48 protein-coding genes and 1 tRNA gene are annotated in these 47904 nt (G+C 60.4%); 19 read left to right on the top strand and 30 right to left on the bottom strand.

Going from position 1 to position 47904, the window contains the following annotated elements:
• The first annotated feature begins 142 nt into the window (after positions 1-142).
• The 8 genes from ACK4TM_RS03825 to ACK4TM_RS03790 all read left to right on the top strand — a co-directional run bounded on the left by ACK4TM_RS03825 (position 143) and on the right by ACK4TM_RS03790 (position 5641).
• Positions 143-700 carry a YceD family protein gene (locus ACK4TM_RS03825; protein WP_409696979.1) on the top strand — a complete coding sequence of 186 codons (558 nt, stop codon included), beginning with the start codon at positions 143-145 and terminating at the stop codon, positions 698-700.
• Positions 701-932: 232 nt separating this feature from the next.
• Complete coding sequence (gene rpmF, locus ACK4TM_RS03820; protein WP_409696976.1) at positions 933-1139, top strand: 50S ribosomal protein L32; 207 nt, start codon at positions 933-935, stop codon at positions 1137-1139.
• 23 nt (positions 1140-1162) lie between these two features.
• Entirely contained in the window at positions 1163-2275 is a 1113-nt protein-coding gene (gene plsX, locus ACK4TM_RS03815; protein WP_409696972.1) for a phosphate acyltransferase PlsX, read from the top strand.
• Between the two features lie 2 nt (positions 2276-2277).
• Positions 2278-3249, top strand: a complete 972-nt coding sequence (locus tag ACK4TM_RS03810; protein WP_409696969.1) for a beta-ketoacyl-ACP synthase III — start codon at positions 2278-2280, stop codon at positions 3247-3249.
• Between the two features lie 95 nt (positions 3250-3344).
• Positions 3345-3647: an integration host factor subunit alpha gene (gene ihfA / locus ACK4TM_RS03805; protein ID WP_409696966.1), complete on the top strand. Its 303-nt coding sequence runs from the start codon at positions 3345-3347 to the stop codon at positions 3645-3647.
• Between the two features lie 3 nt (positions 3648-3650).
• Complete coding sequence (locus tag ACK4TM_RS03800) at positions 3651-4304, top strand: MerR family transcriptional regulator (RefSeq protein WP_409696963.1); 654 nt, start codon at positions 3651-3653, stop codon at positions 4302-4304.
• Positions 4305-4397: 93 nt separating this feature from the next.
• Positions 4398-4474: transfer RNA gene (locus tag ACK4TM_RS03795), tRNA-Pro, on the top strand.
• 84 nt (positions 4475-4558) lie between these two features.
• The gene (locus ACK4TM_RS03790) at positions 4559-5641 is read left to right on the top strand and encodes a 2'-deoxycytidine 5'-triphosphate deaminase (protein WP_409696960.1); all 1083 of its coding nucleotides are present in this window, start codon (positions 4559-4561) and stop codon (positions 5639-5641) included.
• On the opposite strand, the gene ACK4TM_RS03785 is transcribed toward ACK4TM_RS03790, so the two are convergent.
• From ACK4TM_RS03785 to ACK4TM_RS03755, 7 genes are all read right to left on the bottom strand, one after another.
• Entirely contained in the window at positions 5631-5810 is a 180-nt protein-coding gene (locus ACK4TM_RS03785) for a hypothetical protein (protein ID WP_409696957.1), read from the bottom strand. The genes ACK4TM_RS03790 and ACK4TM_RS03785 overlap by 11 nt on opposite strands.
• Before the next feature lie 46 nt (positions 5811-5856).
• On the bottom strand, positions 5857-6498 hold the full coding sequence (gene scpB / locus ACK4TM_RS03780; RefSeq protein ID WP_409696954.1) for an SMC-Scp complex subunit ScpB: 642 nt from the start codon (positions 6496-6498) through the stop codon (positions 5857-5859).
• Positions 6491-7285: a segregation and condensation protein A gene (locus tag ACK4TM_RS03775; protein ID WP_409696951.1), complete on the bottom strand. Its 795-nt coding sequence runs from the start codon at positions 7283-7285 to the stop codon at positions 6491-6493. The genes scpB and ACK4TM_RS03775 overlap by 8 nt, the downstream gene beginning before the upstream one ends.
• Before the next feature lie 6 nt (positions 7286-7291).
• Positions 7292-8281, bottom strand: a complete 990-nt coding sequence (gene nagZ / locus ACK4TM_RS03770; RefSeq protein ID WP_409696948.1) for a beta-N-acetylhexosaminidase — start codon at positions 8279-8281, stop codon at positions 7292-7294.
• Positions 8282-9190 carry an SPOR domain-containing protein gene (locus ACK4TM_RS03765; protein ID WP_409696945.1) on the bottom strand — a complete coding sequence of 303 codons (909 nt, stop codon included), beginning with the start codon at positions 9188-9190 and terminating at the stop codon, positions 8282-8284. It abuts the gene before it with no gap.
• A 70-nt stretch (positions 9191-9260) separates the two neighbouring features.
• Positions 9261-11003, bottom strand: coding sequence for an arginine--tRNA ligase (argS, locus tag ACK4TM_RS03760; RefSeq protein ID WP_409696942.1), 1743 nt, complete (start codon positions 11001-11003; stop codon positions 9261-9263).
• Positions 11004-11054: 51 nt separating this feature from the next.
• On the bottom strand, positions 11055-12227 hold the full coding sequence (locus ACK4TM_RS03755; protein WP_409696939.1) for a deoxyguanosinetriphosphate triphosphohydrolase: 1173 nt from the start codon (positions 12225-12227) through the stop codon (positions 11055-11057).
• 70 nt (positions 12228-12297) lie between these two features.
• Between ACK4TM_RS03755 and ACK4TM_RS03750 the strand changes: the two genes are divergently transcribed.
• Positions 12298-12624 carry a HesB/IscA family protein gene (locus ACK4TM_RS03750; protein ID WP_409696985.1) on the top strand — a complete coding sequence of 109 codons (327 nt, stop codon included), beginning with the start codon at positions 12298-12300 and terminating at the stop codon, positions 12622-12624.
• The gene (gene xth / locus ACK4TM_RS03745) at positions 12624-13403 is read left to right on the top strand and encodes an exodeoxyribonuclease III (RefSeq protein WP_409696936.1); all 780 of its coding nucleotides are present in this window, start codon (positions 12624-12626) and stop codon (positions 13401-13403) included. The genes ACK4TM_RS03750 and xth overlap by 1 nt, the downstream gene beginning before the upstream one ends.
• A 30-nt stretch (positions 13404-13433) precedes the next feature.
• Here the strand turns inward: xth and ACK4TM_RS03740 are convergent, their stop codons facing one another.
• Positions 13434-14591 (bottom strand): FAD-dependent monooxygenase, encoded by a 1158-nt coding sequence (locus ACK4TM_RS03740; RefSeq protein WP_409696982.1) that lies wholly within the window; start codon positions 14589-14591, stop codon positions 13434-13436.
• A 1-nt stretch (position 14592) separates the two neighbouring features.
• Complete coding sequence (dksA, locus tag ACK4TM_RS03735; protein ID WP_409696933.1) at positions 14593-15015, bottom strand: RNA polymerase-binding protein DksA; 423 nt, start codon at positions 15013-15015, stop codon at positions 14593-14595.
• Between the two features lie 176 nt (positions 15016-15191).
• Here dksA and ACK4TM_RS03730 point away from each other — a divergent pair, with 176 nt between their 5' ends.
• The 5 genes from ACK4TM_RS03730 to ACK4TM_RS03710 all read left to right on the top strand — a co-directional run bounded on the left by ACK4TM_RS03730 (position 15192) and on the right by ACK4TM_RS03710 (position 19629).
• Positions 15192-16031 carry an AAA family ATPase gene (locus tag ACK4TM_RS03730; protein ID WP_409696930.1) on the top strand — a complete coding sequence of 280 codons (840 nt, stop codon included), beginning with the start codon at positions 15192-15194 and terminating at the stop codon, positions 16029-16031.
• Between the two features lie 80 nt (positions 16032-16111).
• Entirely contained in the window at positions 16112-17467 is a 1356-nt protein-coding gene (locus ACK4TM_RS03725; protein WP_409696927.1) for a DUF2927 domain-containing protein, read from the top strand.
• 12 nt (positions 17468-17479) lie between these two features.
• Positions 17480-17650 (top strand): hypothetical protein, encoded by a 171-nt coding sequence (locus tag ACK4TM_RS03720; RefSeq protein ID WP_409696925.1) that lies wholly within the window; start codon positions 17480-17482, stop codon positions 17648-17650.
• Positions 17650-18837 carry a vWA domain-containing protein gene (locus ACK4TM_RS03715; RefSeq protein WP_409696922.1) on the top strand — a complete coding sequence of 396 codons (1188 nt, stop codon included), beginning with the start codon at positions 17650-17652 and terminating at the stop codon, positions 18835-18837. Before ACK4TM_RS03720 ends, ACK4TM_RS03715 begins: the two co-directional genes overlap by 1 nt.
• A gap of 105 nt (positions 18838-18942) precedes the next feature.
• Entirely contained in the window at positions 18943-19629 is a 687-nt protein-coding gene (locus ACK4TM_RS03710; protein ID WP_409696919.1) for a M48 family metallopeptidase, read from the top strand.
• Positions 19630-19693: 64 nt separating this feature from the next.
• Here the strand turns inward: ACK4TM_RS03710 and ACK4TM_RS03705 are convergent, their stop codons facing one another.
• From ACK4TM_RS03705 to ACK4TM_RS03690, 4 genes are all read right to left on the bottom strand, one after another.
• Positions 19694-20479, bottom strand: coding sequence for an NUDIX hydrolase (locus ACK4TM_RS03705; protein ID WP_409696916.1), 786 nt, complete (start codon positions 20477-20479; stop codon positions 19694-19696).
• Positions 20472-21551 (bottom strand): ABC transporter ATP-binding protein, encoded by a 1080-nt coding sequence (locus ACK4TM_RS03700; protein ID WP_409696913.1) that lies wholly within the window; start codon positions 21549-21551, stop codon positions 20472-20474. The genes ACK4TM_RS03705 and ACK4TM_RS03700 overlap by 8 nt, the downstream gene beginning before the upstream one ends.
• Positions 21538-23307 (bottom strand): ABC transporter permease, encoded by a 1770-nt coding sequence (locus tag ACK4TM_RS03695; protein ID WP_409696910.1) that lies wholly within the window; start codon positions 23305-23307, stop codon positions 21538-21540. The genes ACK4TM_RS03700 and ACK4TM_RS03695 overlap by 14 nt, the downstream gene beginning before the upstream one ends.
• Before the next feature lie 76 nt (positions 23308-23383).
• The gene (locus ACK4TM_RS03690) at positions 23384-25453 is read right to left on the bottom strand and encodes an extracellular solute-binding protein (protein WP_409696907.1); all 2070 of its coding nucleotides are present in this window, start codon (positions 25451-25453) and stop codon (positions 23384-23386) included.
• Between the two features lie 262 nt (positions 25454-25715).
• Between ACK4TM_RS03690 and ACK4TM_RS03685 the strand changes: the two genes are divergently transcribed.
• Genes ACK4TM_RS03685 through ACK4TM_RS03675 form a run of 3 tightly spaced genes read left to right on the top strand, consistent with a single transcriptional unit; the run spans position 25716 to position 28542 of the window.
• Positions 25716-26933: an NAD-dependent epimerase/dehydratase family protein gene (locus tag ACK4TM_RS03685; protein ID WP_409696904.1), complete on the top strand. Its 1218-nt coding sequence runs from the start codon at positions 25716-25718 to the stop codon at positions 26931-26933.
• Positions 26930-27730: a glycosyltransferase gene (locus ACK4TM_RS03680; RefSeq protein WP_409696901.1), complete on the top strand. Its 801-nt coding sequence runs from the start codon at positions 26930-26932 to the stop codon at positions 27728-27730. Before ACK4TM_RS03685 ends, ACK4TM_RS03680 begins: the two co-directional genes overlap by 4 nt.
• On the top strand, positions 27727-28542 hold the full coding sequence (locus ACK4TM_RS03675; RefSeq protein WP_409696897.1) for an NAD-dependent epimerase/dehydratase family protein: 816 nt from the start codon (positions 27727-27729) through the stop codon (positions 28540-28542). Before ACK4TM_RS03680 ends, ACK4TM_RS03675 begins: the two co-directional genes overlap by 4 nt.
• A gap of 68 nt (positions 28543-28610) precedes the next feature.
• Here ACK4TM_RS03675 and rfbA read toward each other — a convergent pair whose 3' ends face one another.
• The 17 genes from rfbA to ACK4TM_RS03590 all read right to left on the bottom strand — a co-directional run bounded on the left by rfbA (position 28611) and on the right by ACK4TM_RS03590 (position 46172).
• Positions 28611-29483, bottom strand: coding sequence for a glucose-1-phosphate thymidylyltransferase RfbA (gene rfbA / locus ACK4TM_RS03670; protein ID WP_409696894.1), 873 nt, complete (start codon positions 29481-29483; stop codon positions 28611-28613).
• Entirely contained in the window at positions 29480-30337 is an 858-nt protein-coding gene (rfbD, locus tag ACK4TM_RS03665; protein WP_409696891.1) for a dTDP-4-dehydrorhamnose reductase, read from the bottom strand. The genes rfbA and rfbD overlap by 4 nt, the downstream gene beginning before the upstream one ends.
• Positions 30334-31377 (bottom strand): dTDP-glucose 4,6-dehydratase, encoded by a 1044-nt coding sequence (gene rfbB, locus ACK4TM_RS03660; protein WP_409696888.1) that lies wholly within the window; start codon positions 31375-31377, stop codon positions 30334-30336. The genes rfbD and rfbB overlap by 4 nt, the downstream gene beginning before the upstream one ends.
• A gap of 4 nt (positions 31378-31381) precedes the next feature.
• Positions 31382-31942: a dTDP-4-dehydrorhamnose 3,5-epimerase gene (gene rfbC / locus ACK4TM_RS03655; RefSeq protein ID WP_409696885.1), complete on the bottom strand. Its 561-nt coding sequence runs from the start codon at positions 31940-31942 to the stop codon at positions 31382-31384.
• Between the two features lie 65 nt (positions 31943-32007).
• The gene (locus ACK4TM_RS03650) at positions 32008-33147 is read right to left on the bottom strand and encodes a glycosyltransferase family 4 protein (protein WP_409696882.1); all 1140 of its coding nucleotides are present in this window, start codon (positions 33145-33147) and stop codon (positions 32008-32010) included.
• A 108-nt stretch (positions 33148-33255) separates the two neighbouring features.
• Positions 33256-34323, bottom strand: coding sequence for an EpsG family protein (locus ACK4TM_RS03645; RefSeq protein ID WP_409696879.1), 1068 nt, complete (start codon positions 34321-34323; stop codon positions 33256-33258).
• Positions 34323-35402, bottom strand: a complete 1080-nt coding sequence (locus ACK4TM_RS03640) for a glycosyltransferase family 4 protein (RefSeq protein ID WP_409696875.1) — start codon at positions 35400-35402, stop codon at positions 34323-34325. Before ACK4TM_RS03640 ends, ACK4TM_RS03645 begins: the two co-directional genes overlap by 1 nt.
• Positions 35399-37393, bottom strand: coding sequence for an asparagine synthase (glutamine-hydrolyzing) (gene asnB / locus ACK4TM_RS03635; RefSeq protein WP_409696872.1), 1995 nt, complete (start codon positions 37391-37393; stop codon positions 35399-35401). The genes ACK4TM_RS03640 and asnB overlap by 4 nt, the downstream gene beginning before the upstream one ends.
• On the bottom strand, positions 37393-38604 hold the full coding sequence (locus ACK4TM_RS03630) for a glycosyltransferase (RefSeq protein ID WP_409696869.1): 1212 nt from the start codon (positions 38602-38604) through the stop codon (positions 37393-37395). The genes asnB and ACK4TM_RS03630 overlap by 1 nt, the downstream gene beginning before the upstream one ends.
• Entirely contained in the window at positions 38595-39683 is a 1089-nt protein-coding gene (locus tag ACK4TM_RS03625; RefSeq protein ID WP_409696866.1) for a glycosyltransferase, read from the bottom strand. The genes ACK4TM_RS03630 and ACK4TM_RS03625 overlap by 10 nt, the downstream gene beginning before the upstream one ends.
• Before the next feature lie 24 nt (positions 39684-39707).
• The gene (locus ACK4TM_RS03620; RefSeq protein WP_409696863.1) at positions 39708-40715 is read right to left on the bottom strand and encodes a glycosyltransferase family 61 protein; all 1008 of its coding nucleotides are present in this window, start codon (positions 40713-40715) and stop codon (positions 39708-39710) included.
• A gap of 106 nt (positions 40716-40821) precedes the next feature.
• Entirely contained in the window at positions 40822-41679 is an 858-nt protein-coding gene (locus ACK4TM_RS03615; protein WP_409696860.1) for a polysaccharide pyruvyl transferase family protein, read from the bottom strand.
• Between the two features lie 52 nt (positions 41680-41731).
• Positions 41732-43192, bottom strand: a complete 1461-nt coding sequence (locus tag ACK4TM_RS03610; RefSeq protein WP_409696857.1) for an oligosaccharide flippase family protein — start codon at positions 43190-43192, stop codon at positions 41732-41734.
• Positions 43193-43233: 41 nt separating this feature from the next.
• On the bottom strand, positions 43234-43467 hold the full coding sequence (locus ACK4TM_RS03605; protein ID WP_409696854.1) for a GNAT family N-acetyltransferase: 234 nt from the start codon (positions 43465-43467) through the stop codon (positions 43234-43236).
• A complete protein-coding gene (gene tviB, locus ACK4TM_RS03600; protein WP_409696851.1) occupies positions 43467-44738 on the bottom strand; it encodes a Vi polysaccharide biosynthesis UDP-N-acetylglucosamine C-6 dehydrogenase TviB in 1272 nt (423 codons plus the stop codon). Before tviB ends, ACK4TM_RS03605 begins: the two co-directional genes overlap by 1 nt.
• Complete coding sequence (locus tag ACK4TM_RS03595) at positions 44738-45793, bottom strand: NAD-dependent epimerase/dehydratase family protein (RefSeq protein ID WP_409696848.1); 1056 nt, start codon at positions 45791-45793, stop codon at positions 44738-44740. The genes tviB and ACK4TM_RS03595 overlap by 1 nt, the downstream gene beginning before the upstream one ends.
• Position 45794: 1 nt before the next feature.
• The gene (locus tag ACK4TM_RS03590) at positions 45795-46172 is read right to left on the bottom strand and encodes a MarR family EPS-associated transcriptional regulator (RefSeq protein WP_409696845.1); all 378 of its coding nucleotides are present in this window, start codon (positions 46170-46172) and stop codon (positions 45795-45797) included.
• A gap of 285 nt (positions 46173-46457) precedes the next feature.
• On the opposite strand from ACK4TM_RS03590, the gene ACK4TM_RS03585 reads away from it, so the two are divergent.
• Positions 46458-47904, top strand: a 1447-nt coding sequence (locus ACK4TM_RS03585) for a YjbH domain-containing protein (RefSeq protein ID WP_409696841.1), incomplete at its 3' end; no start/stop codon positions are given.

The raw sequence follows: 47904 nt of genomic DNA, 5'->3' as shown, positions 1-47904 counted from the left end.
ACCGCCGCCAGCGCCAGAACCATGCCCGAGGCCCGCAAAGTCGCGCGCAGATTGCCGGTGATGATGATCATTAGGAAGGCCCCTTGCTTTGGCATCTGATGCCTTTTATCTCACCTACAACACCACCCCGCCCTGTTCAAGAATGGATACTGCCTTGCCCGAAATCCCGCGATCACCTTTGCGCCTGTCCGATCTGACAGCGTCAAGCGGCACGCAATTCGCGCTGGCCCCCGATGCGGGCGAACGCGGCGCGATTGCGGATGCCCTGGGAATCATCGGAATCAGGAAATTGCGCTTTGACGGCAAACTGACGCCGCAGGGCCGCAAGGATTGGGTGCTGACCGGCACCCTGGGCGCGACGGTGGTGCAGGAATGCGTTGTCACGCTGGCCCCCGTCACCACGCGGATCGACGAAACCGTGACCCGGTCCTATCTGGCCGACATGCCCGACATCACCGGCACAGAAGTTGAAATGCCGCAGGATGACACAGCCGAACCCCTGCCCGAGACAATCGACCTTTACGCTGTCCTGACCGAGGCGCTGGCGCTTGCCCTGCCGCTTTATCCGCGCGCCGACGGTGCCGAACTGGATCAGACGGTTTACACTGAAAAAGGCGTGACGCCGCTGACCGATGAGGCGGCGAAACCTTTTGCAGGTCTTGGCGCGCTGCGCGACAGCCTGAAAGACAAAGACGACTGACTGCATATCTGCGCATCACCCGCGCGAAAATGTGATCGACAGAGCCGGCGACGGCAAACCAACCGCCCCAAGTCCCAAAGAAAACAGGCGAGAAGGGGTTGCGCTGCGCTGAAATCGCAGTATTTAAGCCGCCTCTTTCATACAGCGTCTCGACAGGGCTGCCAGATTGGCGTAGGACCCCCGACAGATGCACCAATCAGGGCCGCGCGCCCATTTATCATAGGGTTCCGTTATGGCCGTCCAGCAGAATAAAGTTTCCAAATCCCGCCGCAACAACCGGCGGTCGCACGACTCGCTCGTTGCGGCAAATCCCAACGAATGCGACAACTGCGGCGAAATGAAGCGCCCGCACCATGTTTGCCCGTCCTGCGGCCATTACGCGACACGTGAAGTCGTTGCCTCCACGACCGAGGTCGATCTGGACGAAGACGCAGCATAAGCTGTAAAACAGGCATATCAGACATGACCCAGGGCCAGACGGGACCAGTCTCGACATCGGCGAATGTGCTGTCTGTAGATGCCATGGGTGGCGACAAAGGGCCTGCAACCGTGGTTGCGGGCCTTGCCATGTTTCTGGGGTCCACGCCTGCCGCACGCGCCATCCTGCATGGCCCGGCAGCACAGCTTGACCCTTTGATCGCCCATCACAAGATCGGCGACCGTGCCACCGTGCACGACGCCCCCGATGTCGTGAAAATGTCCGACAAGCCCAGCAATGTGCTGCGGCATGGCAAGAAAACCTCGATGTGGTCGGCGATTGATGCGGTGCGTGACGGCAAGGCGGCGGTCTGCGTGTCCTGCGGCAATACCGGCGGGCTGATGGCGCTGTCGATGCTGCGCCTGCGCAAGGCCGAAGGGGTGAACCGCCCCGCCATCGCCTGTCTGTGGCCGTCGCGCAATCCCGCAGGGTTTAACGTGATGCTGGATGCGGGTGCCGATATCCGCGCCGATCAGGATGATCTGCTGACCTATGCGCTGATGGGGGCCTCCTATGCGCGCAACGGGCTGGATATCGCCCGCCCCCGCGTCGGGCTGCTGAACGTCGGGACCGAAGAACACAAGGGCCGCGCCGAACTGAAGGTCGCGCATGAACTGATCGCGCGCGCCGCCGATAAGGGTGATTTCGACTATGTCGGCTTTGTCGAAGGTGGTGATCTGCCGTCCGACAAGGTGGATGTCATCGTCACCGACGGATTTACCGGCAATGTCGCGCTGAAAACCGGCGAAGGCACGGCCACACTGATCAGCGAATTGTTGCGTGGCGCGCTGATGAAAACGCCGCTGTCGATTTTCGCCGCGATCCTGGCGCGCGGGTCATTGGCCCGTCTGCGCAAACGGATTGATCCGCGCCGGGTGAACGGCGGTGTCTTTCTGGGGCTGAACCGCACCGTGATCAAAAGCCACGGGTCTGCCGACGCCACCGGCGTCGCCGCAGCACTTCATCTGGCTTACCGGCTGGCACAAAGCGGGTTTTCGGACAAACTGGCCGCACGGGTTGCATCCGCCGTGGCACTTGCCCAAGATCAGGGGCAAGACGGCGTGGCCGATCCGGCCAACAACAATACAGGCAAATAATCATGACACGGCGTGCAGTGGTCAAGGGAATCGGGCATTACCTTCCCGAACGTATTGTTCCCAACAGCGAATTTGAAAAGACGCTGGAAACATCCGACGAATGGATCCGGGCACGGTCCGGCATTGAACGACGGCATTTCGCCGCCGAAGGTCAGACCACATCGGACCTGGCGACGCGCGCGGCGCTGGCGGCACTTGCCTCGGCCGGGATGCAGGGCGATCAGATCGACGCCATCGTGCTGGCGACCTCGACCCCGGATATGACCTTTCCGTCGGCGGCGACGATGGTGCAGAACGCGATTGGCAACACCACCGGCTATGCCTTTGATGTGCAAGCGGTTTGCGCCGGTTTTGTCTATGCGATGTCAACCGCGAATGCGATGATCGTGTCGGGTCAGGCCAAAACCGTAATGGTGATCGGGGCCGAAACCTTCAGCAAGATCATGGACTGGACCGACCGGTCCACCTGCGTGCTGTTCGGCGATGGGGCCGGCGCGCTGATCCTGCAGGCCGAAGACGGAGACGGCACCAATGCCGACCGGGGGATCCTGTCCACAGACCTGAATTCCGATGGACGTTACAAGGATCTGCTGTACGTCGATGGCGGTGTCGCAACACAGAACACCGGTATGCTGCGCATGGAAGGCAAAGAGGTGTTCCGCCACGCTGTCGAAAAGCTCGCCGCGACCGCCGATACCGCCTTGCACAAGGTCGGGCTAAGCGCGGACGACGTGACATGGGTCGTGCCACATCAGGCGAATATCCGCATCATTCAGGCCACTGCGAAAAAGCTGGGCGTCGGGATGGACCGCGTCGTGGTCACGGTGCAGGACCATGGCAATACCTCTGCCGCGTCAATCCCGCTGGCCTTGTCGGTCGGGGTGGAACGCGGCCAGATCAAGCAAGGCGATCTGGTCGTGACCGAGGCAATCGGCGGCGGGCTTGCCTGGGGTGCGGTCATCCTGCGCTGGTAGGACGAAACGCGCCCAGAGTCTGCTTTGCAAGTCCTTGTTATTGACTTTGAAATTCGCTCGCGTCAATGTGACCGGAAATTGCGAGGGGACGAGGTATGGCGGACAAGACTTTGACACGCATGGACCTGGCCGATGCGGTCCATAATGAAGTGGGGCTGTCGCGCAACGACAGCGCCGATCTGGTGGAAAGCGTGCTAACGCATATTTCCGATTCGCTAGTTGCCGGTGACACGGTCAAGATTTCGTCCTTCGGCACCTTTTCGGTGCGCGACAAGGCCGCCCGCGTCGGGCGCAACCCCAAGACCGGCGAAGAAGTGCCGATCCATCCACGCCGCGTGCTGACCTTCCGACCATCGCATCTGATGAAAGATCGTGTCGCCGCCGGGAACAAGTCCTGACCCATGGCCAAAGCCAAAGACGCCTTTCGGACGATCAGCGAAGTTGCTGAATGGCTTGACACGCCCACCCATGTGCTGCGGTTCTGGGAAACCAAATTCAGCCAGATCCGCCCGGTCAAGGGGGCCGGTGGTCGCCGCTATTACCGCCCCAGCGACATGGACCTGCTGGGCGGGATCAAGCAATTGCTGCACAAGGATGGTTTGACCATCAAAGGCGCGCAGAAAATGCTGCGCGACAAGGGCGTGAAATATGTGGCCACGCTCGGGGCCAGCGTCACGGCGCCCGAGGATCAGGAAACGCCGGTGTCGCAAACGCCCGTTCGGGAAACCCCCCAGGGTCAGTCAGAGCAGACACCGCCACAGCACCGCCCGCAGGCAACCGCGCCAGAACCAGAGCAGGAACAGGCACCGCCCTCGCCCGTGCTGGCACCGACGCCGCCCCCGCCGCCTGCGCAGAACATCCTGCCTTTCGACGATCCCGCCCCAGCGCGCCCCGTGCATAAACCCTTTGCACCGTCGCAGGATCTGCCCGATTTGCCGGGCCGCTTGATCGGACGCGCGCCTTTGCATGCAAAGGCTTTGCGCCCGCATCTGTCCGCCATCACCCCGTTGATCGCACGGCTGCAAACGCTGCAGGACCGGCTGCATTCCGCATAAGGTCCTCGCTGCCCCCGGCAGGGAAAATCAGCCATGTCACCAATGCTTTTCGGGCTTGTTCCTGCGTCAGATTCCAGTATGAACGCCCTCAGTCGGGCTATAGCGCAGCCTGGTAGCGCGTCCGTCTGGGGGACGGAAGGTCGCAGGTTCGAGTCCTGCTAGCCCGACCAATACAGCGTTTCCCTGAAACGCTTTCAACCGCCCGCTTGCGTTTTGACGCGGCGGGCGTTTTGGTATCCGACGGGGGCAATGACATGCAAAACGGCGTCTTGGCAGACCATCAGATCCGCGACATGATCGCCAGTGGTGCGATCAGCGCCAGCGCACCTATCGCGGCAGGCCAGATCCAGCCCGCATCGCTTGACCTGCGCCTTGGCAGCACCGCCTATCGCGTGCGGGCGTCGTTTCTGGCGGGGCGGACGCGGACCGTCAGCGAAAGGCTGGCGGATTTCCAGATGCATGAAATCGACCTGACCGGCGGTGCCGTCCTTGAAAAAGGCTGCGTCTATGTCGTGCCGTTGATGGAAAGCCTCGCCCTGCCCGCGGGCATGACCGGGGCGGCATCGGCAAAATCATCCATCGGGCGACTGGACCTGCTGACCCGGATCATCACCGATCATGGCGTCGAATTTGACCGCGTGCCTGCGGGCTATACCGGCCCGCTGTTCGTTGAAATCTGCCCGCGCTCGTTTTCGGTGGTCGCCCAACCCGGCCAGATGCTGAACCAGATCATTTTCCGGCAGGGCAAGACGCTGATGTCGGATGACGCCCTGCGCGCGTTGCATGCGCAAACGCCCATCGTGTCCGGCGATCCGGTGATTTCCGATGGGCTGGGATTCTCTGTCGATCTGCGGCCTGCGGAGGGCAACCTCGTCGGCTATCGCGCCAAGCCGCATACCGGCGTGATCGATCTGGCAAAGCTGAACCATTACGACCCGGCGGAATTCTGGGAACCCGTCCATACCGATAGCGGCTGGATCATCCTTGATCCCGGTGCCTTCTATATCCTTGTCAGCCGCGAATCGATTGTGATCCCGCCAATGCAGGCCGCTGAAATGGCGCCCTATCTGGCGATGGTCGGCGAATTCCGGGTGCATTATGCCGGGTTCTTCGACCCCGGTTTCGGCTATGCCGCCGCAGGCGGGGCCGGATCGCGCGGCGTGCTGGAGGTGCGCTGCCACGAAGCGCCGTTCGTGCTGGAACATGGGCAGGTCGTGGGGCGGCTGGTCTATGAACATATGGCCGCCCTGCCCGAGGCATTATACGGGCAAGCGATCAAATCCAATTATCAGGGACAGGGGCTGAAACTGTCCAAGCATTTCAAGATCAGCGCATGATCCGGCGCGCGATCTTGGCACCCTGCTTTGCCTTGCGTGTCTGGCCTGCCATGTCGTGACCCGGCCCGCCGGTTTTCGCGCGGCCCTTGCTGGCCATCTGCATGCCTTTGCGCATGCCGATATTCATCAACTGGCGCACGACCATCGTTATCAAACGGTTCATATTCATAACATCATCCCTTTTACGACTTACCCGGTTTTTAGCACAATCAGCGCTATTCTTCAAACAGCTCTGACTGATCGCCGGCGCTGCTGTCCTGTTCGTGATCGCCAAGCGCGTTGGCCCCCGGCGGTGGCCGGTTTTCCAGCAATCCTGCGGCGCGCAATTCCTTCAGCCCCGGCAGATCGCGGGTGTTTTCCAGACCGAAATGATCCAGAAACCCTTGGGTGACGACAAAGGTCACCGGCCTGCCCGGTGTCATCTTGCGGCGTCCGAACCTGATCCATTCCATCTCGATCAATTGGTCAATCGTGCCACGGCTGACGCTGACACCACGGATTTCCTCGATCTCGGCACGCGTCACCGGCTGGTGATAGGCGACAATCGCCAGCGTTTCGATCGCAGCCCGGGACAGTTTGCGCGTCTCGACGATTTCCTTTTGCATCAGGAACCCAACATCCGGGGCGGTGCGGATCGCCCAGGCGTCGCCGATCTTGACCACATTGACCCCGCGCTCTTCGTACCGCTTGCGCAGATAGGCAAGCGCCTCTGCCGGGTCGCAGCCATGCGGCATCCGTCCCGCCAGTTGCTGCACCGTCACGGGGTCGGCGCTGGCAAACAGGATCGCCTCGACCATGCGTTCCTGTTCGCCCATCGGGGGGGCCTCGAACAGGCTGTCATTTTGCCGTTTACTCATGGCGCGGGTCTTTCTTGCGGATCTGAATGGGGGCGAAAATGTCGCTTTGCCGGATGTCGATCTTGCCTTCCTTGGCAAGTTCCAGCGTCGCGGCAAAGGTCGCCGCCGTGGTGGATCGCCTGCGTTGCGGGTCGGCATCCCAACCGTCAGGCAGATAGCTGGATATATCGGTCCAGTCCCCGGCAAAGCCGATCAGATGCCGCATCCTGTCCAGCGCCTGTTCCATCGTCATCACATGCTGGCGGTCCATCACGAAGGGGCGGAAATCATCGCGGGTCCTGATCCGCGCATAGCCCTGCATCAGGTCCAGCAGGCTGGCGGTATAGCTGACACGGCGCACCCGCTGCACATCTTCGGTGATGCCACGGGCGAAAAAGTCACGACCCAACTGATCGCGCGCCATCAGTTTCGCCGCCGCCTCGCGCATCGCGGCAAGGCGTTCGAGCTGGAATGCCAGATGCGCGGCGAGTTCCTCACCCGATGGCCCCTCTTCCCGCGGGTCGGGCGGCAGCAGCAGGCGGGATTTCAGAAACGCCAGCCAGGCGGCCATCACCAGATAATCCGCCGCCAGTTCCAGCCGCAGCGCCTTGGCCTGTTCGACAAAGGCCAGATATTGCTGCGCCAGCGCCAGAATGGAAATCTTGCGCAGATCCACCTTTTGCGTCCGCGACAGCGTCAGCAACAGATCAAGCGGCCCTTCAAAGGCACCCACATCGACAATCAGCGCCTCGGCGGCAACGCGGGCGCTGATACGGGTCGTATCATCCTCGAAATCATCCTGTTGCATCGGACCTCACGCCAGTAGCGCGTCAAATTCGGCCTCTAATGCTGCAATGTCAATCGGTCCGGGCGTTTTGCGCAGCGACAGCGCACGATGGGCACGGGTCACGGCGGCGGCGGACATCGGCCCTGTGGACTGTGCCACCTGCCCCATCTCATCCGCGTCGCCATTGCAATGCAGCACCAGATCACACCCGGCGGCGATGGCGGCGCGGGCGCGGTCGGCCATGCTGCCTGCCAACGCCTGCATCGACAGATCATCGGTCATCAACAGCCCGTCAAAGCCGATCTGGTCGCGAATGACCTGCATCATCACCGGCGATGTGGTGGCGGGGTTGTCTGCATCCAGCGCTTCAAAGACGATATGCGCGGTCATGCCCATCGGCAGATCATGCAGCGCGGTGAAAGGCGCGAAATCATGCGCAGCAAGATCATCGACCGAGGCCGTGACACGCGGCAGGGACAGATGGCTGTCTGCCCGCGCGCGGCCATGGCCGGGGATATGTTTCAGCACCGGCAGAACACCACCCGCCAGCAAGCCATCGGCACAGGCGCGCGCGGCGGCGACCACTGTCGGCACATCATAACCATATAACCGGTTTTGTAGGAATGGATGCGTCGCATCCTCGGCGATATCCGCCAAGGGCGCGCAATTCACGTCGATGCCCACAGCGCGCAATTCATGCGCGATCAGGACATAGCGCAGATATTGTGCACGCAACGGATCGCGGGCGCGCGCCATCTGGTCCAGCGCTGGCGGATAGTCGCGCCAATGCGGCGCGCGCATCCGCTGGACGCGCCCGCCTTCCTGATCGATCAGCACGGGGGCGTCACGGCCCACAGCCGCACGCAGATCGCCGGTCAGGCGGCGTAGCTGATCGGGGTTGTCGATATTGCGGGCGAAAAGGATGAACCCGAAAGGGTCGGCTTCACGGAAAAAATCACGCTCCCACGCGGTGACAGCCAGCCCCGCAGGCCCGAAAATCGCGGCAAGATGCGTCACTTAATCAACCACGACCGCGATACATTCGGCCCCTTCGGCCTGCAATGCGGCACAGAAACGGCGCGCATCATCGCGGTCGGTGAAACCACTGGCGCGCAGGCGGTACCACGTGCCGCTGGTCTGGGTGCTGACCTGAATGACGCGTTCACGCCCGTTCATCAGCGCGCCGAAACGACCCTTTAGCCGGTCCCATTCTTCGCCGGCCAAAGCCGCCGATGAAAACGCCCCCAATTGCACCAGATCGGTGCCGGGGGAAAAGCTTGCCGTGGTGATCGCCAGTTCGGCGGCCGGGGCAGTTGGGGCCGCTGTGGGTGCGGGGGCGGCGACGGCGGGCGCTCTGGCGCGGATACCGGCGGGGCGCGCGATGGGGCGCAGGGAGACCGCCACGCCGGGGGTCGATGCGGGCACGATATCCATCGCCGCGACCTGCGCCTGATCATCCGCAGCAGCGATTTCAGCAACCATCGCCAGCACATCATCCACGGTCGATCCCTGCGGTTCGGCGGGTTCCATCGTCAGCGCGCCCTCTGGCGACAATGACAATATGGTTTCGGGGTCAAGGCTCGCGACAGGGGCTGCCATATCCTCGGGCGAAAGGCCCTGGGTGCGGGGGGCAAGGACCAGACGATCCTCTGGCCCGGCAGCAGAGCCTTGCGCGACCAGTTCATTGACCGACAGGCCCGCGTGACGTGCGACATCGCCGCCCGGATTTTCCGGCAACACACGCATGTCACCTTCCATCGCGCGGACCACGGGGATGCCGCTGACATCCCGCACGATCAGTTTGTAGCCCCAGTACCCGACACCGATGATCAGCGACAAGGACACGATCGCGCCAAGGACATTCACAAATCCTTGCGCGCGCGCTTTACCGGAATGCGGGGCCTGCCCGTCTTCGTAAGTTGCCATATCTGCCTCACTGCCCATCGCCATTTGCGGCTTTTCGGGTCGTTTTACTGCACGATGCGGCGGGGTCGCGTTAACGCATTTCTTCCGCCGGTGTGACGCCAAGAATACCCAAACCGTGCGAAATAACAATCGCAACAGCCCGGATCAGCGCAATTTTCGCTTGTGTTGTATCAGAATCACCAATCTGCAGGAAACGCAGGTTGGGATCGTCATTGCCACGGTTCCAAAGCGCGTGGAAATCCGACGCCAGATCATAGAGATAGAAGGCGATCCTGTGCGGTTCATGCCCCTTGGCGGCAATTTCCACCAACCGTGGCCATTCCGCGATCTTGCGCGCCACGGCCAGTTCGGATTCATGCGTCAGGCCGGACAGATCGACGCCCGCCAGCGTGGCATCATCCACCGCCACACCGGCATCCGCCGCTTTGCGCAGCACCGAATTGACCCGCGCATGGGCATATTGGACGTAGAAAACCGGGTTATCCTTGGACTGATCCAGCACTTTGGCGAAATCAAAATCCAGTGGCGCGTCATTCTTGCGGGTCAGCATGTGGAATCGGGTCACATCCGGTCCGACCTCATCCACCACATCGCGCAGGGTGATGAATGTCCCTGCCCGTTTCGACATTTTGAACGGCTCGCCATTCTTGTACAGCTTCACCAATTGCGTCAGCTTGATATCCAGCGGCACTTTACCGTCCGACAGGGCCGACACCGCCGCTTTCATCCGTTTGACATAGCCGCCGTGATCGGCGCCAAACACGTCGATCAACGTGTCAAAACCGCGCTGCACCTTGTCGTAATGGTACGCGATATCCGGCGCGAAATAGGTCCAGGCCCCGTCGGATTTCTGCACCGGCCGGTCCACGTCATCGCCATGTGCTGTGGACCGGAACAAGGTTTGTTCGCGCGGCTCCCAATCTTCGGGCACCTTGCCTTTCGGTGGTTCCAGCACGCCTTGATAGATCAGCCCCTTGGCATCAAGTTCTGCAATCGCTTTCTCGATCAAGCCACTGCCGTACAATGATTTTTCGGAATAGAAATTATCCATTTTGATGTTCAGTTGCGCCAGATCTTCCCGGATCAGCGCCATCATCGCATCGGTCGCGAATTCACGGACCTCTTCCAGCCAGAATTGTTCGCCCTTATCAAGAAAGGCATCACCGACCTTGTCTTTCAACGCCTCGCCCACGGGGATCAGATAATCACCGGGATAGGACCCTTCGGGCCAGTCCACGCTCAGATCATGCGCCTCGACATAACGCAGATAGACCGACCGGGCGAGCACATCGACCTGCGCGCCGCCGTCATTGATGTAATATTCGCGGGTGACGTCGTAACCGGCGTAATCCAGCAGGCTTGCCAGCGCATCGCCGAACACGGCACCGCGCGTATGGCCGACATGCAAGGGCCCGGTGGGGTTGGCAGAGACATATTCCACCATCATCCGCTGCCCCTGCCCCAAGGTGGAGCGGCCAAATGTGGCATCACCCAAGGCAGCTTTCACGATCCCCTGCCACGCCGCAGGCACTAGACGCATGTTCAGAAACCCCGGCCCGGCGACATCGGCACTGGCGACCAGATCATCACCGGCGAGTTTCACCGCCAAGGCATCGGCAATCGCGCGCGGGTTCTTGCCCGCGGGTTTGGCCAGCACCATCGCGGCATTGGTCGCCATATCGCCATGGGCGGCATCGCGCGGTGGTTCCACCGCGACGGCATCCATGTTCAGATCGGGCGGCAGCGCGCCCTCGGCAACCATCTGGTCAAGACAGGCCAGCACGCGGCCCCGCATATCGGCGAAAAGGTTCATATTCTTTGGTCCAATTGTGATTTGACGGGTGTATCACCCCCGCCGCCCGCGTCAATTCCCGTCGATCACGCCGGGCGGGATCGTTTCCCCGCCAATCAGGCGGGTATGTTCCTGAATGGCGAAACGGTCGGTCATGCCTGCGATATAATCCGCTACGATCCGCGCCAGCGCTGTCTGATCCGCCGCATCGGCCACATCCTTGCGCCATTGTTTCGGCAATTCACTGGGATTTTGCAGGAAAAACGGGAACAATTCATTGACCATTTTCGTGACCACGACCCGCATCTCCACCACCGCAGGGGCGCGGTACATGCGTTCAAACAGGAATTGCCGGATCACTTTCAGGTCGGTCCAAAGATCAGGCGAAAACTGGATCACCATCCGCCCGGCATGGCGGATATCATGCACCGTGGCGGGGTTCAGATCAGCCAGATTGCGGCGGCTGACGGCGATCACATCCTCGACCAGCACGCCAAAGAACCGGCGCAACGCCTCGTGCCGGCGGCGGTAGTAATTCAGGCCGGGGTATTTCGCATCGACCCGGGCGAAACAATCGCGCAGGATCGGCAGTTCCGCCAGATCATCGGTGCTGAAAAGCTCTGCGCGAAGTCCGTCATGCAAGTCGTGGTTATTATAGGCAATATCGTCTGATAATGCGGCGACCTGCGCCTCGGCACTGGCATGGGTGTGCAGTTCCAGATCGTGGCGCGCGTTATAGGCGGCCAAAGCGTAGGGGATATCGCCCACAACCGGCCCGTTGTGTTTGGCGATGCCTTCCAGCGTTTCCCATGTCAGGTTCAACCCGTCCCATTCGGCATAATGCCGTTCCAGATCGGTGACGATCCGCAGCGCCTGCGCATTGTGATCAAACCCGCCATAGGGCTGCATCAGCGCATCCAGCGCCTCCTCCCCGGTATGGCCGAACGGGGTGTGGCCCAGATCATGCGCCAGTGCCACAGCCTCGGTCAGTTCGACGTTCAGGCCCAAAGTTGCTGCAATCGTGCGCGCCACTTGCGCCACCTCGATCGAGTGCGTCAGCCGCGTGCGGAAATAATCGCCTTCATGCTCGATAAACACCTGCGTCTTGTGCTTGAGCCGCCGAAAGGCCGAGGCATGAATAATCCGGTCGCGGTCACGCTGGAACGGTGAACGAAAAGTGCTTTCTTCTTCGGGGTATAGCCGCCCGCGCGGATTGGCGGGGTCGGTCGCATAGGGGGCTGTCATTTGTTTGCCTGTTGTCGCTGTTGCCTGCCGCCCTTATATGGGAAGGATGAACAAACCGATAGGTGCCGCAATGCTGACAATCCCCCCCAAAGTCACCCCCCGCGCCTTTGAACGCCTCGCCGAAATCGGCGCCAGCGCGCAAGGCAAGGCGCTGCGCATCGCAGTGGAAGGCGGCGGATGTTCCGGTTTTCAATATGAAATCGACCTGGACGAGGTGAAGGGCGATGACCTTGTCCTGTCGGAGGGTGGCGAAACCGTAGTGGTTGACCCGATTTCCCTGCCCTTCCTCGCTGATGCGACCATCGATTTTACCGAAGAACTGATCGGCGCACGTTTCGTGATCAACAACCCCAATGCTGCGTCTTCCTGCGGCTGCGGCACATCGTTTTCGATGTAATGAAGATCGCGACATTCAACATCAACGGCGTGAAAGCGCGGATTGAAACGCTGACCACGTGGCTGACAGATACGCAGCCCGATGTCGCGATCCTGCAGGAAATCAAATCCGTCGATGATGGTTTCCCCCGGCAGTTGATCGAGGATCTGGGCTATAACGTCGCCACCCATGGGCAAAAGGGGTTCAACGGCGTGGCAATCCTGTCGAAACTGCCCTTGGAGGATGTGACCCGCGGCCTGCCCGGCGACGATACCGATGAACAGTCCCGCTGGATCGAGGCGACTGTCGTGGGTGATGTGGCGGTGCGGGTCTGCGGGTTGTATCTGCCCAACGGCAACCCGGCGCCGGGGCCGAAATTCGACTATAAACTGGCATGGATGGACCGGCTGCTGGCGCGGGCCCGCGCGCTGCTGGCGGATGAACAACCGGCGATCATGGCGGGCGATTATAACATCATCCCGCAGGCGATGGATGCCGCAAAGCCGGAGGCATGGCGCGAGGACGCCCTGTTCCGGCCCGACAGCCGTGCCGCCTTTCGCCGTATCCTGCACCTGGGGTTTACCGAGGCGTTCCGTGCGCGCGAAACGGGGCCGGGCCATTATTCCTTCTGGGATTATCAGGCGGGGGCTTGGGAAAAGAACAATGGTATTCGCATCGACCACCATCTGCTGACCCCGCAGGCGGCGGATTTACTGGCCGATTGCTGGATCGAAAAAGACCTGCGTGGGCGCGATAAACCGTCCGATCACGTGCCGGTCTGGGTGGAACTGCGCCCCTGACGGGGCTTGTGGCCTCCGGCGGGGATATTTTTAAACAAATGAAGCTGTGACGTCGTGATCGTATAGCCAGCCAAGCCGGTTGATGAAGGCGTCAGGGGCGAGTTTGCCGAGCGTTTTGAGGCCGGTATGAGCGATCATGCGTTGCAGCCCCGATAAATGGTAATTGCGCGCATTGGCATTGGCGGCAGCGATGGCGCGCGCCACGCGAGGGCGGCGGGCGGATTGATAGGCTTGCAAGGCAGTGCCAAGGTCGTCGGCTTTGTCGCAGGTCATTGCCAGCACATAGGCATCCTCGATCGCCAGGTTGGCCCCCTGCGCCAGAAACGGCAGCGTCGGATGCGCGGCATCGCCAAGGATCGCGGTTTGCGCACCGTGCCAGTGGTCCGCCACCGGATGGCGGAACAGACCCCAGAGCTTTGTGGTCTCAACCTGCGCCAGCATATCGCGCAGCACCGGCGCGCAATCGGCAAAGGCCGCGCGGAGATTGGCAGGATCATCGGCGTGGTGCCAGCCTTCGGCGGCCCAAGTCTCGCGTTCCTGCACCGCGACGATGTTCAGCCTTTTGCCGGGCAACGGATAGGTCACGACATGCCGCCCCGGTGCCATCCATATTCGTGCCACCGGATCGGACGGATCGGCGGGGATCATCGCGCGCCACGCCACCTGCCCGGTGAAAAACGGCGCATCCGCCCCGTTCAGCACCGGGCGCAGCACCGAATGCAAACCATCGGCCCCCACCGTCAGGCTGGGTGAAACCCGGCCTGCCCCGGCATCAAAAGACCCATCCGCCGCCACCGCCGCGATCCGCGCATTCAGCACGATCTGCACGCCATGTTCGGCGCAAGCCCGTGCCAGCAGGCCAATCAGATCAGCGCGGTGGAGAAACCGGTAAACAGGATGTTGGCGGGTCAGGTCGAACCGTGCAATCATGCGCCCGGTCAGCGCATCGCTGGGGATCACCGCTACGGCAGGCAGGCCCGCTGCGTCCAATACGCTTTCCAGACCAAGCGCGTTCAAAGCCCGCGCGCCATTCGGGGTGATCTGCAGGCCTGCCCCGACCTCGGTGATCGCGGCGGCCTGTTCGTAAACGGTGACATCCGCGCCGGTCCGGGCAAAGGCCAAAGCCGCGCTCAGCCCGCCGATCCCGCCGCCGATAATGGCGACGCTGCGGGATGCGTTCGCGCCCACATCAATCGTCGCGGTGAACTTTTTCGCGGCGTTCGTGGCGTTCCTGTGCCTCAAGGCTCATCGTAGCAATGGGGCGGGCATCTAGACGTTTCAGCGAAATCGGCTCACCCGTGATCTCGCAATAGCCATATTCGCCTTCTTCGATGCGGCGCAGGGCGGCGTCGATCTTGCTGACCAGTTTGCGCTGTCGGTCGCGGGTGCGCAATTCCAAGCCACGGTCGGTTTCCTCAGAGGCGCGATCCGCCACGTCGGGGATATTGCGGGTCTGGTCTTTCATGCCGGCAACAGTGTCGCGGCTGTCTTCAAGAATTTCGGCCTTCCAGTCCAACAGCTTGCGACGGAAATATTCGGTCTGACGTTCGTTCATGAAAGGTTCGTCATCGGCGGGACGGTAATCGTTAGACAGAAAACTTTCGGCTTTCATCATAATTCCCTTGGCTGGCACCTTTGGGTGTGGTCGGAAAATTGCGGCGACCCACCTCATTTGATGCGCCGTTTACCCCTTTGCCCCGCCCGTGTCACCCCCCCAATTGCGCCTGAACGCGGTGTTGCTGATCGGCGCAGACATGATAGCCTGACACCAAAACAAAAGGTTAACAGATGCATTTTTCAGGCACCGACAGGTATATTGCGACAGACGATCTCAAGATGGCGGTCAATGCCGCCGTGACGCTGCAACGCCCGCTGCTGGTCAAGGGCGAACCGGGCACGGGAAAGACCGAACTGGCGCGTCAGGTCAGCGCCGCATTGGGCCTGCCGATGATCGAATGGCATATCAAATCCACCACCAAGGCGCAGCAGGGCCTGTATGAATATGACGCGGTCAGCCGGTTGCGCGACAGCCAATTGGGCGATCCGCGCGTCGATGACGTGGGCAATTACATCCGCAAGGGAAAGCTGTGGCAGGCCTTTGGTGCGGGTGGCAGGGTGGTTCTGTTGATCGACGAGGTGGACAAGGCCGATATCGAATTTCCCAATGATCTGTTGCAGGAACTCGACCGGATGGAATTCCACGTCTATGAAACCGGCGAAACGGTCAGGGCGATCCACCGGCCCATCGTGATCATCACCTCGAACAACGAAAAGGAACTGCCCGACGCGTTCCTGCGGCGGTGCTTTTTCCATTACATCCGCTTTCCCGATATTGACACATTGCGCCGGATCGTCGCGGTGCATCATCCGGGCATCAAGGATGCGCTGCTGACCACCGCGCTGACGCAATTCTACGACATCCGCGAAACCGCGGGGCTGAAGAAGAAACCCTCCACCTCCGAAGTGCTGGACTGGCTGAAACTGCTGCTTGCCGAAGATCTGACCGCCGAGGATCTGCGCCGCGACGGGGCCAGCGCCCTGCCCCGGCTGCATGGTGCCTTGCTGAAGAATGAACAGGATGTGCATCTGTTTGAACGGCTCGCCTTCATGGCGCGTGGCCAAAGGTGACGTCGCCGCACAGCGACGTGACTGGCCATGGCGCAACGCGGCGCTATGATCGCATTGGGGCAACAACGACCGGGAAAGCCATGAAATATATGATTGTCGCAGTCGGCCTGTTGCTGGCCGCCTGCGCGCCTTTGCCCCCCGCCGGCCCGATGGCCCCGGATGACGGCGCGATCCTGCTGGAATTCCCCCCCATGCGCAGCTTTGCCGCGGGCAACCCCGGTGGCAGCCTGCGCCCCAATTCCGAAATCGCGCGGGATTTCGCCGATCTGTCTTTCCGGATGGAAAGCGGGCGCATCCTGCCGACATTCACCCGCTTTGAGACGCCCATCACCGTGCGGTTCAACGGTCCCGCCCCGGCGCATCTGACCAGCGACCTGGAAGGTTTACTGGCCCGTCTGCGCGCCGAGGCCGGGATCGATATCCGCAGCACATCAGGCTCTGACGCCAATATCGCGATCGAGCTGGTCCCGGCGCGCCAGTTGCGGCAGGTCGCACCGGGGGCTGCCTGTTTTGTCGTGCCACGGCTGCGTACCTGGGGCGAATTGCGTCGCGGCGGCACATCGGGCGCGATTGACTGGACCACGCTGCAAACCCGCGAACGCGCCGCGGTTTTCATGCCCGAAGACGCGACACCGCAGGAAATGCGCGATTGCCTGCACGAAGAACTGGCACAGGCGCTTGGCCCGCTCAATGATCTGTACCGGCTGCCGGATTCGGTGTTCAACGACGACAACATGCATGCGGTGCTGACACCGTTCGACATGCTGATCCTGCGCGTGACCTATGCGCCCGAATTGCGCAGCGGCATGTCACAGGCCGAGGTGATGGCGCTGGTGCCCCGCATCCTGTCCCGGCTGAACCCCGCAGGCGAACGGCCCGGCGGGCAAACCCCGATCCAGACCCCGCGCGACTGGGTGACAGCGATGGAAACCGCGCTCAGCGGTGGCCCTGCGCCTGTCCGCCGGTCAGAGGCCGCGCGCGCCATCGCCATCGGGCAGGCACAAGGCTGGACCGGGGCACGCACCGGTTTTGCGCAATATGCTTTTGGCAGGCTGCATATCAGCGCCGATCCCAACCTTGCGCTGGGCGCGTTCAATGCCGCCGCGCGCGCCTATCGCAACGATGCGAACATGCGGATTCATGCCGCCCATGTCGATGTGCAACTGGCGGCCTTCGCGCTGATCGCGCAGGATGCGCAGACCGTGCTGGCCCTGACCGGACCCGCAATTGATGTCGCAAGGCGGCACGAAAACGCGGCCCTGCTGACCCTGCTGATGATGTTCCGTGCCGAAGCGCTTGACCTGCAGGGCCAGTCCGATGCCGCCATGGCGCTGCGGCTGGACAGTCTGGGATGGGGGCTATACGGCTTTGGCAGCCGGGAAGAAGTGGTCGCAAGGCTGAATGAAATCGCCAGCCTGACGCAGCCACGCAGCTAGAGAGAACAGCCAATGATCTATCCACTTGCAGGACTTTTGTTCGGGGCAGCCCTGGGCGCATGGCGCGCAAAATCACGCGGCGGCAATCTTTTTGATCTGCTGCAATGGGGTGCCGCCTTTGCCATCATCTTCGGCATTCTGGGCCTGTTCCTACTGATTGCCATCGAACGCAGCATGACCTGATGTTCCTACCCTTCTTCGACAATCTGCGCAGGGCCGGGGTGCCGGTATCCTTGCGCGAATTTCTGTCGTTTCTGGAAGGGATCAAGGCGGGTCTTGCGACCTATGACGTGGATGCGTTCTATTACCTGTCGCGCACGATCATGGTCAAGAACGAGGCGCATCTGGACCGTTTCGACCGCGCCTTTGCCGCCAGTTTCGCCGGGCTGCAGGATATCCCGCCCGAGGCCGTGCTGAACGCCGTCGATATCCCCGCAGGTTGGCTGGAAAAACTGGCCGAAAAGCACCTGTCAGAGGCGGAGAAGGCCGAAATCGCGGCCCTTGGTGGGTTCGACCAGTTGATGGAAACGCTCAAAGATAGGCTGGCCGAACAAAAAGGCCGTCATCAGGGCGGATCGAAATGGATCGGCACGGCGGGCACCTCGCCCTTTGGCGCCTATGGCTATAATCCCGAAGGCGTGCGGATCGGCCAGAACGAAAGCCGCCACCAGCGCGCGGTCAAAGTCTGGGACAAACGCGAATTCCGCAATCTGGACGATAATGTCGCGCTTGGCACCCGCAATATCAAAGTCGCGCTGAAACGGCTGCGCCGCTGGGCGCGTGACGGGGCGGCGGATGAACTCGACCTTGCCGGCACGATCCGGGCGACCGCGGAACATGGCTATCTTGACGTGCAGACGCGGCCCGAACGGCGCAACGCGGTCAAGGTTCTGCTGTTCCTCGATATCGGCGGTTCCATGGACCCCTATGTCAAGGTGGTGGAGGAATTGTTCAGCGCCGCAACATCGGAATTCAAACATTTCCAGCATTTCTATTTTCACAATTGCCTTTACGAAGGTGTATGGAAAGACAACCGCCGCCGCTGGGACGCGCAGACCGCGACATGGGACGTGATCCATCGCTATGGGCCTGATTACAAATGCATCTTCGTGGGCGACGCCAGCATGTCACCTTACGAGATTGCCTATCCCGGCGGTGCCAGTGAACATATGAACGCTGAATCCGGGGCAATCTGGCTGTCGCGCGCGCGCGATCACTGGCGCGATGTTCTCTGGATCAATCCGGTGCCGCAAGATCAGTGGCGCTATACGCAATCCATCGGCATGATCCGCGACATCATCGGCGCCGACCGCATGGTGCCGATGACACTGGCGGGGATCAATCGTGGCATGAAGGCGTTGGTGCGGTAGAAAAGTATCTGTGCGCTCCGCGCCGGGAGTATTTTTGGAGAAAAGAAGACGGGCGCGACAAAGCAGGCCATTGGCAATACAGGGCGCGCGCCCCATATCGATAACATGATGAGATTTCTTCCGATCATATTGGCGATCCTTTACGGCTATGCGATGTTCCGTTTCTCGGTCTGGCGCACGTCGCGCGAGCTGGACGAGAAATCGACAGAACTGGCCGATCCGATCCTGAAAGTGTTGATGGACCGGATGGCCACGGCGCTGGGCATCGACCGGATCCGCGTGCATATCTATGAAATTCCGCAGGTCAACGGCCTTGCCGCCCCCGACGGGCGGATATTTATCACACGCGGCTTTTTCAACAAATACCGCGCAGGCCAGGTCACGTCAGAGGAAATGGCCAGCGTGATCGCGCATGAGTTGGGTCATGTCGCACTGGGCCATTCGCGCCGCCGGATGATCGATTTTTCCGCGCAGAATGCGATGCGCACCGCACTCGCGATGATCTTCAACCGCTTCCTGCCCGGCATCGGCCCTTGGATCGCGACCGGATTGATCAGCCTGATCGCCGCGCGCCTGTCACGCGATGATGAATTCGAGGCGGATGCCTATGCCTCGGCCCTGCTGGTCAAGGCGGGGATCGGCACCGGCCCGCAGAAGTCCATGTTCACCAAGCTGGAAAAGCTGACCGGCGCGCATGGTGCCGCGACCCCCGCCTGGATGATGAGCCACCCCAAGACCCCGCAACGCATCGCCGCGATCGAAGCGAATGAGGCGAAATGGGGTTCGGTCTGACGGATTGGGCGTAATGCAAAAAGCGCCTTATTGCTGTGCCAATAACATTCAGGCAATCGCCTGATTAACCTCCTCCTTGCAACCGTGTCACGAGGTCGGTCAACACAAGGTAAGAGCTGAATTTGAAGCCTTGCGGGTCGCCTAGCCGTGCCACAAGCGTGTCAAACGGCAGAAGCCGGCTTTCCTCGATCTCGCCATCATGGCAGATCGCGCTGAATGATGCGGGCAGGAACAGGTCATAGATGACCAGAAGCTCTTGGTGAAAGCCACGATCAGAGACGTATTGCACCGCCATTTCGCCGATTGGCTGCAACTGCTTCATCTCGGCGGATGTGATCCCGGCTTCTTCCCATCCTTCTTTCTGCGCTGTCTGCGCAAGGGACTGCCCCGCGGCGCGCCCGCCTGCGATCAGCGTATCCCATCGTCCCGGATTTGATAGCGCCTGCCGCGACCGTCTGGAAACCCAGACCTGCGGTTTGCCGGTAACGTCAGTCACCAACCCGTTGATATGCACCTTCTGCGCCCAGAACCCGAGGATGCGCAGCGCGGAACGGTCCAGCCGCGCCAGTTCCGCGCCTTTCGGGCCGATGGTCACGGGCATCTGTTCATCGCGCGGCGGTTCGATCCAGCGCTGCTGAAACAAGTCCTGCCGGATATCTTCCAGCCGGGCGGTCGGATCGCCGGGCCGCAGACTCAGCCGTTGCGCATCCTGCAACAGCCCCCGGCGCAGCAGGTGATCCGCGACGGGCAGGCCCACGGCACCCAGCGCATCGGGATGATCGGCCAAATGAAGCGGGCGGAACGCGGATGCCGTCAGGGGCCGGGCGCCTTGCATGGATCGGTCAGTCATGCGCGAAAATCACTGCCGCATCGCGGGGGAACCAGATATCGACCTGCGCGCCCTCGGCCAGTCTTTGCGGTGACATCAGCGCCAGCGTCGCCTCGCCTGCCGTCCCAAGGTCAAGTGTGACGCGCCAGTCGCGCCCTTCGAACAGGCAACGGCGCACATGGCCGGTCAGGCGGTTTTCAGCCCGCGCGCCCTGGGCTTTGCCCAAGGTGATACTGCCCGGATGCAGCATCACATTGACCCTGTCGCCCGGTTGCGCAGCGCCCGCCAGTGCCGAACGCGGCAGTATCACCGGCTGGCCCGCGACCGCCACGATGATGTCCGCCGGATCGGACGAGGGTAACAGCCGCCCCGGCATCCGTGTGTCATAACCCGCCAGTGTCGCGATCCAAGCAGACCGGGGCCGCGCGAACAAATCCTGCGGCGGGCCGGATTGTTCGATCTCGCCCATGCGCATCACCACCAGAAGATCGGCGAAGGAACAGGCCTCCAGCGGGTCATGGGTGACGTAAAGCACGGTCTTGCCGACACGCGCGAACAGATCGGCGAATTCCATCCGCATATCTAGTCGCAATTGCACATCAAGGTTCGACAAGGGTTCGTCCAGCAGCAACAGATCAGGATCGGTCGCCAATGCGCGGGCAATCGCCACCCGTTGTTGTTGTCCACCCGAAATCTGCGACGGCAGCCGGTCCGCCAGCGCCGCAATCTGCATCTGATCAAGCAATGCCGCGACCCGCGCGTCGCGTTCGGCGCGGGTCAGATGCGTCAGACCGTAGCCCACGATCTGCGCCACCCGCATATGCGGCCAGAGCGCGTAATCCTGAAACACCATGTTCAGCCGCCGCTTGCGCGCCTCCAGCGCCCAGCCGGGGCCTGATAATTCCATACCGGCCAGCACGACCCGTCCCGCATCGGGCAGATCCAGCCCCGCGACCAACCGCAGGATCGTCGATTTGCCACAGCCCGAGGGGCCGACGATACAGGCGACCTGCCCCTGTGGGACGTTCAGTGAAACATCCTTCAGCACTTTCTGCCCGTTGAATGTGCGGGCCAGCCCGTCAAGTGTCAGCATCTGTCGTTCCTTTCGAGTCTTGGGTCTGGATCAGGCGACGCAGGGCGAAACGTGCCGCCGCACTGATGCACGCGATAATCGCCACGGTCAGCCCGCCTGCCAGCAGGGTCGCGGCGGTGGCAGCGCCGAAAGCACCCTGTTCGAACGCGCGGTTGACATAGACCGGCAGCACGTCAAGCCGGGGCGGGCGCAGGATGGCATTGATCGCCAGATCGAACATCGCCGCACCAAAGGCGGTCAGCGTCGCCGAAACCAATGCCGCCGCGATCAGCGGCACCACAATCGTGGCGATCCGGCGCCCCAGCCCCGCGCCTTGCAGGGCCGCTGCCTGCAGCATCGTCGCGGGCACCTGCGCCATGGCCCCCAGCAGAACGCGCACCGCAATCGGCACGGCCCCGGCGATCCCTGCCAGCACCAGAATGAACGGATGGCCATAAAGCGACAGCCCCGCCCGGTCCATCAGCGGTGCATTCCAGATGAAGATATAGCCGATCCCCAGCACCACCCCCGGCACAGCCAGGCTGAGCGTGCAGGTCAGATCGATCAGCCGGTTCAGCCGGAACCCCGAAAAGGTCATCACATAGGCCGCCGCTGCCGCGATGATCCCCGATCCGACAGCGGCCTGCGCGGCAATCGCCGTTGAACTGCGCAGCGCCGACAGAAACGCACCGCCGGTGTCCAGCACATAGACGTAATGGCGCAGAGTCAGATTGCCCCAGCCGATCCCTTGGGAAATCCGGTCGGTGAAGGACACGATCACGCTGGCCCCGATCGGAATGATCAGCGCCAGCATCAGGGCTGCCAGCGCGATCCCGTTGGGCAGGATCGCCGTATTGCGCGCGGCCATCGGGGCCAGTTTCGCCCTCGCCCCCAAAAAGTCATAGCGCCGCCTGCGCAAAACCCGGAAATAGGCCATCACCGCCAGCAGCATGATCGCTGTGACGTAGAATGCCATCACACCAGCCAGATCGAACCGGATCGGCGATTGGTTGATCGCGACATAGATCGCATAGGTCAGTGTGGGAAAACGGTAGGTCGTGGCCAGCGCCGCAGGCAGGCCGAAATCGCCCAGCACATCGATAAAGATCAGCAAGGCCCCCGACAGCACCGCAGGCAACAGCATCGGCAGGCGCACGGTCCATAATACACGCAACGGCCCTGCCCCGTTCAGCCGCGCGGCATGGGCGTAATCATCCATCCGCCATTGCAGCGCGGCAGACACCGTCAGATAGGCAAAGGGAAAGGATTTCAGGCTCATCACTATGGCAAGGCCCCAGGGGTTGAACACCAGATCGGGGACGAACCCCAGCCCGAACCATTGGTTCGCCAGACCGCCGCGGCTGGCAAACAGAATCCAGCCCTGTGCAAGGATGAAGGACGGCAGGATAATGATCGCCCAGGCGGCGATATCCAGCGCCGGACCAAGGGCAAGGCGTGAGTTATGCCGCAGGATCGCCAGTCCGCTGCCCATCAGCCCGCCGATCACGGCGGCGATACTGGCCAGAAACAGCGAATTCCACAGCGCGCGCCGCCACAGCGGACGCTCAAGGATCTCCAGCAGGCCGCCAAAGCCGATGCTGCGGCTCTGCCCGGAAAATGCACCGGGTATGAACGCCTGCAACAGGACGGCCGCCATCGGGGCGAGCACCAGAATGATCAGCACCAGAACGACAGCGATGCCCAGCCAATCCTCGGCCAACAGGCGGCGGCGCGGGCGACGGTTTGCGCCGGTCAGGGCGGCAGATGCTACGGTCATGTCAGGATCCTGCGAAAAGCGAATGGGTAGGATGGCCGGTCGCCCGCCCATCCCTGCAAAGCCTGTGATTGGGGCGTCAGTTCAGCGCCTGATCGGCGAACCAGGTCTTGATCTCGGCTTCATGTGCGACCGCAAAAGCATCCGAGGCGACAAGGTAACGCTGCCCCTCTGGCGGGCCATCGGGGCGGCGCACGGCCCCTGTGACGGTCGGTTCGAACTTGCCGTCTGACGGAATCGCAGCGGCCAGATGGCTTTGCGTTGCGGGTTCCAGCAGCCAGTCGATGAACGCCTTTGCCGCCTCTGGCCGGGTCGTACTGGCGCTGATGCCTGCACCGCGGACCACGCCCGGTGCGCCATCCTCTGGCCAGACGACGCTGACCGGCACTTCACCATCGGCCATCACCGTATAGGCCACCTGCGAGGTGATCAGCGCCAGCGAGATATCGCCCGAGGCGAGTGCCGCACCCGTCGGCCCATTGGTGCGGAACACCCGCATCCCGTTTTCAAAGAAGCTGGTGAACAGATCGCGCGCGCCTGCATCCCCCAGGTCTTCAAAAAACTGCGCAACGCAGGGATAGGCCGGGGCCGCGACCGCCGGATCGGCCATGCCGAATTGCCCGTTGAAACGCGGATCGGCCAGATCGGCAAAGCTGGTTGGCGGGGTCTCGACCAGATCGGTGCGGTAAAGCATGACGCAGGACGCGGCGAGGCCAATAGGGAACCATGACCGGTTTTCCGGCAGATAGGTCTGGCCGATGTCGTTGAGGTTATCGAGATTGGCAGGCTCCACCCCGCGCAACAGCGCCTCTTGCTGGTCGAGCATGTGAAAGGTGTAAGATCCGTTGAAGATCAGCACATCCCATTGCGGGTTGTTGGCTTCGGCGGCGATGCGGGCAAGGATTTCACCACCCGACATCTGCACGACATCCACCTCGCGGCCGGTGTCGGCCTCGAAACGGTCGGTGATCGCGCCTTCGAAATCATTGGTATAAAGCACGAGCGGCCCTGCGGCATCCTGGGCCGCAACGGGCAGACCAAGAACGGTGGCAGAGGTCACGGCAGCCGTGCCGAGAATTGTCTGGAAAGGGGTCATGGGCATGTCACTTTCGGTACTGTTACTGGATGGCACAGGGCCTTGTGACCCCGGGCGCACCCTTGGGCTAAGCCGCCCATGCGTCAGTTTTGTAACAGCGCCCGGCGGCAATTCCGGAACAGACGGTTCCTGTTTCGGAACCCTTTGGCCCCACGACAGAAAATCGGATTTCACCTGCGTCGCGATCTGATCGGCACAATAGCGCAGCGTCGCATTCATGGTCTGCCGCGACGGTGTCAACAGCGTCATGGCAACTGCGGGACCTGTCCAATCGGGCAGGATGCGGCGCAAGGCCCCGGTCGCCAGCGCGGCACGCGCGGCGAATTCCGGCATCAGCGCCAGACCTGTGCCGTCCAAAGCCGCCTGCGTCAGCACATCCGTATAGGCAGTGATCAGGCGCGGCGCGCGCGGCAACGGCGCGCCCTGCCCTGCTGCGTCTGACAGCAGACAGGTTTCAGGACGCGCATCCACCCCGTAGACAAGCAGGTCATGTGCCGCCAGATCCGCGAGGGTGGCGGGCGTGTCGCAATGATCCAGATATCCGGCTGCAGCGACAAGGATCAGCGGATTGCGGCAGATCCGCCGCTGGATCAGGGCGGTGTCGCGCAATGTCCAGCTATGCGCGCGCAGCAAAAGATCGCTGGCATCGCCGACCGGGTCGGGGTCGCGTTCGGACACGTCCAGCGTAAAGGAAAGCTCCGGATGCGGTGCCATCAACCGCGCCAGATAGGCCGGCAGTCGCGCGGCGATCAACGATGTCACCGACAGCACCACCTGCCCTGCGATTTCGCGCTTTGCCCGCAGCAGACGGTCTTCGGCATCACGCGCGGCCTGCACCATGCGTTGACCCAGATCATAGGCCTCCTGCCCCGCGGGCGTCAGGGTAAACGCCTCGCCACTGCGGATGATCAGCCGGGTCTTGAGCTGCGCTTCCAGCCCGGCAAGGCGGCGGCTGATTGTCGATTTCGGCAGGTTCAGCGCGCGCCCGGCTTTCAGGATGCCCTGATGTTCGACGATGGCCACAAACAGACGCAGATCGTTCAGGTCAATCATCATGCCCCCTTCGGTCAGGTTCTGGCAGCCGCACCGCCTGCGCGGCTAGCGCCGGAATGTAACGGGATTATGTCATCAAGCGTCCGCGAGCCGGCAGCATCATGCGAAACCACGGATTTGGGGCCAGGTCCGCCATCGGCGTTGAGCTGATGCCTGCGCATCGCGACTGACACAAAACTTTAGTATGACATAGACGCGGCACGGCGATACGCTATGACGCGAATGCACTGCGATTAGAGCGCCGGATAAAAGGAATGTTTTGATGAAGATAGCGGTTCTTGGGGGAGACGGTTTTTGCGGCTGGCCGACCACGCTGCACCTGTCGCAGGCCGGACATGAGGTCCATATTATCGACAACCTGTCACGCCGCTGGATCGATACCGAACTAGGCGTGCAATCGCTGACGCCGATGGACAGCATTCAGGAACGTTGCCGGATCTGGAAACAGGAAACCGGTCGGACCCTGCATTTTCACCTTCTCGATATCGCCGGTGAATACCAGCGCTTGCGCCAATGGCTGGAAACGGAACGCCCCGATGCGATCATCCATTTCGCCGAACAGCGCGCAGCACCCTATTCGATGAAATCCGACCGCCACAAGGTCTATACCGTCAACAACAACGTCAACGCGACGCATAACCTGTTGACGGCAATGGTGGAAACCGGCCTTGACGCGCATCTGGTGCATCTGGGCACGATGGGTGTCTATGGCTATTCCAGCGTCGGCGCGCCGATCCCCGAAGGGTATCTGGATGTCGAGATAGACACGCCTGCGGGCAAGAAGGCACAGGAAATCCTGTATCCGACACGGCCCGGGTCGGTCTATCACATGACCAAATCGCTGGATCAGATCATGTTCCAGTTTTACGCCCAGAATGACGGGTTGCGGATCACCGACCTGCATCAGGGGATCGTCTGGGGCACGCATACCGCGCAGACGCAGCGCCATCCGCAATTGATCAACCGTTTCGATTATGACGGAGATTTCGGGACAGTGCTGAACCGTTTCCTGATTCAGGCGGCCATCGGCTATCCCCTGACCGTGCATGGCAGTGGCGGGCAGACGCGGGCGTTCATCCATATCAAGGATTCCGTGCGCTGTATTGAACTGGCTTTGTCCGATGCGCCCAAGGCGGGTGACCGGGTCAGGATATTCAACCAGATGACCGAAACCCACCGCGTCCGCGATCTGGCCGAAATGGTCGCGGGTCTGACCGGGGCCGAGATTGCCTGGCTGCCCAATCCGCGCAAGGAAGCCGCCGAAAATGACCTGATCGTGCAGAATGACCAGTTCCTGGCCCTTGGGCTGGAACCGACGACATTGGCAGACGGTCTGCTGGACGAAGTGGTCGAGATCGCGAAGAAGTTCCAGCATCGCGTGGACCGGACCCGCGTTCCGGCGGTCAGCGGCTGGACTAAGGAACTTGCCGCCAAGGTCGAAAACGATCCCGAAAAGAAGCGGTTGAAATCCGTTTCATGACCGCTGATGCCTATGTGACGCTGGTCACCAATGCTGATTTCGCGCTGGGTGCCAAAGCGCTGCTGCGGTCGCTGAACCTGTCGGGCACGCGTGCCGACAGGATCGTCATGCATACCGGCGGCGTGGCGCAGGGTGATCTTGCGCCGCTTGTGGCATTGGGCGCAAAGCTGCATCCTATGGACCTGCTGCCAACATCGGCGGCATTCAACGACCGCCACGCGCGCCGGACCCTGCACAGCGCCGCGCCTTTCACGAAGGGCACGAAACCTGCGTTTCACACGCCGCTTGATAATTTCGCCAAATTGCGGCTGTGGCAATTGCCATACGACAGGGTGATATTTCTTGATGCAGATACGCTGGTGTTGAAGAATATCGACAGGCTTTTCGCTTATCCGGAATTCTGTGCTGCGCCGAATGTCTATGAAGGGCTTGGGGATTTTCAGCGCCTGAATTCGGGCGTTTTCACCGCCCGGCCTGATCCCGCGACCTTTGACGCGATGCTGGTGCGGCTTGACCGGCCCGATGCTTTCTGGCGGCGCACGGATCAGACGTTCCTGCAGGAATTCTTTCCCGACTGGCACGGGCTGCCTGTCTTCATGAATATGCTGCAATATGTCTGGTTCAACCTGCCTGAGCTGTGGCACTGGCCCGATATCCATGTGCTGCATTTCCAATATGAAAAGCCGTGGCAGGATCATGACAAGGCAGACCGCCTGCGCGTGCTCATTGATTTGTGGCAAGCCTATGCCGGCGACGGGCCAGTGCCCGACCCTGCCCGCCTTCCCGCGCCGCGATGAAAATCGCGGTCACTGGCGGCACCGGGCGTGTCGGTCGGTTCATCGTCGCCGAAGCCATTGCTGCGGGTGATGACGTCCTGTCGCTGTCGCGCCCGCAATATAGCCTGGGCGATTGTCCCCTGCTGCAAGGCTGTGACGCGCTGGTGCATTGCGCATTTCAGCATGCGCCAGGGCGCTATCGCGGCGGCGAAGGCGACGATCCCGCCGGATTCATCCGCGCAAACCTTGAGGGGTCCATCGTCCTGTTCAATGCGGCCAAGGACGCGAGCGTGTCGCGGGTGATCTTTCTCAGTTCCCGCGCCGTTTATGATGGCTATGCGCCCGGCACCACGTTGACCGAAGATATGCCACCCAGGCCGACCAGCCTTTATGGAAATATCAAATGGCAGGCCGAACAGGCGTTGGATGCCATGCAGGACGCGGCCTTCAGCGCGGCCTCGGTGCGCGCCACGGGAATATATGGTCCCGGTGGCGACCACAAATGGTCCAGCCTTTTTGCGGATTTTCTGGCCGGGCGGCAAATAGACCCGCGCAGGGGCACCGAATTGCATGGCGCGGACCTTGCCCGCGCGGTGCGTCTTTTGCTGACCTGCACCGACGGTGGCGCGTTCAACGCCTCTGACATCTTGCTTGACCGGCACGATCTGCTGGCGCGCGTTGCCGAAATCACCGGGACCCCCCATGCCCCGCCCGCCCCCAGCGATACCCCGGTCAGCGTCATGCGTTGCGACAGGTTGCGGGCGCTGGGCTGGTGCCCCTCGGGCTGGCCGGGGCTGGAACAGGTGTTGCCGGTGCTTCTTCACCGCGGATGATCTATCGCGGCGTCCCACATCAGGGCATGCGCGCAGGTTGATCTACCGTCTGCCGCTAGTGGGGAGCCTCAGTCGATCAGCCCTTCCAGATAGGCGCCATATTCGTTCTTGCCGAACCGTTTTGCCCGCACGCGCAACGCCTCTTTGTCGATCCAGCCTTTGGCAAAGGCAATCTCATCCGGGCTGCCGGTTTGCAGGCCTTGCCGGGTTTCGAGGGTGCGCACGAAATTGCCCGCGTCCAGCAGGCTGGCATGGGTGCCGGTATCAAGCCAGGCATAGCCACGGCCCATCGTCTCAACCGTCAGCGTGCCTTCTGCGAGATACATTTCCAGCAGCGTCGTGATTTCCATCTCACCCCTTGCTGACGGTTTGACGCGCGCCGCCTTTTCCGAGGCGGTGCCGTCAAGGCAATAAAGCCCGGTGACAGCGAAATGCGAAGGTGGGTTGTTGGGTTTCTCGATGATGCCGCGCACTTTGCCGTTGCTATCAAAATCCACCACGCCATAGCGTTCGGGGTCTGCGACCCGGTAGCCAAAGACGGTCCCCCCGCTGTCGCGCGTCATGGCGCGGGCCAGCATTTCGGGCAGACCGTGACCAAAGAAAATGTTGTCGCCAAGCACCATCAGCGATCCGGCACCATCCAGGAAATCTGCCGCCAGCGTATAAGCCTGCGCCAGGCCATCCGGGCTGGGTTGGGTGATGTAGGTCAGCTGGATGCCCCACTGGCTGCCGTCCCCTAGCACGCGGCGGAACTGATCGGAATCCTCGGGCGTCGTGATCACTGCGATTTCGCGGATACCGGCGAGCATCAACGCGGACAGCGGATAATAGATCATCGGTTTGTCATAGACCGGCAAAAGCTGTTTCGACACGCCGATCGTGACCGGATAAAGCCGCGTGCCAGAGCCACCAGCCAGAATGATACCTTTACGATTGGTCATGTGCGACCCTTTCCAAGTTCCGTCAATATGTCATGCAGCCCGGCGCGCCAGTCTGGCCGCGCAAGGCCGAAAACCGCCCCTGTCGCGCCGCAATCCAGCCGCGAATTCAGGGGCCGTTGCGCCGGTGTCGGGTAATCGCTGGTCGGGATGCCGGTGACGGCCACGTCGCGTCCAGCGGCGGCAAAGATCGCGCTGGCAAAATCTTTCCAGCTGACATCGGGCGCGCCTGCGAAATGATAGATGCCCGTCTTGCCCGGATCGGCAATCAGTTGTTCCGCGATGGCAAGGCAGGCAGTTGCGATATCGGCAGCACAGGTCGGCCCGCCGATCTGGTCATCGACGATGTTCAGCGCATCGCGGGTTTCTGACAGGCGCAGCATGGTGCGTATGAAGTTCGCGCCATGTGCCGAGACGACCCATGACGTGCGCAGGATCGCATAGGTCCCGCCTGCCTGCTGGATCGCGCGTTCGCCCGCCAGTTTTGACCTGCCATAGGCGTTGACCGGGGCGGCAGGATCGCCCGGTTGTCGGGGGGCTGTCCCGCTGCCGTCAAAGACGTAGTCGGTCGAGATATGTACCAGCGGGATGCCAAGCGCCGCGCAGGTCTGCGCCATGGCGGCGGGTGCGTCGGCGTTGATGCGCGTCGCTGTCGCCTCTTCCGCCTCGGCCCGGTCGACGGCGGTATAGGCAGCGGCATTGATCACGGCGGTGGGCGCATATTCGCGGATCGCGGCGGCGCAGGCCGCTGGGTCGGTCAGATCAGCCGCCTCACGTCCCAGAAAAATCGCATCCGGCGCGCAGCGCGACAGTTCCATGGACACCTGCCCCGTGCGCCCGAAGACCAGCAGGGTCATGCTGTCACACCCAGCCGTTCGCCGACACCGGCACGGTTTTGCAGGGCGCGCCACCAGTTTTCGTTGGCAAGGAACCAATCGACGGTGCGCGCCAGCCCCTCTTCTATCGTGACTGAGGGCCGCCAGCCCAGTTCCTCGCGGATGCGCGTCGGGTCGATGGCATAACGCGCGTCATGGCCGGGCCGATCCGTCACAAAGGTGATCAGATCAGCATAGGACCCTGTACTGCGTGGGCGTTTTTCATCCAGAATGGTACAGATCGTATGCACCAGTTGCAGATTGCTGCGCTCATTTTCGCCACCGATGTTATAGCTGCGGCCAAGCGGAGCCTTTTCCAGCACCAGCAGCAAGGCGTCGGCGTGATCTTCGACATAAAGCCAGTCACGCACGTTCGATCCGTCGCCGTAGATCGGCAGCGGCTTGCCTGCCAGGGCGTTCAGGATGATCACCGGCACCAGCTTTTCAGGGAAATGGAACGGACCGTAATTGTTGGAACAATTGCTCAGCACCACCGGCAGGCCATAGGTTTCACCCCAGGCACGCACCAGATGGTCACTGGCGGCCTTGGACGCCGAATAGGGGCTGCGCGGACCATAGGGCGTATCTTCGGTGAACTGCCCGGTGGCACCGAGCGAGCCGAACACTTCATCTGTTGAAATGTGGTGGAACCGAAAGGTATCAGGCTTGCCCTGCGCCGCCCAATAGGCGCGCGCCGCTTCCAGCATATGATAGGTGCCGGTGATGTTGGTTTCGATAAAGGTGCCCGGCCCGTCAATAGACCGGTCCACATGGCTTTCCGCGGCCAGATGCATCACCGCATCGGGTTGGTGCCGGGCGAATATCCGGTCCAACGCCTTGCGATCCCGGATATCGGCATGTTCAAAGCTGTAGCGCGGGCTTTGCGCGGCTTCGGCGACATTGTCGGGGCAAGCCGCATAGGTCAGCGCATCAAGATTAACGACGCTATGACCGCGCGCGATGGCCAACCGTACCACGGCTGATCCGATAAAGCCGCAGCCGCCGGTGATCAGAAGTTTCATCTGCTTAACCCTTCCACGTGAAATATGCCGGCAGATCTGCCAGATGCGGCGCTGTCGCGTCCTTGTCCGACAGGATCGGCGCGCCGGACAGCCCCCAGTCGATCCCGATCGCGGGATCGTCGAACCGCACGGCGGCATCGCAATCCGGGGCGTAGTAATCGGAACATTTATACACAATCTCGGTATCCGGTTCGCGGGTGACAAAGCCATGCAGGAAACCGGCCGGGATCAGCAATTGTCTGCCATTTTCAAAGCTCAGATCCACCCCCGCCCATTGCCCATAGGTCGGGCTGCCGTGCCGGATATCGACAGCGACATCATAAAGCGCGCCGCGCCCGCACCGCACCAGCTTTGCCTGTGCATGCGGCGGGGTCTGAAAATGCAGCCCCCGCAAGGTGCCAGCCTGTTGCGATACCGAATGATTGTCCTGCACGAAATCGATATCGATCCCCGCCTCCATCATCCGCTGCCGGTTCCAGCTTTCGGAGAAGAACCCACGATGATCGCCAAAGCGACGCGGTGTCAGGATCAAAAGGCCCAGGAGAGAGGTGTGTTCAATGTCCATGAAGGGGTCTTCGCCTTTTACGTGAATTTTCTAACCAAGCCTGTAACGGTCGCATCACCAGCCCGTCAATCGCTGCGCAGGTTGCGCGACGCTGCGCCTTCGGTCAGGCGCGCGATTGCATCACGATAGGCACGCACCACGATGGCCTGATCATAGTCGCGCGCAATCATGGCCCGGCCCGCCAGCCCCATCGCCTGTTGCGCGACAGCCGGCATCGCCAGAAACCGCGTCATCGCCGCGGCAAGGCTGTCTGCGCTGCGGACATCGCAGAGCAGGCCGGAAACGTCCCGTTCCACCACGGCGCGACAGCCGGGCACATCGGTGGTGATCACCGGGCGGGCCATGGCGGCGGCTTCGATCAGCGTGCGCGGCGCACCTTCCCTGTAAGAGGGAAGAACCACGCAGGAGGCCGCGGCAATGGCAGGACGCACATCATCCGTCGTGCCAAGATATTCCACAAGGCCCGCTGCCACCCAGCCCTGCACGGTTGCCAGATCAATGGCGCTGCGGTTTTCCGATCCGGCGGCGCCCAGCAACTGAAACCGCGCAGCCGGATGGCGGGTTTTGATCTGGCGCGCTGCGTCCACGAATTCGATCACGCCTTTGTCGCGCAAGAGGCGGGCAATCATCAGGAATACCGGCGGGGTGTCCTGCAGTGGGTATGCAAAAGGCGCAAAATGATCAAGGTCGATACCCGAACCGGGCAACAGGCGCGCCTGATCCACACGCAGCAATTTGCGGGTCACGAACAGATCGCGGTCGTCTTCATTCTGAAAAAACACGACCGGCAAGGCATCAAAGGACCGACGATAAAGCTGTTCGGTCACCATCTGCAGGACCCTGCCCGATAGAAATGCCGTTCCCAGCCCGGTGACATTCGGCACAAACGGCACACCCGTTGCGCGCGCAGCCCTTGCGCCGAAGATGTTGTTCTTGATCGTGTAGCTGAGCACGACATCAGGCTGTTCTTCGGCGAAAACCCGTTTGAACCGCCGCTGCAGTGTCAGACCCTCCAGCGGGTTCAGCCCTTTCACATCCATCGCGAATGGCAGGAAGCGGCAGCCGATGTCGCGCAGCAGCGCCACCGCGTCGTCCGGCGGGGCCAGCACCGTGACGCGATGCCCGTCAGCAATCAGCGCCGCGACCACAGGGCGGCGGAAATTCCAGATGTTCCAGGCGGCATTCGCCGTGATCAAAATGTGCATGAGGTTTTTGTTCCGGAACGCATGAGAGCGCGCACCGCCCAGGTTAAATGTTGTTCAAGGATCAGATCGCAACGGGCGAAGGTGCAACCTTCACATCCTGACCGCAGCTCATCTCAGCATATCTCCGCCTGGCAGGCCGAACAGCCAGCTATCATATGGCATGTAGCATTGGCGAAAATGCCCTGACGTCTGTGTCCATACCGCGAAAATAAGCAGCACCGCCAGATAAGGCAGCGCTGAGTGGAGCGATTGACTGGACCGGAATGACAAAAACGGCAGGCGGGCGAAGATCATCGCCTGAATGGGGATCAGGTAATACCCCAGCCTGTCGCCGATGACGCTCGACACCGGAACCACAAGAAAGGCGAGCGCCATGCCAATCGCACCCACGCTTGCAAGGCTGTAATCCTGCGGAAAATGACGCATCCATTTTTTCCGGATGAACAGGAAGAAATACATGGCCGAAAGGCCCAGAAACCCGACTCGGAACGCTGCGCCGAAAGCTTCGACGCCTGTCCCGATATAGCGGCTGCTCGCCACTTCTGCGCTATCCCCCCCCATCAGCAGGATGGCACCGGGAACGGCCAGCAGCGCCGCGGTGGCCAGACGCGTCTTGTTATAGCGTCCGGTAGCGACCGGCACCAGCAGCAGGAAAACCAGCACACTGGAATGGAAACCGGCAGCCAGCACCACCCAAAACGTAAACCAGACCGGCCGACGGTCAGTAAAGGCCGTGAATGCGATGCAAAGCAAGCCGATGGCGGCACCCTGCCGGATGCCTGACATCGGCATGTTGATGATCAGAACCGGAAACAGCAGCACCAGAAAGCCCAGCGGATCGGGCTGCCGTCGCGCCAGAACGTGAACCCCGATGAAAAACACTGCGCTGGAGACGATATTGGCGACCGGATACGGCAGCCCGGTGGCGTGAATACCCGACAGGATCGCCCACCAGATCGGTTCGCGCCCGGCCGCAATCGTCGCCCAATCCCTACCGGCGGCAGCAAGATACTGGAAATAATAGCCCGACCAGTCGCATCCCACCTGAAACCGGAAGGCCGAGAATGCAAACAGGCCCAGCAGAACAGCGTAATAGAGCTGACGGCTCAGCCGCTTGGCCTGCGCCAATGACAGACGCAGCAGGAACAGCATATTGGCAAGGCCGAGGTAGAGCATCAGAGAACGCCCTGCCTTTCGGCGACGCTGCGCAACATCTGCGCCACGCGCGGCCCCCAGACCTGCAGGGAATAATGGTCCTCGACCTTGCGGCGGCCCGCCGCCCCCATCCGCTGGCGCAGGTCGGCGTCATTCAGCAATGTGGCGATAGCGGTGCGCCAGTCTTCATCGGTTTCCGCCAGAAAGCCGTTCACGCCATGCTCTACAATATCGCGATTGACCCCGACCGGCGACGCGACAACCGGCAGACCGCAGGCCATATACTGGATCAGCTTGTAGCCGCATTTGCCCTTTGTCCAGGGCGTGTCGGGTAGCGGCATCACACCGATATCCATGCTCTGGATCAACGCGACTTCGGTGGCTTCCGTCCAGGGCAGAATTTCAAGCGTGCCGGAGGTTTCAGCCTGCATGCCCGCTCCGACCGCGCGGAACATCGCCCGCTTCTGTGCCAGCAACGGGTCCAAGATGCCATGGATGGAATGGGCGAGTTCTTTCCATGTCTGCGGTGTCCCGATCCAACCGATACGGGCTGTGTCGCCGGATTTTTGCGTCGCGTCAACGTCATAGGCATCCAGATCGACAACGGTCGGTACCGTCTCGACGCGGTTGGCACCGGCGCGGCGGGCATGATCGGCCAGATATTCATTGCCCGCCACCACGACAGCCGAGGCGGCCATGACCCGCCCGATCTTGCGACCCAAGAGCGCACGCACCACGCCGTGCCGGTGTGTGTCATAGCGATGAAAGACCGCATCATCATAGTCACTGACGATGGGCACCCCGCGCGGCAGAACGGCACCTTCGATCAGCCAGGGAATCCATGGCAAAGCTTCATATTCAAGCCAAATTACATCCGGCCTTGGTCCCTGACGCATTTGCCGAAGGCGTTGCCGCATATATGCCAGCGTGCTGCCGCGCGCACCCTGCCCGGAATACAGCGCCCGGAGATAGGCGTCGTCGAAGAATGGCGCGACCTGAACATTGAGGCCTTCGCGCGCCAACACGGGCAGATACTGCATGCTGCGCAACCGGCTGGACGCACCAAGACGTGAATACCGCGACAAAAGCAGGATATTCATGCGTTCACCTGTGCTGCCTTCCAGGCCTGAAACATCAAGATAGCCCAGAGCCGCGCGGACCAATCCCGCCGACCTGAGAGGTGTTCGGACCATGTCTGCCGGATCATTTGCACATTGAACAGACCGTCTTCGGCCAGACGCGTAGGCGACAGCAGGTCTTCGGCCCAATCGCGCAATGGGCCTCGCAGCCACAGGCCGATCGGGATTGCAAAGCCCGCCTTGGGGCGGTCAATGATCTCGCGTGGGACATGCTGATAAAGCACCTGTCGCAAGGCCCATTTCCCCTGTCCGTTGCGAATTTTCATGTCCATCGGCAGACGGGCAGCGAGTGCGATCACCTCCGGATCCAGGAATGGCGTGCGCGTTTCGAGGCTGATCCCCATAGCAGCGCGGTCGACCTTGCACAGGATGTCGTCGGGCAGGTAGCTGCGCATGTCCTGCACCATCATCCGCATTGCTGGATCGTCAGCACCGAAGGCCGGTAGCGGATCGTCAAGCAGCGACCCGGCCTCGCGCGAATCCCCGACAATCACCTTTTCCGGCTCGACCCATGTGCTGGCCATGTTGCGATAGAGATCATCAATATTGTCGGTCAGGCGCAGGCGCTCTCCCATCCTATGGGCTTTCAGACCCAGATCAGCGATACCGGCATCGCCGGGGCGGAAACGGTTATAGGCTGCGCCGACGCTGTTCCAGACCCGTTCCGGGAACGCCTGTGCCGCTTGTCCCGCAAGCCGCCTTAGCGGCGCTGGCAGGGCCGAAATCCGCCGCCACAGACCTGGACCACGGATATAGCGGTTGTAGCCGCCGAACAGTTCATCCCCGCCATCACCTGACAGCGCTACGGTCACATGCTGGCGAGCCGCGCGACAGACCAGATGCATAGGGATCTGCGATGAATCCGCGAACGGTTCGTCATATAGCTCCGGCAAATCGGGGATCACCTCTCTTGCATCTGCATCGGTCACACGCAATCTTGTGTGATCGGTTCCCAGATGCCGTGCCACTGCAGCGGCATGGGGAGATTCGTCAAATGCGGCTTCGTCGAAACCAATGGTGAAGGTTCGCACGCGTTGCGCACTTTCTGCCTGCATCAATGCAACGATTGCCGAACTATCCACCCCCCCGGACAGGAACGCACCAAGAGGCACATCGGAGATGGTTTGCTTTTTCACGGCCTTGCCCAGAACATGCCCCAGCATTCTGACCGCTTCGCCTTCATCCTTGATCGGGTTGCGCGCGCCCGCCTCAATCTCTGCGTTCAGATCCCAGTAGCGACGGATGCTGATACTCTCATGGCGTGCGCCAGGCCTGATCGGTGCCTTCGGCGGCAAGGCAGGCGGCGCGCCATCGACGCTGAGGATGGTGCCGGGTTCCAGCTTATAAATCCCGGGGTGAATGCTGCGGGGCGCGGGCACATAGAGAAACCGCAGATATTGCGCCAATCCGTCGCGGCAAACCTCTCGCGGGCAATCCGGATGCGCGCGCAAGGCCTTTAATTCAGATGCGAATACCAGATCGGCCCCGGCCCACCCCCAGTAAAGCGGTTTTTCACCGATCCTGTCCCGCGCAAGGCTGAGTCGATGATCCGCCCGGTCCCAGAGCGCCAGCGCGAACATCCCGTGCGCAAGCCGCAGCGCATCATCCAGCCCCCAATGCGCAATCGCGGCAAGCAGGGTTTCGGTGTCGGACTGCCCACGCCATTTCGGCGCGGCCCCTTCCGCCGCTAGCGCGGCGCGCAGGTCGAGATGGTTGTAAACCTCGCCATTATAGGCCAGCACATAGCGCCCGCAGGCCGAATGCATGGGCTGCGCCCCCGTCGCGCTCAGATCGAGGATCGCCAGCCGCCGGTGGCCCAGCCCGACCCCGCTGTCGGCCCAGACACCGCCATCATCGGGGCCGCGATGGGCCAGACGCGCGGTCATACGGGCGACCTGACCGGTGATGTCAGGACCCGAGCCAGCGCGCAGAAGGCCAGTCAAGCCGCACATCAGGCGTCTTCCTTGTTCAGGATCGCCGCATAGAGGGCGCGGTAGGATTGTGTGCCTGTCTGAAGAGAAAAGACATTGTGTGCCGTGGCCCGGCAACGCGCGGGCAGCTCGGGGTCTTGCATCAGCGCTTGCAATGCGTCGCACGCCTGTTCGATGTGCGCCGCGTCTGATCCCGCGACAATTACGCCCACGTTGTGTTTGCGGATGATATCGGCGACATCGCCGACCCCTTCATTCGCCACGACAGGTAGCCCGCAGCCCAGAACCTCGGCCATGCGGGTTGGGGAACGCCCAAGCTCGGATATTTCGCCGCCCGCATAAAACATCACCGAAAGGTCATGACCCCGCACCGCATCCGGCATGTCCTCGGACCGGCGCGGCCCGATATGGAGCCGTGACGTCAATTCGCTATCCGGGTCAAGCACGGCGCGCACCCGTGCCGCATCGTCCCGCGTCACAATCTCGAACCTTGCATCAGGGTCGCGCGCCGCCGCGACACGCAGCCAAGCGGCCAGCCAATCCGTGCGGAACCACCCTGACAGGACGGTGCCGATACAGCCATGCACAACCGGGCCAGCGGGTTTGTCCGACGCGGGCGTAAAGCGGTCCAGATCAGCGCAGGTGGGAATGACGACAAGGCGCTGGCGTTGCAATTCGCCGGGATACACCGAGCGCAGATATGTCACAGCGGCATGGGTCAGGGACACGACACCCGAGGATCTGGTCAGACAGGCCCGCTCTGCCCGCACGATGGCGCGATGCATCCACGACCCGCGCCGCAATCTTTGCGCGGTGATCAGCTCTTCCGGCCAGAGGGCGCGCATGTCAAAGATGAACGGCACCCCGGTCATCCGGCTGACGACGCCTGCGACGGCGGCCGGGATATAGGATCGGGCGTGGATCAACCGGATTCCGTTGCGCCGCACCTCGCGCCGGACCAGCCAGACCATCCGGATCATGCTAAAGGCCGGTGCGATGATCCTTGGACGCGGGCGAAAGCGTTGCGGCAACCAGCGGATGCCATGCGCGGCACATGCTGCGCGCGCGCGCGCCACGGCTGCGGTATCGGCCCAGTCATCGTGCTTTTCATAGGTGATCAGGGTAATGGCATAATCCCGCGACAAACCGCGCAGATAGGCCATCACCTGACTTTGCCCCAGTGGTTCCAGCAGGCCGTTGCGGGTAAGATAGAGTGTGGGGATCAGGGACATAACAATTCCAGATAACGGCTGGCCGCAATCGCAGGGGCGAAATCGGCGGCACGTTGTTTCAGCAAAGCGGGATCATGCGGCGCGGCAAGACCGGCCTGCATCGCCGCGGCAAGCGCATCTGCGTCACGCACCGGGACAAGGCGGCCATATGTGCCGTTCTCAAGGATCTCTGCCGGGCCAGAGGGGCAATCGGTCGCCACGACAGAGGTGCCGCAGGCCAGCGCCTCGACAATCACATTGCCGAAGCCTTCGTAATCGGACGAGAGCACGAAAAGATCGGCGGTTTGATAGAACGGTGTCGGATCGGGGTGGAAACCGGCAAAGATCACCTGTGACGCGACGCCAAGATCATCGGCAAGCGCGCGCAGCTCTGCCTCACCCGCGCCCGTGCCGACGAACATCAGCCTCGCGTCCGGACGCCCCATGCGGGCGAAGGCACGGAGGAGGAGTGGGTGGTTTTTCTGCGCCTTCATGCTGCCAATCGTCACGATGCGCGCGCCGTGGGGTGCGGCCCACAGGCTGTCTACATTACCCAGCAATGCCGCATCGGGCATGGGACGGGGCGGCACCGGGTTGTGAACCACCTCGAACATCCGCCGGGGCAGACGCGACAACGCCGCAATATCATCAGCAACCCCCGCAGAAACGCCCAAGCGCGCATGGGCAAGGCGATAGGATACCGCCATGCTGCCACGCAGGGCGGCCCGATGTAGCCCACCCCAGCGACCATATTGAATGGATAAGGTATTATGCTCTGACACGACGATATTGCCGCGATAACCGGAAAGCCGCATCAGCGGGGCGATCACCGTCAGCGGCCACATGGCGGCAAGCAATGCATCGGGTTGGTGCTGTTTGAGATAGCGCGCCAGAACGCGTGGCAGATTGCGTGCACGCGGGCAATTCAGATCGACCACCGGAAAGGCCGCCTGCGCCTCGGCCAGCAATGCGCCACGGGCCTGCATCAGCACGAAGGTGACGCTGTGGCCTTGGCGGGCGAATTCATGGGCAAGCACGAGACGGATACGCTCGACACCGCCGCCGCGCAGGTCGGGGAGGAGGATAGAAATTGTAGTCATAAGTTTCGATCCAATAGCCCAGTATTACAGTGATCTAACGGCCGAAATCACCGCGCTAGGATCCACATAGATATTACCGTGAAGCGTACCATATTTTTTTACAACCTCCGTGGGAGTACTAACAGCGTCATAGTTCCCCAATACAGCTATGTGCTTGATATGCAAGCAATGCGCAATAGCGCGATAGCATGAGTTTAGCAGATAGGTTTTCCTACGAGTTCCATAGGTAAGAGAAGAGTTCGGCTGCGGAAATATCTCAATTATAGTACTATTCTTATTCATAAAAATAGCATTAGATAGCGCTGCGCCATGCGGCGATACTATAATATCGGCATCTGAAAATAACTTGACCTGACTAGGAAAATCGAGATCTTCCATCTCGACAGCAATGAATCCGATACTCTCAAGCGAGGCGATAAGTTCAGGTTCATTTGATATTCTACGATGCCCCGCTCTTCTTCGACTGATATAGAAAAGAGATTTTTTACCTGATGCTTTAGAGATTCCTAAATAATGCATAAAGTAGTCAGATGTCTCCTGTAGGTCGGGGTTGCTAAACTCAAGGATAGTTTTCGGATTTCTTGCAAAGCTAACGTTACTTAAGAAAGTTAATCCACGATGCATCTTAATCAAATTACCACCGCTGATATTCATCAACCAAGATTCAAACCAGTTATTTGGAATTTTTTCTGGAATAAGAATTCTAGACCCTGCCCATGTCCGCCTCTGACTGAGCAAGCGAGGAACTGCCTCAATGAGCCAATGATAATAGCCAGATGACCAAGTATTATGAAACAGGATATTCTTATCGTTGTGAAATTTACAGTCAATTCCGTATCGTAAGGTTTGCTTAACCATCAGAGATGTCAACTCCCGACGTAACTCTACATATCCAGAATGGAAACTCTCATCTAGTGGGGTAAACTGTTTGAAGCAAACTCCAGATCGACTGACTCCACACCCACCGACATTAATTATGTCACTAGAACTTTCATTGACATAAAAATCCTGAAATAATCCGTTTTTATCCATTGCAATCATATCTCCGAATTGAGTCGAGAAATTTAAATCCCGATAGATATTTTTCTCCAGCGATGTCTACTGGAAACTCTCTTAACAAAAACTAATCCTTTAATAACTATTTACCTCTAAAGCGTGGTGGAAAGTTGGATAATAAAACTGAACTTTCTCCAGTATAGGCTTTAACTTTACAAAAATTTGAAGGCTTATCAACTAATCTAAAGAGAGCAGCGTGACCATCAATCTCTATACAATTTTCTGCAGGTCTGTCTGTAGTGCTGTAGTAGTCCATGAATTTGAAAGAACCACCAAGAAGGCGATCTGATACTGAAATCCATCTGTTGGGAACATTATAGCTATCAGCTAAAATTAAACCATGCAGAGAGGAAGAAAAAACATAATCACATTGGCATAGATCGTTTATGAAGTCTTCAGGTTGCTGCCGGACACTGATAATTTTCACGCACTTTTGGCTTAAAGAGTTAACGTAGTCGGAGAGAATATCCTCATCAGAAAAGTGTGGAATAACGCCAATACAGCCTACTTTTAGACCGCTAGGGTTATAAAAATGCGGCATTAGGACCGCGGGATCACCTAGCGGAACATGTGTTAAGTCAACACCGAGATGAAAGCTAAGCATATCTCGCGTCTGCTTTCCCCTTAATGCATAAATATTTTCTGCTTTAATGCTTCGCTTTGGCCGATGTCCATCAATAGAGCCGCTCCCCCATATGTAGCTAAATTGGCTCGCCGATCCAATTACGCTACCGACGGCACGAATGTGAGGAGTCATTGAGCTACTAACTCGTAAAATTGAACTTCCACTCAATCTTGGAATCAAATATTCATTTAAAAGATCGCCAACATTTGGTATTCCAGTGAAATAAACGACTGGAGTAGCTCCTGGGTTGTCGTGTTTCAATTTTAGATCGGAAATTATTCGAGATAATGCACCAATACTACCACGATTTATCACGCTTCTACTCCCTTTGGTTGTTCAGTTCTAAATATAAGAGTCATTCTTAACTTCATCTAATCGGCCAACCGGCCGAAGAATATAACCGAGACAAGCGCGTTAAAATTTTCCCACCCGGACCGATCTTAATTAATACAACACGTATACCAAATATTGCCGTGATCCCAGAAAGCAGTGGCGCTACAATTAAAGTAGCGATCTGATCGAATTGCGCTAGAATCAACAAAACAATTGAAAGAGATACATGCATGGTGAGTAATCTTATAGAAAGCGACATCCACTTGAACTTGAGAAATTTAATTGCAAGGAGGTTTAGCAACGCAAAGTGCGCAGCGTAAGCGAACAGGAAAGCTGGGCCAGTCACTATTAGGCCAAACTTATTTAATCCCGGTAGAAGAATGATAAGAAACACCACATTGAAATTAATTTGGGTTAATAAAAATATTTTACTGCGTGCAGCTGCTGCGAACGCAAAACTTAGTGCCCAACACGCCAGCTTGAAGACGTTGCCAACGGTTTGCCATTGAAGCAATTCCGCTGCAGGTGCGAAATCAACTGTGTAAAGTAAAGTTGTAATCCAGGGTGCCAGTCCTAGCATAAGCAGCAGTACCGGTCCTCCAATGGCCAGTCCGATCTGAACTTGGTCGTTTATCAATCGGTTCGTGGCGGCGCGGTCGTTAATAACGCCGGCTAAGCGAGGATAGTAGTCGGAGGCTAAGGCCCCCAGTAAAACGCTAATATAGGTCATTGAGATCGCCCAAGCGGCGGCGAAATGGCCCGCGGCCTCCAGCCCTAGGTCTCGCGTGATCAGCCCGCGCACCAAAAGCAGGGTTGCCGCCGTGGCAAGCCCGCCCAGCATGAAGGCCGCGCCCAGTTTCGCCATCGGTTTCCACACCTGCCAAAGCGCGGCTGCGCTGGGGCGGATCGCCGTGGGTTGCGGCAGACGCCGGGTATAGCGCAGGGCGATCACGATGATCGCCAGCGGCTGAATCACGACGAACCAGATCAGCCCCGGCGCGCCATAGGCCCAGACCGCCGCCAGGCCCGCGATGGTGCCGACCAGCGCGCTCAGCACCGTGACGCGCCCCAGATCGCCGATCCGTCGCATCCCTTGCAGCAATGTCGTCTGTGCGGTGCCAAGCAGGGTCAGCAAGATGGCAACGCCGATCAGGCCGACCTCGGTCGCATAGCTTTGATCCCCGAACAGCCATGCCGATATCGGCGCGCGCAGCAGCCACACCGCCAGCATGGCCAGCGCGCCCTGCACCAGATGCGCCGCCAGCAGCACCCGCCGGACGCGGCTCAGTTCCTGTTCTTCACCCTTGGCGCTGGCGATCTGGCGCACACCGCTGGACCCCATGCCCAGCCCGGCGGCGGTCGTGACCACCCCCAGAAGGCTGTGATAAATGCTGAGCAGCCCCACACCCGACGGCCCGAGCAGGATGGCCAATACCTTCATCCGCAGAATGGAAATCATGATATTGACGGCCTGCGCGCCGCCGATCACCGCCATGGACCGGATCAGCCCACGAGAGTTATTTGGCACCGGATCAGTCACACCAATCCAACCAGTTCGCGACACACCAGCGCGGCCTCATCCTGCCCCATCTCGCGCGCTTTATAGGCCTCTATCCAGTTGCGTTGGTCCGCGACCGTGCCCGTCACGGGTGACAGATGGCCATTATAGGCCGGGTCACTGCGCAACCTGTGGATATAGGCCGCATCTTCCGGCTGCACCAGCCGGAGCGACAGGTGAATGCCGTCGATAGGAGAGAGCGTTTGCGCCATCACAGCCTCAGATCGCTGTCTTGCAGATCAAGAACATTCTTCAGGTCATAAAGCACGTGATCCGCTTTGCCGAAACCGCGCATCACCTCTGCCCCCATCGCCCTGAACTGGTCATGCGCGACGGCCAGAACGATCCCGTCGTAACGCCCATCCTGCGGCTGCGACACAAGGGTCAGGCCATATTCATGACGCGCCTCATCCGCATTCGCCCAAGGGTCGTGGACATCAACCTGCAGCCCGTAATCCTGCAATTCGCGCACCACATCGACCACGCGGGTGTTGCGCAGGTCGGGGCAATTTTCCTTGAAGGTCATGCCCAGCACCAAGACTTTCGACCCGTCGACGTGGATCCGGCGTTTCAGCATCGCCTTGACCAATTGTCCGGCCACATAGGCCCCCATGCCGTCATTGATCCGCCGCCCGGCCAGGATCACCTGAGGGTGATACCCGATCTCTTCGGCCTTGTGCGTCAGGTAATAGGGGTCCACGCCGATGCAATGGCCGCCGACCAGACCGGGGCGGAAGGGCAGAAAATTCCACTTTGTCCCGGCGGCCTTCAGCACCGCCTCGGTGTCGATGCCCATCTTGTTGAAGATGATCGCCAGTTCATTGACCAGCGCGATGTTCAGGTCGCGCTGTGTATTCTCGATCACCTTCGCGGCCTCTGCGACACGAATGCTTTCGGCCTTGTAGGTCCCGGCGGTGATGATGCTGGCATAAAGCTGATCCACCTTGTCCGCGATGTCAGGCGTAGAGCCAGAGGTGACCTTGCGGATATCCGGCAGGCGGTGGGTCTTGTCGCCCGGATTGATCCGTTCGGGCGAATAGCCGGCGAAAAAGTCCGTGTTGAACTTCAGGCCCGAGACGTGTTCCAGCACCGGCACGCAATCTTCCTCCGTGGCCCCCGGATAGACCGTGGATTCGTAAATCACGATATCGCCGCGTTTCAGCACCTTGCCCAGGGTTTCGGATGCCTTGATCAGCGGTGTCAGATCGGGGCGTTTATGCGCGTCAATCGGGGTCGGCACCGTGACGATATAGATATTCGCCGCGGCCAGATCGCCCGGATCGGTGGTGAATGACAGATGCGCCGCCCCGCGCAACTCATTTGCGGGCACTTCGAGCGTGCTGTCATGGCCATTCCGCAGGGCATCGATGCGGGCGGCGTTGATGTCAAAGCCGATCACAGGCCGGATCTTGCCAAACTCTACCGCGAGCGGAAGACCGACATAGCCAAGGCCGATAACGGCGATTTTCTGGTTATCCGGCATCATTTCCCCGCATAATCCCGATACCATTTCACAAATCGCGCGATACCGTCGCGGAAATCTGTCTGGGGGCGATATCCGGTGAGTGTCTGCAACAATTCGGCATTGGCCCAAGTCGCGGGCACGTCGCCGGTCTGCATGCCCATATAGTTCCGCTCTGCCTTCTGCCCCAGGCAATCCTCGATCGCGTCGACGAAATCCAGCAGGCGCACCTTGTCGGAATTGCCGATATTGACCACACGGTAAGGTGCCACGGGCGACAGGCTGTCCCCCTCAGGCACAACGCCGTCGGTAGGGCGCACAGGCACTGCGTCAATCAGCAGCCGGATCGCGCGCACCAGATCATCGACATAGGTAAAGTCGCGATACATGTCGCCGTGATTATAGATGTCGATCGGGCGGCCATCGAGGATCGCATCCACGAATTTATAAAGCGCGAGATCGGGGCGACCCCATGGTCCGTAGACCGTGAAGAACCGGAACATCGTGGTCGGCAGATCGTAGATATGCGCATAGGCATGCGCCATGCTTTCATTCGCCTTTTTCGTGGCGGCATAGATGGTCAGCTGGGTGTCGGCCTTTTCGGTCTCGATGAAAGGCATTTCGGTATTGGCACCATAGACCGAAGAGGTCGAGGCCATCAGCAGATGCTTTACCTCCAGCCGCCGTGCCGCCTCCATCACATTGAAGGTGCCGATGACGTTGGCATCAAGATAGGCGCGCGGATTTTCCAGGCTGTAACGGACGCCGGCTTGCGCGGCCAGATGGACGATCACATCAGGCGCGAAGGCGTCGGCGGTGCGGTCGAACAGCGCCTGATCTTCCAGCAGCCCCTCTGTCGCGGCAAAATGCGGGTTCTGCAGCAGCATCTGATGCCGCCGCTGTTTCAGCGCCACGTCGTAGTAATCGGTCATGCCGTCAAACCCATGGACAACAAACCCTTCGGCCAGCAGCAATTTGGCCAGATGAAAGCCGATAAAGCCCGCAGTGCCGGTGATCAGGACCCGCCTTTTGTCGGTGCCGTCATTCTTTTCGGGGGCAGACACAGGGTTATTCACATTAATTACCTTCTGATTTCGCTTTTATTTTAGCCAGCTCGTTTTGCGGCAAATCCGCCGCGACCGCTTCGATCTCGGCCCGGAGCAGATCGTATTCCGCCATTTTCCGGGTCAAAAACCGCTTGGTCAGATCGGCCTTCGCCGCAATCCCTTTTGGTGTCAGGACATAGGCGTAACGCCGCTTGTCTTCCGCCGCACTGAAATTGCCCAGCTTGACCAAGCCCTTTTCCAGCAGTGCGCTGATTACATAATGCACCCCGCCGGTGCTAACGCCGACGGCCCTGGCAAGGTCGCGCTGGCTCATTTCAGGGTCATCCTGCAACAGGCGCAGGATGCGGAACTGCACATCTTCACGTAGCTTTTCGCGCTGTGTGGTCATATCCAACTGACTTTCACATGGGCTTTGGCACAAAGACGGCAGGTTGCGGGTTTCCAGAGCGTGACCCATCACGATCACGACTGCTCAAGTTTGAGCAGTAGCGCCGCTGGCCATGAAGTTCAACACCCTTCTCGCTCAGGTTGCGATGCATGTTGTGGCGGAAAATAGACAAAATACGCAGGCACGAGGGAATTACACTTCGACATGCGCGGCGCGCCCATGCTAGGAGACACGGGCACCGAAACTGACCGGCTCATCGCTAATCCGGGCTATAGGACCTGACCGATGATCAAAAACACCTCTCTGAAAATCGTCAAACTTATGCTGCTTTCCAGCGCGGCTGGCCTGCATCCCGCGGCTTTGGCGGCGCAGGATATGTCAAGCGTGAACAGCTATGGCATGCCGGGCCATGTGGATATGCCCGCAGCCGTGCCTTTCGATGATGCAGAGTTCATGACCGTCTTCGCGCTGACGGAAACCGAGCGCAAATATACGCTGACCTTTCAGATTATACCGCGGCTGACCGGGGCATTTCGATACAGCATTATCGATGAGTTCCGGAATCGCGAAGAACAGCGTTTTGACCGCAGTTTCGACATCCAGTATCAATTGCTGGACGAGGGTCGCCTGACACCCGGCGTCGCCATCGGTCTGCGTGATTTCATCGGCACGGGCTTGTACAGCGGCGAATATGTCGTCGCGTCGAAACATCTGACGCCGGACATACTTGGCACTGCGGGAATCGGCTGGGGGACGCTTGCGACGCGCAACGGTTTTGACAACCCGCTGGGCCGGCTGGATGACCGGTTCAACCAGCGCGTCCGGGAACAAAGCCTTGGTGGCGAATTGAACACGACTCAATGGTTTCGGGGGGATGCGGCGGTCTTTGCCGGGCTGACATGGCGGTTGGACGACAGATTGTCATTCAGTGCAGAATATTCATCCGATGCGACGCAATTGTCCGGTGACAGCAGCGATGAGGGGTCTGCAATCAATGTCGGGGTCGATTACCGCCTGCGTCCGGGCATCACCCTTGGCGCGCAATATCTGCAGGGCGACACCCTTGGCGCCACGGCTGAATTCGCGCTGAACCCGCGCAAGGCCCCGATGGGCGGCGATATGTCCCCTGCCCCGATTCCATATGCCCCGCGTGACGGCAGTGCCGCCGGTTGGGCTGGTCCCGTCATTCAGGATGCGATCCCGGCGGATGCGCGCAATCAGGCGCTGGCAGCGGGGTTGCAGGGCGAAGGCATGGTATTGCAGGCGATCGCCCTGTCCGACACCGCCGTGCTGGTGCAGGTCCAGAACAACCGGTTCGACAGCAACGCGCAGGCCATCGGACGCATCGCGCGACTGCTGAGCCTGACGATGCCGGCACAGGTCGAACAATTCGATATAGAGCTGGTCGAAAACGGGGTCGCCCTATCGCGCGTGACGTTGCAGCGCGCCGATCTGGAACGGCTGGAATATCAGCCCGATTTCATCAATGCGAGCCTGGCCGCCGCAAGGATCGGCCCTGCCGAAGCTGATCCTGATCTTGTTTCATTGTCGCACCCGCGCTTTTCCTGGGGGCTGGGGCCATATGTCGGATTTGCCCTCTTTGATCCCGAAAGCCCTCTGCGTGCAGATCTGGGGGTAGAGGCTGCGGCAAGTTACCATCTGACGCCCAGCCTGTCGGTGTCGGGTGCGCTGCGCGCCAAGGTATTCGGCAATCGTGACGAATCTGACCGCA

It is taken from the genome of Yoonia sp. (assembly GCF_046292185.1).
Taxonomy (GTDB): domain Bacteria; phylum Pseudomonadota; class Alphaproteobacteria; order Rhodobacterales; family Rhodobacteraceae; genus Yoonia.
This window is presented reverse-complemented; position numbering and strand designations above follow the sequence as displayed.

Excerpts from the sequence above, each read along its gene's own strand:
- ACK4TM_RS03825 (WP_409696979.1), top strand. The coding sequence starts at position 143 with ATGGATACTGCCTTGCCCGAAATCCCGCGATCACCTTTGCGCCTGTCC.
- rpmF (WP_409696976.1), top strand. The coding sequence starts at position 933 with ATGGCCGTCCAGCAGAATAAAGTTTCCAAATCCCGCCGCAACAACCGG.
- plsX (WP_409696972.1), top strand. The coding sequence starts at position 1,163 with ATGACCCAGGGCCAGACGGGACCAGTCTCGACATCGGCGAATGTGCTG.
- ACK4TM_RS03810 (WP_409696969.1), top strand. The coding sequence starts at position 2,278 with ATGACACGGCGTGCAGTGGTCAAGGGAATCGGGCATTACCTTCCCGAA.
- ihfA (WP_409696966.1), top strand. The coding sequence starts at position 3,345 with ATGGCGGACAAGACTTTGACACGCATGGACCTGGCCGATGCGGTCCAT.
- ACK4TM_RS03800 (WP_409696963.1), top strand. The coding sequence starts at position 3,651 with ATGGCCAAAGCCAAAGACGCCTTTCGGACGATCAGCGAAGTTGCTGAA.
- ACK4TM_RS03790 (WP_409696960.1), top strand. The coding sequence starts at position 4,559 with ATGCAAAACGGCGTCTTGGCAGACCATCAGATCCGCGACATGATCGCC.
- ACK4TM_RS03785 (WP_409696957.1), bottom strand. The coding sequence starts at position 5,810 with ATGAATATGAACCGTTTGATAACGATGGTCGTGCGCCAGTTGATGAAT.
- scpB (WP_409696954.1), bottom strand. The coding sequence starts at position 6,498 with ATGAGTAAACGGCAAAATGACAGCCTGTTCGAGGCCCCCCCGATGGGC.
- ACK4TM_RS03775 (WP_409696951.1), bottom strand. The coding sequence starts at position 7,285 with ATGCAACAGGATGATTTCGAGGATGATACGACCCGTATCAGCGCCCGC.
- ACK4TM_RS03765 (WP_409696945.1), bottom strand. The coding sequence starts at position 9,190 with ATGGCAACTTACGAAGACGGGCAGGCCCCGCATTCCGGTAAAGCGCGC.
- argS (WP_409696942.1), bottom strand. The coding sequence starts at position 11,003 with ATGAACCTTTTCGCCGATATGCGGGGCCGCGTGCTGGCCTGTCTTGAC.
- ACK4TM_RS03755 (WP_409696939.1), bottom strand. The coding sequence starts at position 12,227 with ATGACAGCCCCCTATGCGACCGACCCCGCCAATCCGCGCGGGCGGCTA.
- ACK4TM_RS03750 (WP_409696985.1), top strand. The coding sequence starts at position 12,298 with ATGCTGACAATCCCCCCCAAAGTCACCCCCCGCGCCTTTGAACGCCTC.
- xth (WP_409696936.1), top strand. The coding sequence starts at position 12,624 with ATGAAGATCGCGACATTCAACATCAACGGCGTGAAAGCGCGGATTGAA.
- dksA (WP_409696933.1), bottom strand. The coding sequence starts at position 15,015 with ATGAAAGCCGAAAGTTTTCTGTCTAACGATTACCGTCCCGCCGATGAC.
- ACK4TM_RS03730 (WP_409696930.1), top strand. The coding sequence starts at position 15,192 with ATGCATTTTTCAGGCACCGACAGGTATATTGCGACAGACGATCTCAAG.
- ACK4TM_RS03725 (WP_409696927.1), top strand. The coding sequence starts at position 16,112 with ATGAAATATATGATTGTCGCAGTCGGCCTGTTGCTGGCCGCCTGCGCG.
- ACK4TM_RS03720 (WP_409696925.1), top strand. The coding sequence starts at position 17,480 with ATGATCTATCCACTTGCAGGACTTTTGTTCGGGGCAGCCCTGGGCGCA.
- ACK4TM_RS03715 (WP_409696922.1), top strand. The coding sequence starts at position 17,650 with ATGTTCCTACCCTTCTTCGACAATCTGCGCAGGGCCGGGGTGCCGGTA.
- ACK4TM_RS03710 (WP_409696919.1), top strand. The coding sequence starts at position 18,943 with ATGATGAGATTTCTTCCGATCATATTGGCGATCCTTTACGGCTATGCG.
- ACK4TM_RS03705 (WP_409696916.1), bottom strand. The coding sequence starts at position 20,479 with ATGACTGACCGATCCATGCAAGGCGCCCGGCCCCTGACGGCATCCGCG.
- ACK4TM_RS03700 (WP_409696913.1), bottom strand. The coding sequence starts at position 21,551 with ATGCTGACACTTGACGGGCTGGCCCGCACATTCAACGGGCAGAAAGTG.
- ACK4TM_RS03695 (WP_409696910.1), bottom strand. The coding sequence starts at position 23,307 with ATGACCGTAGCATCTGCCGCCCTGACCGGCGCAAACCGTCGCCCGCGC.
- ACK4TM_RS03690 (WP_409696907.1), bottom strand. The coding sequence starts at position 25,453 with ATGATTGACCTGAACGATCTGCGTCTGTTTGTGGCCATCGTCGAACAT.
- ACK4TM_RS03685 (WP_409696904.1), top strand. The coding sequence starts at position 25,716 with ATGAAGATAGCGGTTCTTGGGGGAGACGGTTTTTGCGGCTGGCCGACC.
- ACK4TM_RS03680 (WP_409696901.1), top strand. The coding sequence starts at position 26,930 with ATGACCGCTGATGCCTATGTGACGCTGGTCACCAATGCTGATTTCGCG.
- ACK4TM_RS03675 (WP_409696897.1), top strand. The coding sequence starts at position 27,727 with ATGAAAATCGCGGTCACTGGCGGCACCGGGCGTGTCGGTCGGTTCATC.
- rfbA (WP_409696894.1), bottom strand. The coding sequence starts at position 29,483 with ATGACCAATCGTAAAGGTATCATTCTGGCTGGTGGCTCTGGCACGCGG.
- rfbD (WP_409696891.1), bottom strand. The coding sequence starts at position 30,337 with ATGACCCTGCTGGTCTTCGGGCGCACGGGGCAGGTGTCCATGGAACTG.
- rfbB (WP_409696888.1), bottom strand. The coding sequence starts at position 31,377 with ATGAAACTTCTGATCACCGGCGGCTGCGGCTTTATCGGATCAGCCGTG.
- rfbC (WP_409696885.1), bottom strand. The coding sequence starts at position 31,942 with ATGGACATTGAACACACCTCTCTCCTGGGCCTTTTGATCCTGACACCG.
- ACK4TM_RS03650 (WP_409696882.1), bottom strand. The coding sequence starts at position 33,147 with ATGCACATTTTGATCACGGCGAATGCCGCCTGGAACATCTGGAATTTC.
- ACK4TM_RS03645 (WP_409696879.1), bottom strand. The coding sequence starts at position 34,323 with ATGCTCTACCTCGGCCTTGCCAATATGCTGTTCCTGCTGCGTCTGTCA.
- ACK4TM_RS03640 (WP_409696875.1), bottom strand. The coding sequence starts at position 35,402 with ATGAATATCCTGCTTTTGTCGCGGTATTCACGTCTTGGTGCGTCCAGC.
- asnB (WP_409696872.1), bottom strand. The coding sequence starts at position 37,393 with ATGTGCGGCTTGACTGGCCTTCTGCGCGCTGGCTCGGGTCCTGACATC.
- ACK4TM_RS03630 (WP_409696869.1), bottom strand. The coding sequence starts at position 38,604 with ATGTCCCTGATCCCCACACTCTATCTTACCCGCAACGGCCTGCTGGAA.
- ACK4TM_RS03625 (WP_409696866.1), bottom strand. The coding sequence starts at position 39,683 with ATGACTACAATTTCTATCCTCCTCCCCGACCTGCGCGGCGGCGGTGTC.
- ACK4TM_RS03620 (WP_409696863.1), bottom strand. The coding sequence starts at position 40,715 with ATGGATAAAAACGGATTATTTCAGGATTTTTATGTCAATGAAAGTTCT.
- ACK4TM_RS03610 (WP_409696857.1), bottom strand. The coding sequence starts at position 43,192 with ATGGCGGTGATCGGCGGCGCGCAGGCCGTCAATATCATGATTTCCATT.
- ACK4TM_RS03605 (WP_409696854.1), bottom strand. The coding sequence starts at position 43,467 with ATGGCGCAAACGCTCTCTCCTATCGACGGCATTCACCTGTCGCTCCGG.
- tviB (WP_409696851.1), bottom strand. The coding sequence starts at position 44,738 with ATGCCGGATAACCAGAAAATCGCCGTTATCGGCCTTGGCTATGTCGGT.
- ACK4TM_RS03590 (WP_409696845.1), bottom strand. The coding sequence starts at position 46,172 with ATGACCACACAGCGCGAAAAGCTACGTGAAGATGTGCAGTTCCGCATC.